Origin of the sequence: Pseudarthrobacter sp. fls2-241-R2A-127 (genome assembly GCF_030209355.1) — a bacterium.
In the GTDB taxonomy this organism is placed as follows: domain Bacteria; phylum Actinomycetota; class Actinomycetes; order Actinomycetales; family Micrococcaceae; genus Arthrobacter.
The window spans coordinates 169,545-227,215 of the sequence record NZ_JARVSF010000012.1 but is presented as its reverse complement, the minus strand read 5'-3'; the positions used below and the strand labels follow the sequence as shown (position 1 = coordinate 227,215).

The 57,671-nt window shown below is 67.5% G+C and carries 47 protein-coding genes and 1 pseudogene (2 of these 48 cut by a window edge); 20 read left to right on the top strand and 28 right to left on the bottom strand.

Annotated elements, in window-relative coordinates:
- A protein-coding gene (locus QRN53_RS10245; protein WP_285243902.1) for an NHL domain-containing thioredoxin family protein crosses the window boundary here: on the top strand, positions 1 to 609 show its 3' portion. The gene continues 1,416 nt to the left of window position 1, outside the view; 609 of the gene's 2,025 nt are visible here — the last part of the coding sequence; the start codon falls outside the window, past its left edge; the stop codon is at positions 607 to 609.
- A gap of 582 nt (positions 610 to 1,191) precedes the next feature.
- Here the strand turns inward: QRN53_RS10245 and QRN53_RS10240 are convergent.
- Entirely contained in the window at positions 1,192 to 1,521 is a 330-nt protein-coding gene (locus QRN53_RS10240) for a hypothetical protein (protein WP_285243915.1), read from the bottom strand.
- Between QRN53_RS10240 and QRN53_RS10235 the strand changes: the two genes are divergently transcribed.
- Positions 1,414 to 1,644: an endonuclease domain-containing protein gene (locus tag QRN53_RS10235; RefSeq protein WP_350224164.1), complete on the top strand. Its 231-nt coding sequence runs from the start codon at positions 1,414 to 1,416 to the stop codon at positions 1,642 to 1,644. The two genes, QRN53_RS10240 and QRN53_RS10235, sit on opposite strands and share 108 nt — an antisense overlap.
- A 145-nt stretch (positions 1,645 to 1,789) precedes the next feature.
- Here QRN53_RS10235 and QRN53_RS10230 read toward each other — a convergent pair whose 3' ends face one another.
- From QRN53_RS10230 to QRN53_RS10215, 4 genes are all read right to left on the bottom strand, one after another.
- Positions 1,790 to 2,782, bottom strand: a complete 993-nt coding sequence (locus tag QRN53_RS10230; RefSeq protein ID WP_285243901.1) for a hypothetical protein — start codon at positions 2,780 to 2,782, stop codon at positions 1,790 to 1,792.
- 169 nt (positions 2,783 to 2,951) lie between these two features.
- Entirely contained in the window at positions 2,952 to 4,676 is a 1,725-nt protein-coding gene (locus QRN53_RS10225) for a helicase HerA-like domain-containing protein (RefSeq protein WP_285243900.1), read from the bottom strand.
- 54 nt (positions 4,677 to 4,730) lie between these two features.
- Positions 4,731 to 5,195 carry a GNAT family N-acetyltransferase gene (locus QRN53_RS10220; RefSeq protein WP_502934839.1) on the bottom strand — a complete coding sequence of 155 codons (465 nt, stop codon included), beginning with the start codon at positions 5,193 to 5,195 and terminating at the stop codon, positions 4,731 to 4,733.
- A 104-nt stretch (positions 5,196 to 5,299) separates the two neighbouring features.
- The gene (locus QRN53_RS10215; protein ID WP_285243898.1) at positions 5,300 to 7,282 is read right to left on the bottom strand and encodes an FAD/NAD(P)-binding protein; all 1,983 of its coding nucleotides are present in this window, start codon (positions 7,280 to 7,282) and stop codon (positions 5,300 to 5,302) included.
- 282 nt (positions 7,283 to 7,564) lie between these two features.
- Here QRN53_RS10215 and QRN53_RS10210 point away from each other — a divergent pair, with 282 nt between their 5' ends.
- The 5 genes from QRN53_RS10210 to QRN53_RS10190 are packed head-to-tail and all read left to right on the top strand — an operon-like array spanning position 7,565 to position 12,953.
- Positions 7,565 to 8,623 (top strand): amino acid ABC transporter permease, encoded by a 1,059-nt coding sequence (locus QRN53_RS10210; RefSeq protein ID WP_285243897.1) that lies wholly within the window; start codon positions 7,565 to 7,567, stop codon positions 8,621 to 8,623.
- Positions 8,623 to 9,432 carry an amino acid ABC transporter ATP-binding protein gene (locus QRN53_RS10205; protein ID WP_285243896.1) on the top strand — a complete coding sequence of 270 codons (810 nt, stop codon included), beginning with the start codon at positions 8,623 to 8,625 and terminating at the stop codon, positions 9,430 to 9,432. The genes QRN53_RS10210 and QRN53_RS10205 overlap by 1 nt, the downstream gene beginning before the upstream one ends.
- Positions 9,433 to 9,440: 8 nt before the next feature.
- Positions 9,441 to 10,496: an ABC transporter substrate-binding protein gene (locus QRN53_RS10200; RefSeq protein WP_285243895.1), complete on the top strand. Its 1,056-nt coding sequence runs from the start codon at positions 9,441 to 9,443 to the stop codon at positions 10,494 to 10,496.
- Entirely contained in the window at positions 10,493 to 11,554 is a 1,062-nt protein-coding gene (locus QRN53_RS10195) for an LLM class flavin-dependent oxidoreductase (RefSeq protein ID WP_285243894.1), read from the top strand. Before QRN53_RS10200 ends, QRN53_RS10195 begins: the two co-directional genes overlap by 4 nt.
- A gap of 10 nt (positions 11,555 to 11,564) precedes the next feature.
- The gene (locus QRN53_RS10190; RefSeq protein WP_285243893.1) at positions 11,565 to 12,953 is read left to right on the top strand and encodes an NtaA/DmoA family FMN-dependent monooxygenase; all 1,389 of its coding nucleotides are present in this window, start codon (positions 11,565 to 11,567) and stop codon (positions 12,951 to 12,953) included.
- Between the two features lie 413 nt (positions 12,954 to 13,366).
- On the opposite strand, the gene dctA is transcribed toward QRN53_RS10190, so the two are convergent.
- Positions 13,367 to 14,677: a C4-dicarboxylate transporter DctA gene (gene dctA, locus QRN53_RS10185; RefSeq protein ID WP_285243892.1), complete on the bottom strand. Its 1,311-nt coding sequence runs from the start codon at positions 14,675 to 14,677 to the stop codon at positions 13,367 to 13,369.
- Between the two features lie 55 nt (positions 14,678 to 14,732).
- Positions 14,733 to 15,869, bottom strand: a complete 1,137-nt coding sequence (locus tag QRN53_RS10180; RefSeq protein WP_285243891.1) for a PrpF domain-containing protein — start codon at positions 15,867 to 15,869, stop codon at positions 14,733 to 14,735.
- 128 nt (positions 15,870 to 15,997) lie between these two features.
- Here QRN53_RS10180 and QRN53_RS10175 point away from each other — a divergent pair, with 128 nt between their 5' ends.
- The 6 genes and pseudogenes from QRN53_RS10175 to QRN53_RS10150 all read left to right on the top strand — a co-directional run bounded on the left by QRN53_RS10175 (position 15,998) and on the right by QRN53_RS10150 (position 22,773).
- Complete coding sequence (locus tag QRN53_RS10175) at positions 15,998 to 16,903, top strand: LysR family transcriptional regulator (RefSeq protein ID WP_285243890.1); 906 nt, start codon at positions 15,998 to 16,000, stop codon at positions 16,901 to 16,903.
- A 120-nt stretch (positions 16,904 to 17,023) separates the two neighbouring features.
- A complete protein-coding gene (locus QRN53_RS10170; protein WP_285243889.1) occupies positions 17,024 to 17,659 on the top strand; it encodes a GntR family transcriptional regulator in 636 nt (211 codons plus the stop codon).
- A gap of 334 nt (positions 17,660 to 17,993) precedes the next feature.
- Positions 17,994 to 18,660: pseudogene (locus QRN53_RS10165) on the top strand (intradiol ring-cleavage dioxygenase); the annotation flags it as partial.
- A gap of 102 nt (positions 18,661 to 18,762) precedes the next feature.
- Positions 18,763 to 20,241, top strand: coding sequence for a polysaccharide deacetylase family protein (locus tag QRN53_RS10160; protein WP_285243888.1), 1,479 nt, complete (start codon positions 18,763 to 18,765; stop codon positions 20,239 to 20,241).
- Positions 20,242 to 20,360: 119 nt separating this feature from the next.
- Positions 20,361 to 22,106, top strand: a complete 1,746-nt coding sequence (locus tag QRN53_RS10155) for an alkaline phosphatase family protein (protein ID WP_285243887.1) — start codon at positions 20,361 to 20,363, stop codon at positions 22,104 to 22,106.
- Between the two features lie 145 nt (positions 22,107 to 22,251).
- Positions 22,252 to 22,773 (top strand): SRPBCC family protein, encoded by a 522-nt coding sequence (locus QRN53_RS10150; protein ID WP_502934838.1) that lies wholly within the window; start codon positions 22,252 to 22,254, stop codon positions 22,771 to 22,773.
- Between the two features lie 6 nt (positions 22,774 to 22,779).
- Here the strand turns inward: QRN53_RS10150 and QRN53_RS10145 are convergent, their stop codons facing one another.
- A complete protein-coding gene (locus QRN53_RS10145; protein WP_285243886.1) occupies positions 22,780 to 23,046 on the bottom strand; it encodes a YciI family protein in 267 nt (88 codons plus the stop codon).
- A 135-nt stretch (positions 23,047 to 23,181) separates the two neighbouring features.
- Complete coding sequence (locus tag QRN53_RS10140; RefSeq protein ID WP_285243885.1) at positions 23,182 to 24,144, bottom strand: alpha/beta fold hydrolase; 963 nt, start codon at positions 24,142 to 24,144, stop codon at positions 23,182 to 23,184.
- A 170-nt stretch (positions 24,145 to 24,314) separates the two neighbouring features.
- Here QRN53_RS10140 and QRN53_RS10135 point away from each other — a divergent pair, with 170 nt between their 5' ends.
- Positions 24,315 to 25,367 (top strand): LLM class flavin-dependent oxidoreductase, encoded by a 1,053-nt coding sequence (locus QRN53_RS10135; RefSeq protein ID WP_285243884.1) that lies wholly within the window; start codon positions 24,315 to 24,317, stop codon positions 25,365 to 25,367.
- 439 nt (positions 25,368 to 25,806) lie between these two features.
- A complete protein-coding gene (locus tag QRN53_RS10130; protein ID WP_285243883.1) occupies positions 25,807 to 26,544 on the top strand; it encodes a COG4705 family protein in 738 nt (245 codons plus the stop codon).
- Between the two features lie 82 nt (positions 26,545 to 26,626).
- Here the strand turns inward: QRN53_RS10130 and QRN53_RS10125 are convergent, their stop codons facing one another.
- A complete protein-coding gene (locus QRN53_RS10125) occupies positions 26,627 to 28,300 on the bottom strand; it encodes an alkaline phosphatase family protein (RefSeq protein ID WP_285243882.1) in 1,674 nt (557 codons plus the stop codon).
- 595 nt (positions 28,301 to 28,895) lie between these two features.
- Here QRN53_RS10125 and QRN53_RS10120 point away from each other — a divergent pair.
- The gene (locus QRN53_RS10120) at positions 28,896 to 29,279 is read left to right on the top strand and encodes a hypothetical protein (RefSeq protein WP_285243881.1); all 384 of its coding nucleotides are present in this window, start codon (positions 28,896 to 28,898) and stop codon (positions 29,277 to 29,279) included.
- Positions 29,280 to 29,476: 197 nt separating this feature from the next.
- Here QRN53_RS10120 and QRN53_RS10115 read toward each other — a convergent pair whose 3' ends face one another.
- From QRN53_RS10115 to QRN53_RS10105, 3 genes are all read right to left on the bottom strand, one after another.
- Entirely contained in the window at positions 29,477 to 29,833 is a 357-nt protein-coding gene (locus tag QRN53_RS10115) for a hypothetical protein (RefSeq protein WP_285243880.1), read from the bottom strand.
- A 233-nt stretch (positions 29,834 to 30,066) separates the two neighbouring features.
- On the bottom strand, positions 30,067 to 30,633 hold the full coding sequence (locus QRN53_RS10110; protein ID WP_285243879.1) for a TetR/AcrR family transcriptional regulator: 567 nt from the start codon (positions 30,631 to 30,633) through the stop codon (positions 30,067 to 30,069).
- A complete protein-coding gene (locus QRN53_RS10105; RefSeq protein WP_285243878.1) occupies positions 30,633 to 31,100 on the bottom strand; it encodes a nuclear transport factor 2 family protein in 468 nt (155 codons plus the stop codon). The genes QRN53_RS10110 and QRN53_RS10105 overlap by 1 nt, the downstream gene beginning before the upstream one ends.
- A 149-nt stretch (positions 31,101 to 31,249) precedes the next feature.
- On the opposite strand from QRN53_RS10105, the gene metH reads away from it, so the two are divergent.
- Positions 31,250 to 34,927, top strand: coding sequence for a methionine synthase (metH, locus tag QRN53_RS10100; RefSeq protein WP_285243877.1), 3,678 nt, complete (start codon positions 31,250 to 31,252; stop codon positions 34,925 to 34,927).
- A gap of 45 nt (positions 34,928 to 34,972) precedes the next feature.
- Here the strand turns inward: metH and QRN53_RS10095 are convergent, their stop codons facing one another.
- The 10 genes from QRN53_RS10095 to QRN53_RS10050 form a co-directional block, all read right to left on the bottom strand.
- Entirely contained in the window at positions 34,973 to 35,407 is a 435-nt protein-coding gene (locus QRN53_RS10095) for a hypothetical protein (protein WP_285243876.1), read from the bottom strand.
- A 132-nt stretch (positions 35,408 to 35,539) separates the two neighbouring features.
- Positions 35,540 to 38,389 (bottom strand): ATP-binding cassette domain-containing protein, encoded by a 2,850-nt coding sequence (locus QRN53_RS10090; protein ID WP_285243875.1) that lies wholly within the window; start codon positions 38,387 to 38,389, stop codon positions 35,540 to 35,542.
- Positions 38,386 to 38,943 carry a hypothetical protein gene (locus QRN53_RS10085; RefSeq protein ID WP_285243874.1) on the bottom strand — a complete coding sequence of 186 codons (558 nt, stop codon included), beginning with the start codon at positions 38,941 to 38,943 and terminating at the stop codon, positions 38,386 to 38,388. Before QRN53_RS10085 ends, QRN53_RS10090 begins: the two co-directional genes overlap by 4 nt.
- A gap of 148 nt (positions 38,944 to 39,091) precedes the next feature.
- Positions 39,092 to 40,666, bottom strand: coding sequence for an APC family permease (locus tag QRN53_RS10080; RefSeq protein WP_285243912.1), 1,575 nt, complete (start codon positions 40,664 to 40,666; stop codon positions 39,092 to 39,094).
- Between the two features lie 145 nt (positions 40,667 to 40,811).
- The gene (locus QRN53_RS10075) at positions 40,812 to 42,452 is read right to left on the bottom strand and encodes a GMC family oxidoreductase (RefSeq protein WP_285243873.1); all 1,641 of its coding nucleotides are present in this window, start codon (positions 42,450 to 42,452) and stop codon (positions 40,812 to 40,814) included.
- Positions 42,453 to 43,991: an aldehyde dehydrogenase family protein gene (locus QRN53_RS10070; protein WP_285243872.1), complete on the bottom strand. Its 1,539-nt coding sequence runs from the start codon at positions 43,989 to 43,991 to the stop codon at positions 42,453 to 42,455.
- Positions 43,992 to 44,091: 100 nt separating this feature from the next.
- Positions 44,092 to 44,718 (bottom strand): TetR/AcrR family transcriptional regulator, encoded by a 627-nt coding sequence (locus tag QRN53_RS10065; protein WP_285243871.1) that lies wholly within the window; start codon positions 44,716 to 44,718, stop codon positions 44,092 to 44,094.
- Between the two features lie 135 nt (positions 44,719 to 44,853).
- Complete coding sequence (locus QRN53_RS10060; RefSeq protein ID WP_285243911.1) at positions 44,854 to 45,780, bottom strand: ABC transporter substrate-binding protein; 927 nt, start codon at positions 45,778 to 45,780, stop codon at positions 44,854 to 44,856.
- Positions 45,781 to 46,071: 291 nt separating this feature from the next.
- Positions 46,072 to 46,770 carry a type 1 glutamine amidotransferase domain-containing protein gene (locus QRN53_RS10055; RefSeq protein ID WP_285243870.1) on the bottom strand — a complete coding sequence of 233 codons (699 nt, stop codon included), beginning with the start codon at positions 46,768 to 46,770 and terminating at the stop codon, positions 46,072 to 46,074.
- Between the two features lie 24 nt (positions 46,771 to 46,794).
- Entirely contained in the window at positions 46,795 to 47,667 is an 873-nt protein-coding gene (locus QRN53_RS10050) for an aldo/keto reductase (RefSeq protein WP_285243869.1), read from the bottom strand.
- A 142-nt stretch (positions 47,668 to 47,809) separates the two neighbouring features.
- Here QRN53_RS10050 and QRN53_RS10045 point away from each other — a divergent pair, with 142 nt between their 5' ends.
- From QRN53_RS10045 to QRN53_RS10035, 3 genes are all read left to right on the top strand, one after another.
- Positions 47,810 to 48,805 carry an LLM class flavin-dependent oxidoreductase gene (locus QRN53_RS10045; protein WP_285243868.1) on the top strand — a complete coding sequence of 332 codons (996 nt, stop codon included), beginning with the start codon at positions 47,810 to 47,812 and terminating at the stop codon, positions 48,803 to 48,805.
- A 197-nt stretch (positions 48,806 to 49,002) separates the two neighbouring features.
- Positions 49,003 to 51,633, top strand: a complete 2,631-nt coding sequence (locus QRN53_RS10040) for a trehalase-like domain-containing protein (RefSeq protein WP_285243867.1) — start codon at positions 49,003 to 49,005, stop codon at positions 51,631 to 51,633.
- A 69-nt stretch (positions 51,634 to 51,702) separates the two neighbouring features.
- Complete coding sequence (locus tag QRN53_RS10035; RefSeq protein ID WP_285243866.1) at positions 51,703 to 53,202, top strand: MFS transporter; 1,500 nt, start codon at positions 51,703 to 51,705, stop codon at positions 53,200 to 53,202.
- 7 nt (positions 53,203 to 53,209) lie between these two features.
- Here QRN53_RS10035 and QRN53_RS10030 read toward each other — a convergent pair whose 3' ends face one another.
- The 5 genes from QRN53_RS10030 to QRN53_RS10010 all read right to left on the bottom strand — a co-directional run.
- On the bottom strand, positions 53,210 to 54,310 hold the full coding sequence (locus tag QRN53_RS10030; protein WP_285243865.1) for a D-TA family PLP-dependent enzyme: 1,101 nt from the start codon (positions 54,308 to 54,310) through the stop codon (positions 53,210 to 53,212).
- A gap of 62 nt (positions 54,311 to 54,372) precedes the next feature.
- On the bottom strand, positions 54,373 to 55,509 hold the full coding sequence (locus QRN53_RS10025; protein ID WP_285243864.1) for an FAD-dependent oxidoreductase: 1,137 nt from the start codon (positions 55,507 to 55,509) through the stop codon (positions 54,373 to 54,375).
- Between the two features lie 33 nt (positions 55,510 to 55,542).
- Positions 55,543 to 56,469, bottom strand: a complete 927-nt coding sequence (locus QRN53_RS10020) for an AEC family transporter (RefSeq protein WP_285243863.1) — start codon at positions 56,467 to 56,469, stop codon at positions 55,543 to 55,545.
- Positions 56,470 to 56,519: 50 nt separating this feature from the next.
- Complete coding sequence (panD, locus tag QRN53_RS10015) at positions 56,520 to 56,945, bottom strand: aspartate 1-decarboxylase (protein ID WP_285243862.1); 426 nt, start codon at positions 56,943 to 56,945, stop codon at positions 56,520 to 56,522.
- A gap of 97 nt (positions 56,946 to 57,042) precedes the next feature.
- Positions 57,043 to 57,671, bottom strand: partial view of a LysR substrate-binding domain-containing protein gene (locus QRN53_RS10010; protein WP_285243861.1) — the 3' portion only. The gene runs 286 nt beyond the window's last position; 629 of the gene's 915 nt are visible here — the last part of the coding sequence; its start codon lies beyond the right edge, outside the window — the gene reads right to left on this strand; the stop codon is at positions 57,043 to 57,045.

Genomic DNA, 57,671 nt, shown 5'->3' with positions numbered 1-57,671 from the left:
GTGGCCATCGCGGATACCTACAACGGAGCCGTGCGTCGGTACGACCCCGCGACCGGTACCGTGTCCACCCTGGCCCGCGGCCTCGCCGAGCCCTCCGACGTGATCGTGGACCACACCCAGTCCGCCGGATCGGAGCCGCTGCTGGTGGTGGTGGAGGCCAACAAGCACCAGCTGGTCTACGTGCCCATCCCCAAGGAGGCGCAGCAGGTGGACGAGGGCGCATCCCAGACCCAACGGCCCAAGAGCCCCGTCGCGGCCGGCCCGCTGGAGCTGACCGTCCGCTTCACCGCCCCCACGGGCCAGAAGCTTGATGAACGGTGGGGCGATCCCACGCAGTTGAAGATTTCGTCCACTCCGCCGGAACTCCTTGCAGCGGGCGGCGGGACATCGGTAGGGCTGCTGCGTACCCTGGAGCTGTCCCCGGATGTTCCCGAGGGCGTGCTGCACATCACCGCCCGCGCCGCTGCCTGCGACGGACCCGAGACCGAGGACGGCGAGATCCCGGACCACGCCGCCTGCCACCTGTACCAGCAGGACTGGGGCATCCCGGTGGTCCTGCAGGCCGACGGCGACACGGAACTGGTCCTGGACCTCCGCGGCATGGACTGACCCGGTCCCCACCTGCTGAAAGGCTGCTTACTGTGACTCCGCGTCACGGGAGGCAGCCTTTCGTGTTCCCAGCATGGCGGCCGTCCCGGAATTCCGGGCTTTTCGGAGACTCTCGGCCCTGAAAGTGTGCTCTGCGTGACGCTGGCCGGATCCTCCCCTGTCCACATAGGTTCTGGCCTTGCTGTCGGCATGGGCGGGGGAGCGCCAGCATGGCTCAATGGAAGTTTTTCGAGCCCTGGAAGTTTGCGGCGGGGCTGCGCGGAGGCGTGCGCTGGCAAAGCTGGGAGTGGATGATGCTGCCCTCCGGCGGGCTGTGCGTGCAGGACTCTTGGAGCCCGGCCGGGGGCTGTATGCGCTTCCGACGGCGCCTCCGGACCTGGTCGCCGCGCTCCGGAACCGGGAGTTGTTGACGTGTTCCAGCGCCGTGGCTGCCTACGGGCTGTGGTCCCTGCCCTCCGATGGGCGGCGGCATGTTTACCACCGCCGGCGGGAATCTGTAGGTGGGGAGGCGGTCCACCACGGCGGACTCGTGCTGCCGCCCTCACGTTTCCAGCCAGTGACGGCGCTGGCAGATGTCTTGATTCATGCACTGCGCTGTCTGCCCTTTCCGGAGTCACTGGGCATGGTGGAGTGTGCCGTATCGCGGGGTGAGATGCCCTCGAATTCCTGCGTCAGCGCTTGCCGGGGAACGGGAACGGGAAGGCCCGGGGAGTCTTGGGGTGGGTGGACAGCGGGGCGGATTCGCTTCTGGAAACGCTCGCCCGGACGTACTTCCGCCAGGCCGGCATCCATGTCCAGGCGCAGGTGTACCTGGAAAGGGTTGGGTACGTTGATCTGCTGCTGGACGGCTGGCTGGTTGTGGAGCTTGATGGACGGCACCACGCTGAGTGGAAACAGGTTCAAAGGGATCATCGCCGAAACAATGAGTCGGTCCTGCAGGGGTTCACGGCGCTTCGTTACTACTATGCGGATGTGGTGTACCGGCCCGAGGAGATGGTTCAGCAGGTGCTTGCTGTCCTGAAGAGGCGAAGGTAGTCCGGGGACGGCGTCACGCCGAGCACGTTTTCACCCGTCCGGGATGAGGCGGCACCCGCGAAATCAAAGGCTGTGGTGTCCGGTTCCGATCAAAGGGTGCCCTGCGTGACGCGGACAGCCTACCGGCTGCGTGCAGGGCGCAGCCCTAGAAGCTCAGCTGCGGGGTGACCTTGACTGTGTCACCGGCGACGTCCAGGCGGGTGGTGAAGCTGAAGTCCACCTCCGCGTCCAAGGGATACCAGGCCCCCGTGAAGGCATTCTGCTGGAGCGCCTCCACCTTGGCCTTGCCATCCAGCGGTGCCACCACCCAGCGGCCGTCGAACGGCTCCACCGAGACGTTCGGGTATTCCGTCACGCTCCACTTGATGGTGCCGTCCTGGACCCGGTTGTTGCTGGCGTAGTAGAAGGGGCAGTCCGGCTGGAGCTTTTGTTCCTTGACGGCCTCCGCCGCGCAGCCGTCGAGGAATTCACGGACCTTGGCCCCAACATCGCTCTTGAGCTTGTCCGTGGCTTGGGTCAACAGGTTGAGCGGAGCCACCGGTGCGTCCTTGGAGGTGACCGTGGCGCGGGTGGCCGGCGCCGAGAAGTACTGCCCGTTGAGGGAGGCCTCGTACTCGCCCGGATAGAACACCGCGAAAGAGTTGCGGCCGCCCGGCATGTTTACCGGAACGCCGTTGACTGTCGCCTCGTTGCCGTTGACTACGGTCATGTCCACCGTGGGCAGCCGTGACGGGACAAAGGCCCAGGTGTTGAAGAAGAGCCATTCGGTGCCGGTCTTCTGCAGCAGGAATTCGCTGTGCAGGCGGCTGCCGTCGATGGTGTATTCCATTGGCACCATCACCTGGTTGCCCGGGCGCTCCTCGGGGTCGCCGATGTCAACGTTGGACAACCGTGACGCCGCCGTCTGCAGCCCGCTGCCATCCAGCATCGCGGCGTTGGCGGGTGGCACAGTGGCATGCAGGATGCCCAGGGCCCGGCCGCCGTCGCCGCTCCGGAGGGCGTCCAGGTATTCCCTGACGGGCTGCTGCGGACTGGCTACGGTGTTGTTCACAATGTTGATGGCCACAATGGCGCCGGCGATGGCAAGCATGAGGCCCAGCAGCCATCCGGCCGCGATCCTCACCAACGCTTGACTCATCTGCACGTTCTACACAGTAACGGCAGTGCGGACGCACTCTAAAGTTGGTGTCCCCCCTAATCCGGCATGCGGGACCCCGATAGTGTCCGACGGCGGCCGGCTGGCAGGTCAGCTGGCACGCCTTCCGGGGCCGGCGAGTCCGGGCTGCCGGCACCGGCGGGCGCGGGAGTCAGCGGCGGCGGCGCCGGGTGGAGGAAGTGCCAAATACGCCGCGGAGCAGTTCGCGTCCCAACTGCGTGCCCATGGACCGTGCCATGCTCTTCAGCCCGCCACCCAGGGCGCCGCCGAGCACTCCTCCCAGATCCCCCATCATGCCGCCGGGCTGGGATTGGGGCTGCGGCTGCGCGGGAGGCTGGGGAGCGCGGGGCGTGGGAACCGGGGTTTGCGCGGGCCGGCTGCTGGGCCGGCCCAGGATCTCCTCTTCGATACGGCGGGCCTCGGCGTCCACGTCGTACGCCGGGGCGGGCTGGCCGCCAGGTGCAGGCTCGCCGGCCGGTGCGCCAGCGGCAGGCTCAGCAGCTGCCGGCCCGGTGGGCGCGGCAGCCTTTCCGGTGAGCTTCTCGTAGGCGGACGGATTGTCCACCGCCGTCCCGTACTTGCCCAGCAGTGCGGAGCCGGCCACCGTGCTCCGCACCAGGGCATCCTCGGCGGGCCCCATCACGGATTCCGGTGCGCGGAGCCGCGTGAGGGCCACCGGGGTGGGCGCGCCTTTCTCGTTCATGACGGTGATGACGGCCTCGCCGATTCCCGCTGAGGTCAGGGTCTCCTCGAGGTCGTAGTCGCTGAGCGGGAACGTGGACACCGTAGCCTTGAGCGCTTTGGCGTCCTCGGGGGTGAACGCGCGCAGGGCATGCTGCACCCGGTTGGCCAGCTGGCCCAGGACGTCGGCGGGCACATCCTTGGGGGTCTGGGTGACGAAGAAGATGCCCACGCCCTTGGACCGGATCAGCCGCACGGTGGTGGTGATGGCATCCAGGAAAGCCTTGGAGGCGCCGTTGAAGAGCAGGTGTGCCTCGTCCAGGAAGAACACCAGCTTGGGCTTGTCCAGGTCTCCGGCTTCGGGCAGGTCCTCGAAAAGGTCTGCCAGCAGCCACATGAGGAAGGTGGAGAACAGCATGGGCTTGGTCTGCAGCGTGGGCAGTTCGAGGCAGGTGACCACGCCGCGTCCGTCCGGAGCGGTACGGAGGAGCTCGGCAGTGTTGAATTCCGGTTCCCCGAAGAACTTCTCCAGCCCCTGTGCCTCGAGGTTGATGATTTCGCGCAGGATCACGCCGGCGGTTGCCTTGGACAGCCCGCCGAGTTCCTCCAGCTTGTCCTTGCCCTCGTCCGAGGTGAGGAACTGGATGACGGCGCGCAGGTCTTTGAGGTCGATGAGTTCCAGGCCGTTCTTGTCCGCGAAGTAGAAGACCAGTTGCAGGCTGGATTCCTGTGTGTCGTTCAGTTCCATGATCCGCGAAAGCAGGATGGGCCCGAAGGACGTGACCGTGGCGCGGACCGGGACGCCGTTGCCGTCCCCGCCCAGGGCGAGGAACTCCACCGGGAACGCCTTCCCCTCCCAGGACTGCCCGACACTTTGGGTGCGGGCCGTGAGTTTGTCGCTGCCGACGGCGGCTGTCGCCAGCCCGGAAAGGTCGCCTTTGATGTCCGCCAGGAAGACGGGGACGCCGGCGGTGGACAGCTGTTCGGCCATCATGTGCAACGTGACGGTCTTGCCCGTCCCGGTGGCGCCGGCCACCAGCCCGTGCCTGTTCATCATGGCCAGCGGCAGCCGCACCGGCGCGTCCTTGTGGAGTTCGCCGTCGATGATGGCGGCCCCCAGCTCGATGGTGGCACCTTCCAGCGTGTAGCCCTGCTGGATGGTGGCAAGCTTCTCCGCTGTGGTTTTCGTGGCCATGGCGCTAGCTTAGCGGCGGGCTGCCCCGGATGGGATGGTGCCCGCCCGGTCAGTTCAGCGGCCTCCGGGCAGGTCCTTGGTGAACGCCAGCGGCCCGATAGCTTCCGGATCCGCGTCCAGGTCGAACTGCGCCTGGTAGCCGGTGCTGAGGTAGAGGTGCTTGGCTTCCGGCTGCCGCGGCCCGGTGGTCAGGTACAGCCTGGTGTAGCCGCGGGCGGCGGCCAGGGATTCGAGTTCGGCCAGCACCAGCCTGCCCAAACCACGACGCCGGTGGGCTGAGTGGGTCCAGATCCGTTTCAGTTCCGCTGTGGCGGGGTCGTACCGGCGGAACGCGCCGCCGGCGATCGACTCGCCGTCTTCCTGGATCACCAGCAGGGCGCCGTGCGGTCCCTCGAATTCGGCCGCCGGGTAGCGGTTCAGTTCCTCCGCTGCGGCGCCGCGGCCAAACAGGTCCCCGTAGCGGGTGTCATATTCGACGGCGAGCTCGTCAAGGAGTGGACGGACGCTGGGGTCGTCCATGGGCAGGCTGAGGACCTGGAGCCGGGCGGGGTCGAGCGGCTGTCCCTGGAGCGTGCTGGGCCGGAGGCCGGATTCTGCGGTCACTGGTCTTTCCTTGTCACTGGTCAGTTGTTTCCGACGCCGGCTGGTTCCGAAGGTGCCGGTTCCGTAGTTGCTGGCTCTGTAGTCGCGGGTTCTGAAGGTACCGGGACGGACGCGCAGGCCACGTCCCGGGCGGCGGCGAGGACGCTGCGGGCCGCGGCATCATTCTCCCGGAAAGGGGCGGCGTTGGTGTAGGGCCGGGCAAAGGCACCCGCGCCCCACCCAGAGGTTCCAGGGCCTACGCCGAAGAGGGTGGGCTGGGCTGCGCCGTGGGAATCCACCAGCTGGTGCGTGGCCGAGACCAGCAGTTTCCCGGTGGAGTGGATGCCGTCCGAGGTCAACAGCTGCTGTTCGCTGCCCAGGCCGCTTCCGTGCAGCGACGCGAGCACCGGGTTCAGCGAGCGGGCCACGGAGGTGGACGGGAGCCTCGCCTCGATGAGGGCCTTGGCCGAAACGGAAACTCCTGACTGCCGGGACGCGGCGCGGAAGGTCCCGCTGGTTTCGTCCGTGGACACCTCCAGGTCGGGGCCAAGGAACTGCAGCAGCCCGGCCCGGTGCAGCGCAAGCATCTGGCGCAGCCGGTGCGGCGGGGGCCCGGAGTCCACGAAGCTGAAGAAGCCATGCCACCAGCCGTGAATGACCTGCTGGGACTTCGCGTTGAGCCGTTCCGCCGGAACCACACGCCCCACCTCCATGTAGATGTGCAGCAGGGCCAGGAACAGTGCCAGCGTTTCCGGATGGTCCGGGCTGTCCCGCAAAGAGAGATCGGTCTCGATGTAACCGGCCACAGCGTCCTGCAGTTCCTGGTGGCCGGCGAACTGGACACCATCGAAGGGCCGGTCCAGCCGTTCCAGGTCCAGGTGCAGGCCCGGGTCCGGCACGGCGGCCGCCACGAGCTCAGTGCGCCCTCCGCTGCACCAGTCCATCTCCGCATAACGGGCGGCAAACTCTTCCCATTCCATGGCCGCGCTCTCCGGGCTCCCCGTCAGCAGCTCCCGGTAGTAGCAGTACCCGGCCTCCTTGGCGATGAGGGGCCAGATGTGCTGCCGGAAGTCCAGTTCGCCGTGGGCGTCCAGGAGGGAATTCACGGCATCCGCGGTGAAGAACCGCAGCGGCCCCGGGGCCAGGCCCCTCAGGGCTGCGGAAATCTTGGAGTGGTACGGCACGCCCCGGCGGGAGCCCGCCCAGAGCCGTGGTTCCCGTCCGGACGGAAGGTAGCGGAGCCCGCCGTCGCCCGTTTCCTGGAACCTGCCGCCGCGGCCTTCCATGAGCAGCGCCAGCAGGTCCACGAACGCAAGTCCCATGCCGGCCACGATCACGTCCTGCCCGGCGGCGATGGGCGAGTAGTCGACGTCGGTGGTGTAGCTGGGTGCCGCGTGGAAGCCGCCGTGCCGGGCGGCGAAGTCCGTGAAGCCGGCGGAGGCAGCGTCGGGACGGGAATGGGTGTGGCCCAGGGCTGTGACGACGATGTCCGCGTGCAGGCTGCGGCCGTTGCCGAGTTCCACGCCGTAGCCGCCACCGGCCCGTGGGGTGATGCCCAGGGCTGTGGTGCGGTGCACGGTGACGCTGCGGCCCAACGACCTGGACGCGCGGCGGAAGAACCACTCCAGGTACTGGCTCTGCAGCTGCCTGGTGGGAAACGTGGTGCCGGTGAGGGCCCGGAGCTGGTCCCACAGCGGCTGGGGGAAGTCCGGGACGTCGATGATGGAGGCATCCAGGACGCCGGCAGCCCATTCGGCCAGGCCCGGACCGGGGGCCGCGGGGCCGGCGCAGTCCACCGATTCATCCGTGAACATGGTGATGTCCGCGGCCATGGAGTTGAGCAGCAGGCCGGGGTCCTGGTCGTACCGCCAGATGCGGCCCGAGCCGGGAACATGGGGCTCCACCACGTGGATCTGCAGCGGGCCCGCGAAGACCTCCGGCCGGTTCGCTGAGATTCGCTCCAGCACACCGGCCGTGCGCGGTCCACCGCCAATGAAGACGATGGCCGGGATGGTGGCTGGCATGGGTGCTCCTGACGGTGGGGCTGGATGGAGTGCCCATGCTAGGCAGCGGTGACGAGGGCGGTCGAGCGCCTGGTCACGGCCGTTAATCCCGCGTCTCGGCGGGTTAAACGACGCAAAAAACCGACTCATTACGCCGCGCGAAGCCACGTGAACTATTGCAACCAGCCGCCTTGCTGCCCCGCTCCGGCCGGTCCTAGATTTGCAGCCAACACCGGCCGCAACGCCCCTTTTCGAGGGGCCCCGGCCCACACGGATAACCCAGCACGAGAAGCGAGGTGGCGCATGAGTTCAGCAACAAGGGTGGCCCAGTCCCAACGGGAGCAGCCGGTACCGGCGGCAGAAGCGCCGCCGACAGGCACCGCCGGGTCCGGCGCGGGAGGCTCCGGGACGCAAGCGCTGCCGGCGGCACCCCAGCCGCGGCAGGCGAGGGACTACTCGTCCTACCGGGTGGTGGCAGCCAAGCATCCGTGGCGCTGGGTGGGTACCGCCGTCGTCGCGCTCGGTGTCCTGGCCGTGGCATGGTCGCTGGCCACCAACCCGCGGTGGGAGTGGGGCGTGGTGGCGCAGTGGTTCACCGCCCAGTCCGTGGTCAACGGGCTGGTGGAAACTCTTAAGCTCACCGCCATTTCCGGCGTCCTGGGGTTCGCACTCGGCTTTATCCTGGCGCTGATGCGGCTGTCCGCATCGCCGCTGCTGGTCTCGGTCTCCTGGACGTTCTCCTGGATCTTCAGGTCCACGCCGCTGCTGGTCCAGATGCTGCTCTGGTACAACCTTGGCTACCTGTACGAGAAGATCAGCCTGGGGATCCCCTTCACTGACGTCCGGTTCTTTGAGGTCCAGACCACCACGCTGATCAGCCAGTTCGCGGCAGCAGTGCTGGGGCTGACCCTGAACCAGGCCGCCTACTCGGCGGAGATCATCCGCGGCGGCATCCTCTCCGTGGACCAGGGCCAGCTGGAGGCCGCAGCCGCGCTGGGCATCCCGGCCTGGCGCCGCTCCACCCGGATCGTGCTGCCGCAGGCCATGCGCGCCATCCTGCCCACCGCCTTCAACGAGATCATCGGCCTGGTCAAGGGCACCTCGATCGTCTACGTCCTGGCCTACTCGGAGCTGTTCTACACGGTCCAGGTCATCTACAACCGCACCCAGCAGGTCCTGCCGCTGCTGCTGGTGGCCACGCTCTGGTACATCGTGATCACCTCCGTGCTGAGCGTCTTCCAGTACTACATCGAACGCCACTACTCCAAGGGCGCGGTGCGGAACCTGCCGCTGACGCCCCTGCAGAAGGCCCGCAAATTCTTCGCCACCCACGCGGCAGTGCCCAACCGGAGGAACCTCTGATGACTGCAACCCTCACCGCCCCCACAGCCACCCGCGGCCTGGTGGAAATTACCGGCGTGCGCAAATCCTTCGGCCCCACGGAAGTCCTCAAAGGCGTCAGCCTCACCGTGGAACCGGGCGGGGTGGCCGTGATCGTGGGCCCCTCCGGCTCGGGCAAGTCCACCCTGCTGCGCACCATCAACCACCTGGAAAAGGTGGACGGCGGCCACATCACCATCGACGGGAAGCTGGTGGGCTACGCGGTCCGGGGCGACCGGCTGCACGAGCTCCGTGAAAAGGAGATCCTGAAGCAGCGCACCGAAATCGGCATGGTGTTCCAGAACTTCAACCTGTTCCCGCACCTCACCGCGTTGGAGAACGTGGCCGAAGCACCCGTCGTAGCGCAGGGGCGTTCCAAGGCCGAAGCCCGCCGCCGCGGCCTGGAACTCCTGGACCGGGTGGGGCTCAAGGACCGTGCCGGCGCCTATCCCCGCCAGCTCTCCGGCGGCCAGCAGCAGCGCGTGGCGATTGCCCGGGCCCTGGCACTGGACCCCAAGATCCTGCTGTTCGACGAGCCCACGTCCGCCCTGGACCCCGAGCTGGTCAACGAGGTGCTGGACGTCATCCGTGAACTGGCCACGTCCGGCACCACACTGATCATCGTCACCCACGAGATGGGCTTCGCCCGCGACGTGGCGGACACCGTGGTGTTCATGGACCAGGGCCAGGTGGTGGAACAGGGCACCCCGCAGGACATTTTCGGCAACCCCCGGGAACCCCGCACCCGCAGCTTCCTCTCCAAAGTGCTCGAACCGGCTTTCAACATCTAAGGAATTCCATGGCTTTCCCCACCAACGGCCGCAGGCGCGCACCCGCGGCGCGTCCCGCCGTCGTCCTCCTTGGCAGCGCACTCCTTGGCGCAGCAGCGCTCGCCGGCTGCGCGGATCCCGGCGCCTCGGCGGCCGGCAACCCAAGCGGCGGCGCGCAGACGACGGCGGCACGCAACGGCGTGGTCTACAACACCTCTCCGGACCAGCAGCGGGTCCGGGCCGAAAAGGACCCGGCGCTCGCCGCGAAGGTTCCGGCGCTGATCAGCAAGGACGGCAAGCTCACCGTGGCCACCTCGGCCGGGTCCATCCCGCTGTCTTTCCACGCCACGGACGACAAGACGCCAATCGGCTCAGAGCTGGACATCGCGCAGCTGGTGGCGGACAAGCTGGGGCTGGAGCTGGATGTCCAGGTGACGTCCTGGGAGAACTGGCCGCTGAAGACCCAGTCCGGCGACTTTGAGGCCGTGTTCTCCAACGTGGGCGTGAACAAGGACCGGGTGAAACTGTTCGATTTCGCCAGCTACCGCGCCGCCTACATGGGCTTTGAAGCCAAGAAGTCTGCCAGCTATGACATCAAGGGCGCGGATGACATTTCCGGCCTGAAGATCTCCGTGGGCTCCGGGACCAACCAGGAGAAGATCCTGCTGGCCTGGAACAAGGAACTGGAGGCCAAGGGCAAGGCACCGGCCACCCTGCAGTACTACTCGTCCGATGCCGACACCATCCTGGCGCTGTCCTCCGGGCGCACGGACCTCAACATCGCCCCGTACCCCTCCACCGTCTACCGGGAGAACACCCGTGACGACCTGAAAGTGGTGGGCAAGGTGAACGCCGGCTGGCCGTCCGAGACGTTGGTGGCCGCCACCACGCTCCGCGGCAACGGGCTGGCACCGGTGATCACCGACGCCCTGAACGAGGTCATCAAGGACGGCTCCTACGGCAAGGTCCTGGAGCGCTGGGGCCTGTCCGAGGAAGCCCTGCCCGAATCCAAGACCATCACCGACGAAAACTACGCGGCAACACCGGCCACGGCCGCTCCCTCACAGGCAGGAAAGGCATCATGAACGCAGAACATCCCAACCAGCCGGGCTTCCTGGCCATCGAGCTCGACGGCGCCGGCTGGGACGGTGCGGACATCGCCCGTGCCGTGCTGGCCGCCGAGTCGGCCGGCTTCCACGCCGCAACCTTCACCGACGCGCCGGCGCCCGGCCGGGTGAATGCCGTCCAGCGGGCGGCCTTTGCCGGACCTCTGACCCGCACCATCGCCTTGGTGCCGGAGGCGGACACCGTCTATACGGAGCCGTTCCACATTTCCACCCAGCTGGCCAGCCTGGACTACGTGTCCGGCGGCCGGGCCGGATGGATCGCCACCGCCGCCGAAGACCCCGAAGCTGCTGCCGCCGTCGGACGTTCTTCCGTCACTGGTTCCGCGCTGGGCCAGGAGGCTGCGGCGTCGATCGAGGTGTCCCGGCGGCTCTGGGATTCGTGGGAGGACGACGCGGTGATCCGCGATGTTGCCACCGGCCGGTATATCGACGTGGACAAGTTGCACTATGCCGATTTCGAGACGCCTGCCGGCTTTCCCGGTCCGGGGTATTCCGTGAAGGGGCCGTCCATCATTCCGCGGCCGCTCCAGGGGCAGTTGCCGGTGCTGGTTCCGGCGTCGCTGCTGGGGGAGGTTCCGGTGGATGCCCTGGATGGTGTGCTGGTGTCCGCACCGACGCCGGAACTGCTGGCAGTCGAGGTCCGCGACGTGCGCGCCCGGCTGGGTGCCGCGGTGGCGGTGATCGCCGAGCTCGACGTCGTCCTGGACTCGCGCGGGCAGGCCGCGGCATCACGGGATACAAACTTCGACGGCGGCCGCGCGGCTTTCGCGGGTTCTGCAGCAAGCCTTACGGACTTCCTCGCCGCCCTCTTAACGGAGGCCGACGGCGTGCGCCTGCACCCGGCGTCGCTCTTTGTTGACCTGGAGGAACTCGGACGACTGGTGCTGCCGGAGCTGCGCCGCCGCGGTGCACTCCGTCCCGTGCTGCGGGACGGCACGTTCCGCGACCTGCTGGGCCTGGAACGTCCGGCCAGCCGCTACGCACCTGCCGCTGCGCCCGCCGGCGCCGGAAAGTAAGGGGAAAACCATGACACAGCACACCCGTGCTAAATCCGACGCCTCTACACCGGAGGAGTTCAGGCCGTCCGGGCAGATCCAGTTCGGCGTCTTCTTCCAGGGCGTCAATTCCGGCACTATTTGGAAGGCCCCGGAATCCGGGTCCCAGACGGACTTCGAATCCTTCCGCCGCATCGCCCAGACCGCCGAGCGCGGGCTCTTCGCCGCGTTCTTCCTGGGGGAGGGGCTCCGCCTGCGGGAACACCTGGGCCGCCCGCACGCCCTGGACGTGGTGGGCCGCCCGGACGCGCAGACCATGCTGGCCGCGCTCGCGTCGGTCACCACAAACATCGGCCTGGTGGCCACCCAGAACACCACCTACAACGATCCCGCGGACCTGGCCCACCGGCTGGCCTCGCTGGACCTGATTTCCGGCGGCCGGGCGGCGTGGAACATCGTCACCACGGACAACGCCTGGACCGGGGCGAACTTCCGCCGCGGCGGCTACCTGGACCACGCGGACCGGTACAAGCACGCCGAGGCGTTCGTGGAAACGGCCAAGCGGATCTGGGATTCGTGGGACACCCCGGACGGTCCGGGCCGCCGCGTGCGCCATGAGGGGCAGCACTACACAGTGGACGTGGCGCCGCGGCTGCCGCGGAGCGCCCAGTACCGGCCGGTGCTGTTCCAGGCCGGCGATTCTCCCGAAGGCCGGAACTTCGCCGCCCGGCAGGCGGACGTGATCTTCTCCGCCCACCCGAAGTTCGACGACGCCGTGGCGTTCCGCAAGGACCTGGTGGAGCGGTCCGTGGCCGCCGGACGCGGGGCGAATGCCGTCCAGATCATGCCGGCCAGCGAGTTCATCCTGGCGCGTACCTCTGCCGAGGCGGCGGAGAAGAAGGAGTGGGTGCGGAGCCTGCAGATCGGCCCGCAGCAGGCGGTTGCCTATCTGGAGCAGTTCTGGGGCCGCCAGCTCTCGGCTTACGATCCGGACGGGCCGCTGCCGGAGATCGATCCGGTGGTGGAGGAAACGTCAGAGACGCGCGGCAGCGGCTTCCACGGCGCCAAGGCCCGGCAGCTGGCGGACCAGTGGCGGGCGGAGGCCAAGGACAAGGGGCTGTCCATCCGGCAGTTTGTCACCTCGAAGACCGCCCGGATCGATTCCACCTTCACCGGCTCCTACACGGCGGTGGCTGACCAGCTGGCCGAGTACGCGCGGGTGGGCGCCGTGGACGGGTTCAACATCTCGCCGTGGCTGATCCCCACCGGGCTGGATGACATCGTGAACCACCTGGTGCCGGAGCTGCAGGAACGCGGCGTGTACCCCACCGAATACCGGGGCGCCACGCTGCGTGATCACCTCGGGCTGGAAACGCCGGTGCGGACAGCCGACGTGGCTGTTGCGGCGGTTCGCACCTGATGCGCTGGACTGGTCTTGCCGGACGGAGCGGTTTTGTTGGGACAGCTGGTTGTGCTGGAACGGACGACGACGCCGGCAAGGCGGGTGCCGCCGTCGCACCTTCCGCGGGGGCTGCTGCTGTTGCGGCTGGCTCGTCCGGGACCGTCAGCCTGCAGCTGACAGTGTGGGAGCAGTGGGTTTAGGGCCTGCTGTGCGTTGCCCGGCCGACAACTGGGCCGCTAGTCAGTTTCCGGGCTTTGGCAGTAGAAGCACGTGCCGGCGTCGCAGTCTTCCGCTGTGTCCTGTTCCGTTTGGCGCTCGCTCATTCCGGTTCCTTTCCGTGGGGCTTGTGAACTAGTACCCCTGGCAAGAGTTTGCCCGGGACCCCTGCTGGGCTCCCGGGCAAACACTGGGGGTGGTGGCCTGCCGGCCGGTTAGTGGGCCAGGACCGGCTCGGCCAGCTGGACCTTTTCCGCCTCGGTGGGCACGAAGCCCGCCTGGAGTTCGGAGCGGAGCTTGGCCATGTCCAGCTCACCCTGCCACTTGGCGATGGCCACGCAGGAGACGATGTTGCAGACCGTGCTGGTCAGGGCGCGGGCCTCGCTCATGAAGCGGTCGATGCCAACGATCAGGGCCACGCCGGCCACGGGAAGGGTGGGCATGACCGTCAGGGTCGCCACCAGGGCCACGAAACCACTGCCGGTGACGCCCGCCGCGCCCTTGGAGGTCAGCAGCATCATGCCGAGCATCAGCAGGATCTGGCCCCAGTCGAGGTGGATGTCGCAGGCCTGGGCAATGAACATGGAAGCCAGGGTCAGGTAGATGGCCGTGCCGGTGAGGTTGAAGGAGTAGCCGGTAGGGACCACCAGGCCCACTACGCTGCGGTCGCAACCGATCCGTTCGAGCTTGGACAGCAGCCGCGGCAGGACGGGTTCGCTGGAGGACGTGGCAAGGACGATCAGGAATTCGTCCTTGAAGTAGCGCAGGATCTGCCACAGGCTGAAACCGGTCATCTTGGCCAGGATGCCCAGGCCAACCACCACGAAGACGATGCAGGCGGCGTAGAAGGCAAGGATCAGCATGCCGAGGTTTCCGATGGAATGGGCGCCGTACTTGCCAACGGTGAAGGCCATGGCACCGAAGGCTCCCAGCGGGGCCACCTTCATGATGTAGCCGAACATGATGAAGAGCAGCTTGTTGAAGCTGTTGACCACGTCCAGTGCCAGCTTGCCCGGTGCGCCGAGCCGGCTGAACGCGAAACCGCACAGCAGGGCAATGACCAGCACGGGCAGGACTTCACCGTCGGCGAAGGCGCCGACGAACGTGGTGGGGATGATGCTCAGGATGAAGTCCACGGGGTTGCTGCTGGGCAGCTGCGTGGTGTACTTCTGCGCCACCGAGGAGTCCAGGTGCGTGGGATCGATGTGCATGCCGGCGCCGGGCTGGAACAGCATCACGGCTGCCAGGCCCAGGGCCAGGGCGAGAGCCGTCAGGGCGTAAAAGAGGCCCAAGGAACGGATGAGGGTGGGGCCCACCTTTTTGGTGTCCCGCAGCGAGGTGATGCCTCCCACGATGGTGCAGAACACGATGGGGGCGATCATGAACTTCACGAGTTTCACGAAGCCGTCGCCGATGGGCTTGAACGATGCGCCGAGGTCCGGCCACAGTGCGCCGACAACGACGCCGAGGGCGACTCCGATGAGCACCTGGACATACAGGTGTCCGAGGATGGATTTGATCTTCATTGAACAACTTCCTGGTTGGTGCGGCCCCTTAATAAGGGGGCAGGGAGGTAGGGATTCAGGCGGACAGTTCGGCGGCCGGGGCCACGTCGATGTCTGCGGTGGCGATGTGGCGGGCCGCCCGGTGGAGGGCCACTTCGCTGACGGCGCCGGTGTCATCGGTGATGATGTCGGCCGTGATGACGCCGGCGGGCGTCCCGATCCGCAGTACGCGGGGACTTCCGGCGGTGGGGGGCTGGCCTGCCGCGTTGGCCACGGCTGACGATGGCAGCGAGGCCGCAAGGGCCACGGCCACGGCTGATGTGAGGCCGATGGCCGGGTGGGGTGCGAGCATGGACAGCATCCGCACCCGCACGTCGTGGCTGCCGGCGGTGATGGTTGTGCCGTCCGCGGCGATGTAGTCGCCGGCGGGCGCCACCACGCCGACTTTCGGTACAGCGTTCTGCGGCGGGTCCTCAGGCTTCCGCAGCCCCATGATGAGGCCGGCTGACGCCCGGGCCGCGATGAGGTCCGGCAGCCGGGCGGCGAGGTTGTCCGTCATGGAGGACAGATCGACGCCGGCCTGGTCGGCTGCGAGGAGCACGGCAGGGGCGCCCGCGTCCACCATAGTTGCGGCCAGGGTCCGGCCGTTGACCTGAAGCTGGTCCACCGGGTTGCCGGTGGGCAGGAGTGCGCCGGTGTTCTGGCCCCAGGGGCCGTGGAACGAGAGGCTGACGGGAACACCGGCGGCGCTGCTGCCCGGAACTCGGGCCAGGCCGGACTTGGGAATGTGGCCGCCGGGAGTGGGAACCGCTCCGCTGAGCACCGCGCCGGAGGTGACGTGGCGCATGCGGACCTTGGTCATGCCGTCCCGGGCGGGAACGATTCCCGTCTGGACTGCGAACAGGGCAATGGCGGTGGCGCAGTTGCCGCAGTTGGAACCGAGTTCAACGGTGGGGTCACCGATTCCCACCTGGGCGAAAAGGTAGTCGAGGTCTGCCTCGGCACCGGGGGTTGCCCAGATGACTGCAGCCTTGGACGTGGTGGACGTTCCGCCGCCGACGCCGTCCAACTGCCGCGCGTCCGCTGCGCCGAAAGCGGCTGACAGCAGTGCCGGGATGTCCTCGCGGGTGGGGGCGTGGAGGGCCACATCCCTGGCATCGAAGAGCCAGCACTTGCTGGTGCCGCCCCGGTACCAATGTCCTCTGAGTCCCACTGTATTTCTCCCTCGTAACTTGCAGGTGCTCTACTTCACAGCGCCTTGTACTTCTACGATCAGGGATGCGAGCCTTCAGCACAATCGCAAATAAGTGGACGACTATCTACTTTTGCTAAACTCAGTTCATGGCAATCCTCGATCTCCACCGGCTCCATGTGCTCCGCGAAGTGGGGCGTTCCGGTTCGCTGACCTCCGCCGCCGCGGCCCTGTCCTTCACCACCTCGGCTGTGTCGCAGCAGATCGCAAAACTTGAGCAGGAGATGGGCGTGGTGCTCATCGAGCGGCATCCCCGGGGCGTGGTACTTACGGAGGCGGGGCACGCCCTGCTGCACTACGCCGACGACATCGACAGGACCGTTGAAGCTGCCCGTGCCGAAATGGGGGAGTTCGCGGGCCTTCGCCGGGGGCAGCTGCGGCTGGGGACCTTTCCGACTGTTGGCGCCTCTTTGATGCCGGACGTTGTGCTGGCGTTCCGTGCGCGCCACCCGGACGTGGCAGTGACGGTGGTCAGCGCCCGCCGGGACGGCCTGCTGGAGCGGCTGCGGCGGCGGGAAATCGAGCTGACGCTGCTGTGGGACTATCCCTGGCAGCAAATCGAGGATCCCGATCTGACGTTGGTCCGGCTGATGAGCGATCCAACCGTGTTGCTGGTGCCGCGGGACCATCCAGCGGCGGGGCTGGGCTCGGTCCGCATCGGTTCCTTGAGTGACCAGGAGTGGGTGGTGCGCGACGAGCACCCGGTAGCCGACGTCCTCAGCCGGGTATGCCGTGACGCGGGGTTCGAGCCGCGGATCGCCTTTGCCGCCAACGACTACCAGGAGACGCAGGGCATGGTGGCGGCGGGTATCGGCATTGCGTTGGCGCCGAAGCTTGCGCTGACCGCCCTGCGGCCCGACGTCGTAGCTGTTCCACTGGCCGGCTCTCCGAAGCGGCGGATCCTCCTTGCCCACCTGGCAAACCGGCGGCTCAGCCCGGCCGCGCAGCAGGCAACCAAGGTGTTCCGTTCCATCGCCAAAGGTCAGGCTTCCTGAGGAAGGAGGGGTCGCGTTCCCGCCGGGAGTGCGCCACGTCCCACTCCCGGGAAGGCGTCCCCGCATCTCTGCGTACGACTGTATACAATGGTATGCGGAAATAACTGGGAAAGAGGAACAGTGGCCACTCCCATTCATCAACGGCTCCGGGACGACGTTCTGGCGAGCGTCTTTGCCCCGGACGAGCCGCTGACGGAGGCGAAGCTCACCAAGCGGTACGGTGCTTCAAGAACGCCCGTGCGGGAAGCCCTCCAGCGGCTGGAACAGGACGGCCTGCTCGAACGGCGCGGCAAGGCGGTGGTGGTCCGCACGCATTCGGCCGAAGAGATCATCGACATTTACGAGTCGCGAATCATCCTCGAGCAGGCCGCCGCTTCCAAGGCGGCCATCAAGGCAACGCCGCTGGATAAGCGCTCGCTGAACGCGCTGCTGCTGAAGATGCGCGATCTGGACGTCAACGATGGGCGGGCGCTCGCGGACACGAACCGCACCTTCCACACACAGCTCTGGCACGCCACCCACAGCCCGTCGCTGATCAGCCTGCTGGAGCGGTTGGACCAGCAGGTGCGGCGGTATTCCTTCACAACCCTGACCTACCCCGGCCGGTGGCCGGCGGTGCTGGCGGCCTACGCCGAACTGCTGGCAGCCATCGATGAGGGCGACCCCGAACGTGCAGGCAATGTGGCAGCCCGGCACATGACGGAGGCCCTGGCCATCAGGTTGAAGATGTACGCCGAGGACCCCCGGACGCTCTAGGCACACCCTGCCCGGCAGCGTCCCTTCAAGCCCGCCGGCAGATGTTCCTGCATACTCCATCGCAACAGGAAACCCGAAAGTCGGGCGCAGGGAATCAGCCGGTGCAAAGAGGCGGGGCAGGCTCCAATGGGCCTGCCCCGCCTCGCATTTCCGGCGCCTGGGGCGCTGGCCCGGCCTCGCTGGAACGGACGACGACGGCGGCGGGGCGGGTGCCGGCGTCGTAACTTTCTGCGGGGCAGGTTTTCCGCGGGGAAGGGGCCGTCCGGACGCACAGCAACGGCACAGCCTCAACCGCCTCACCGCACAGCCCCGTCCGGTTTCCTTGGACCATGCCACCGCCCTTCCAACACTGACCCGGGCCATCGCTGAGTGCGGCGTGGAAATCCCGGAGGAAACCGCAGGACCCTACCCCGGCGATGGCTCCAACGGCCCGAACGTCCTGGAAGCGACCGGGGTAGTGCGGCGGGACATTACCTCGAGCTTCGGCACTGCCTCAGCGAAGGCCGAGGGAGTTCCGCTGACGTTCACCCTGACCCTCCTGGACAACGCCAACGGTTGCACCCCGATGGCCGGCGCCGCGGTGTACGCCTGGCACTGCGACCGGGACGGGAAATACTCGATGTACGACTCGAGCCTGAAGAACGAGAACTACCTGCGCGGCGTGCAGGAAGCCGACGCCAACGGGCAGGTCACGTTCACGTCGATCTTCCCGGCCGCCTACTCCGGGCGCTGGCCGCCCATTCACTTCGAGGTGTTCGAGTCCACGAACAATGCTACGGCCGCCGGGCAGGTACTGGCTGTCTCCCAGGTCGCGTTGCCCAAGGCGGCCTGCGACGACGTTTACGCCCACCCCCGGCTACGAGCGCAGCATCACCAACATGGCCCGCACCACTCTGCAGTCGGACAACGTGTTCGGCGACGACGGCGGCATCTACCAGCTGGCAACGATGAACGGTTCGGCTGCGGCCGGCTACACCGCGGGGCTCAACGTGACCATCTAGCGCGGCGGACCTGTCCGTTCCCTGCGCGGCCCCGGTTCCGTCATGTTGGACTGGTATTAAGGGACAATCAAGGGGTCAAACACCGGAGGAGTGGGCGGATCGATGGGGCACGGTTGGGGTGGCACCCGCGGGAACGCAACCCGGGCCGGCCTGCATGTCCTCCTGGCGGCGATTTGCGCGGCGGCGCTCGTCAGCGGTGGTGAGAGCATGGCCGGCGCGCCGTACCCGGCGTTGAACTCCCACGAACGGGTTTCCAGCCAACCGGAGACCGTGGCGTTGCCCCAGCCGCTCTCGGATGCGCTGAACGGACCGGTGGAGGTGCCGGGCGGGTACGGGATGGCCTTGACGGCCCACGTGGGGGAGCGCCGTGTGCATGCGTCCTGGACCTACGTTGACGGGGTGCCCGGGTTGAACACGCATGTCGACTCGTGGCTGCTGGGACTCCTCGATGCGGCTGCGCCGGTGGGTGGCCGATACCGGCCCGCGATGGCCCTGAACGCACAGCATCCCGAGGGCCAGGAGATGACGGTGTCCGCGGCGCCCGTTCAGGCTGCGGGAACAGTGATTGTTGTCCGCCAAAAAGTGAAGACTTCCGGGACGGGCGGGACCGTCTCAGAGCGATCGGAAACCGTGTACGTTGACACGGTTTCCGGGGCTGTCCGTGGCGGCGCGGAGCTGGTGCGGCCGGAGGCGGTTCCGGGCATCCAATCGCGCATGGTGGGCATCCCCGCGCAGATCGCCGCGCTGGTCCGGCAGGACGTCCCGGTAGGCGACCTGGTCCTGAAACCGTCCGGGGAGCTGGCGGTGTCCGCAGAGGTTCCCGGGAACCCCGGGGGCAACGTGACCTTGACCATGAACGCCGCCGAGGCCGGGGCTGTGCTTAGTGACTACGGCCGGCAGGTCCTGGAGCAGCTGAACGCCGCCGCCGTCCCGCGTCCCGCGATGGCGCCGGCACTCCGGCACGTGAACTGCGACATCGTCCCGTGCGCCGCTTTGACGTACGACGACGGCCCGGACGCCCACACGACACCGCAGCTGATGGAAATCCTGAACGAGGCGAACGCCCAAGCCACCTTCTTCATGACGGGGTCCAACGCCACCGCCAACCCGTCCACCGCAAAGGAGGTGGCCGACGCGGGATACGCGATCGGCAACCACACCTACAGCCACGGTAATCTGACCAAGCTGTCCCCGCCCGCGGTCAAAAAGGAAATTGAGCGTACGGATGCCGCCATTCTGGCCGCCACCGGCACCGCCCCCACCATGATGCGCCCGCCCTACGGAGCAGCTGATGCCGCCGTGCAGGGCGCGGTGGGCAAACCCCTCATGCTCTGGGCAGTGGACTCGCTTGACTGGCAGAGCAAGAACCCGGCGGTGTTCGTGCCCAAAGTACTCAAGGAAATCACGCCCGGCGCCATGGTGCTCATGCACGACGTCCAGCCCACCACTATCTCCGGACAGAAGGAGCTGATTGCCTCCCTGCAAGGTCAGGGCTACCGGCTGGTGTCCGTCCCCCAGCTTTTCGAAGGAACGCCGCTGGTCCCTGGCCACGTCTACAGGTCCCGGCCCGCACGCCCCTAGGCAGCGAACCCGGGTTTACGGATCTCCTTTGGCGTCCGCACCGCGGGCCGGTGGATTGTGGGCAAGTTCCCAGAAAATTCCCGTCAGGTGCGTAGGGAGGGTGTGGGAGGGTAACCCCATTGGCCGGACCCCTGCAGGATGGTGTTGATGCGGTGGCGGCCGGTTCGCAGGAGCAGCGTCAGGAGGACGCCATGTTCAGCACCGGGAGGCGCTTCACGCGGGGTACAGTCCTGCGCCGCCTTGGGCTGGCTCGCTCCCGGTCCCAAAGCCTCTTGGCGGGCTGGATCGCCCTGGCCCTCGGGGCGCTCCTGGCATTCGCCGGAAGCGGCGCCGCCGGGGGACCGGTCAGCGCCGACGCCGGGATTTCCAAGATCAAGCACGTGGTGATCATTACCCAGGAGAACCGCTCCTTTGACACGTACTTCGGGACGTACCCGGGTGCCGACGGGATACCGATGGTCAACAACGAACCGGCCGTGTGCCTGCCGGACCCGGCCAACGGCGGGTGCGTCAAACCCTTCTACAATGCTGCCGATGCCAACGTGGGTGCCCCGCACAGCCATAACGACGAAGTGGCGGACGTGGACAACGGGGCCATGGACGGCTTCGTGACCCAGGCGGAAAAGGGCGTGGCCGGGTGCACCGCCACCCAGGCGAACTGCAGCTACCGGCCCACCGCCACGGATGTGATGGGGTACCACGATGGCCGGGACCTCCCCACGTACTGGGACTACGCCCGCAACTTCACGCTCCAGGACCACATGTTCGCCTCCGCCTCCGCCTGGAGCCTTCCGGCCCACCTGTACCTGGTCTCTGAATGGTCAGCCAAATGCACCACCGCCGGGGACCCGGCGTCGTGCACCAATGCGCTCCAGAACCCGGACTCCGGACCCGACCCCGAGATCATCGGCAACACACTGATCGGGAAATGCCAGACCGCGGCCGACCTGGCACCCTGCAAGGAAGCGCTGACCGCGGCGGCCATCAGTCCGGATCTGGCCGCAGGAGTGGACCGGCTGGTCAACGCCAGCTGCAAGCCCAATGACACCTACCCGGCCTGCCAGGCCGCCGTCGACGCCGCGAACGTTCCGGCAGCGTTGAAGCAGGAACTCTCCGACGCCGCCAAACACCTTCACTTGCCCGACTACGCCTGGACAGACCTGACGTACCTGCTCCACCAACAGCACGTCTCCTGGAACTACTACGTCTTCAAGGGCACCGAACCGGACTGCCGGGATGACGCAGCCACCTGCGCCCCGATCAAGCAGGATGCCACGACGCCGGGCCTGTGGAACCCGCTGCTGTACTTCGACACCGTCAAACAGGACGGGGAACTGGGGAACATCCAGCCCCTGACCAACTTCTACGACGCCGCCCGAAGGGGCGCGCTGCCCGCCGTGACGTGGATCGCCCCCACCGATAAGGTGAGCGAACACGCGCCGGCGAAAATCAGCACGGGGCAGCAGTACGTGGCCGGCCTCATCAACGCCATCATGAGCGGACCCGACTGGAACAGCACCGCCATCTTCCTGAACTGGGACGACTGGGGCGGGTTCTACGACCATGTGCAACCGCCCACCGCGGACAGCAACGGATACGGGTTCCGGGTCCCCAGCCTGATCATCAGCCCCTTCGCGAAGCAGGGGTACATCGACCACCAGACGCTGAGCCAGGACGCGTATATCAAGTTCATCGAAGACGACTTCCTGCACGGGCAGCGCATCGATCCGGCCACCGACGGCCGGCCCGACCCCCGCCCGGACGTCAGGGAAAACAGCCCGATCCTGGGCGACCTCACGCAGGCCTTCGACTTCAACCAGCAGCCGCTGCCGCCGCACCTGATCGCCAACGCCGCCACCTACTGATGCCGCTGGTCATTCAAGCAACAGCCCGTTGACCCTCCACAGCGCCGTGGGTACTGTGGGCCGACTATTCATCCTCGCCGTGGAGGCACCTATGGCCGGCACTTCGAACAGCAGCACCGACTAAGAATTCCTGACCGTATGGCGCGTGGCCGGGACCCCGCGGGAGGTCATGGACATCCTGGGCGACGCCGGCACGCTTCCGCGCTGGTGGCCCTCCGTGTACCTGGCCGTCGAGCCCCGGGAAAAAGGCAACCCGGACGGCACCGGGAAGGCCTTCTTCCTCCACACCAAAGGCTGGCTTCCCTACACGCTCACGTGGGAGCTCACCCTCACCGAACCGGTCACTGAGGAGGGCTTCGCCCTGTCTGCGCGGGGCGACCTCAACGGCACCGGACGCTGGACGTTCGAGCAGGACGGGCCCGAAACGGTGGTCACCTACGAGTGGCGGGTCAGCGCGGCGAAACCGCTGTTGCGGCGGCTGAGCTGGCTGCTCAAGCCCGCCTTTGCCGCGAACCATCGGTGGGCGATGGCGCGCGGTCAGGAGGCGCTGGCCTTGGAATTACGCCGACGGCGGCCGGGAGCCGACCCCGCCAAGATCCCGGCACCCGCCGGGCCCACGTTCGCACCGCGCCGCCGGCGGTCGGGTGAGGCACCGCCGCGGGCGTAGGTGCTCCTAGCCGGGGCGCACTGAGTTCCAGTCGAGCAGCCGCGGCTCCGCCAGGCCCTCCGTGACGAAAGGGTCTCCGGCGACGAACCGCTCCGCTTCCTGCCGGGATGTGAAGATCCCCATGGAGCTGGCCGCCGGGTCCGGGTCCACGAACGCGCCCAGCGCCACCAGGCCTCCGCCGTCGGCGTGGAAGGCCTCATAGAAGGCCTTGTGGCGGGGGAAGGTTTCCATGATCCGGGCGCGGTCCACGCCCGCGCGCACGGTGTACAGCACCACACATTCCATGCGGCAGAACTTACCACCCGGCGGTTGCCGGGGCTCCCTCCCGCCTGCTGGAAGGTACGACGACGGCGGCTGGGCGCGTGCCGTCGTCGTGCCTTTTGTCCGGGCTGCTTTCCTAAGGGGTGGTCAGGGCGCGGGGGTGTCCTGTCCCTGCGCGACCCGCTGGATGAACTCGACCGTCTCGCGCTCCGTCTCGGCGCGGGTGGTGGGTTCGTTGTGCACCTCGTGCCGGACGCCGGGAAAGACGCGGGTGCGGACGTCCGCGTGGCCGGAATCCACCAGGCGGTTGGCCACGTGGTAGGCGCCTTCGCCGTAGTTGGTGACCGGGTCCTGGTCGCCGGCGAGGATCAGCACGGGGAGGCCGGCGGGGAGCTGTTTGTACCAGTCGTCGGCGTTGACCTGGTCGTAGAGGTCCACGAAGCCCTGCAGGAACCGGGCGCTGAGCGGTGCGCCGAAGTTGTTGAAAGGGTCCCGCCCGTGGTCGGCAACCACGTCGACGTCCAGCGCGACCCAGGCAGTGGGGCCCGCATTTTCGCCGAAGCGGCCCACGAAACCGTCAAACATCTGGCCCACCAGTTCTTGGGGTGCGGGCTCGGCGCCGCGCTCGCCGGAGGCAAGTCGTGCCAGTTCGGGCCGGTTGATCATTGTTTTGATGCCCCGGATTTGGGCGGCGATGCCGCAGAGAATCAGGCCGGAGAGCTGTGCGCGCGGGTCGACGGCCATGCCGCGGGCGATCATGGAGCCCCAGCTGTGGCCGAACACCACGTAGGGAAGCTTGGGGAGCGCCGCTTTGGCCTTGGCCTGGAGGGTGACCTCGTCTGCGACCACCACGCTGGCGGCGTCCTCGCCGGCGTCGCCCCAGGTGCCCTGCTGCATGGCCGTGCGCCCGTGCCCGGCATGGTCACCTGCCACCACGATGAATCCGGCGTCCACCAGGGTGGAGATGAGGTGGAGGTAGCGGCGGGAGTGCTCGCCGAGCCCGTGGATCAGCTGCACGATGGCCTTCGGCTGCCCGGTGGGTTCGTAGACCCAGGCCTGGATGGTGTCGCGGCCGTTGGCGGACGTGAACTCGATTTCCTGCAGTGACATGTGTTCCTCCCGTGCCTGCGCCGTCGCTGGCTCGTGGTGAGCCTAACGCCTCGGTGGACGGCGCCGTCAAGGCTTTGCCATGGTCTGGGACAATCGGGACATGTTGGTTCATGCTCTGTCCTAACGCCTAGTCTGAAGACCAGCCCCATCCCCGGATCCTGGAGGAAGCCATGCCGCAGCCCGACCGTACATTGCGCAAGCTTGGCTTCCTCACCATTGGGCTCTTTGATCCTCTTGATCCTGCGGCGGGGCATGAGTCGACGCTGCAGATCATTGAATTGGGTGAGCAGTTGGGGTTCGACAGCGCCTGGCTGCGGCACCGGCACCTGCAGTTCGGCATCTCTTCTCCGGTGGCAGTGATGGCGGCCGCCAGCCAGCGGACCTCCCGGATTGAGTTGGGCACTGCGGTGACGCCGCTGGGCTGGGAGAATCCGCTGCGCCTGGCCGAGGACCTGGCCACCGTTGATTTGCTTGCCGGAGGGCGCATCAATCCCGGAGTGAGCGTGGGGGAGCCGATGCAGTACGACACCGTGAGGCACGAGCTCTACCCCGATACGGCGGACGTGGAGGACTTCAGTTACGCCCGGGTGGAGCGCTTTGCACGGTTTGTGGCGGGCGAGCCGGTGCGGGAGTTTTCGGGCAAGCAGGGCGTGGTCGAGGAGTTCTCCAACCGGGTAGAGCCGTTTTCCGCGGGCCTGCGGGAGCGGCTCTGGTATGGGGCCGCCAGCTCGAAGTCAGCGGAGTGGGCCGGTTCGAACGGGTTTAACCTGCTCTCCAGCAGCGTGATCTTCCCGGATAAGGACCAGGAACCGGACTTTGCCTTGGTCCAACAGTCACAGATCCGGGCGTTCCGGAAGGGCGCTGCTTTGGCTGGACATACCGGGGCACGGGTTTCGCAGGGCTTGGTGGTGATCCCGACTGACTCGGCATCGCCGGCCCAGCGGGAGAAGTACCAGCGGTACGTGGACGAACGGACTCCGCGCACTGCCGCGCCGCAGGGGCCGCGGGGCATGATGTTCGCGGCTGATCTGATCGGGACGAGCGAGGAGATCGCCGAGCAGCTCTACGCCCACGCCGGGTTCCAGGAAGTGGACGAGGTGGCGTTCGCCCTGCCGTTCAGTTTCGACCATGAGGACTACGTGCAGATCCTGACCGACATTGCGGGGAAGCTGGGTCCGGCGCTGGGGTGGGCGCCGGCGGGTGGCGACCGGCAGGCGTCATAAGAGGCGCGGTTTAGTAGACCCCTTCCCGGGGCGGCTCATCTGCAGACCCGTCAAAGGTCCAATCTGTCAGGTTTGAACGCTTTGGAAGAGAACGCAACATCCCGATGCCGGAAGAGCAGGGCGGTCACGCTTACCGGGAATTCGATCTGAACTGATTTGAGAAGGGTTTCCCGCGACGCCGTGACCCGAAACTTGTTCTACGGCGGCCAGCACAAGAGTCGCCTCGGTCTTGCACCGAAGAGCTAGGCCCGAAGCGGCGGAGCGCAAAACTAGCTACGAAATTGCCCCAGGGCAGGGTGTCCCCCAGGAGATCCACAGGTTTCACCGGGACAATCACCGGGTGAATGACGCGCGCGAGCCTCGAGTCCCGGGGAGTAAACCGATCCAAGTACTGAATGAGTCATCGCTGGCCCGAGCCGGGTATGTTCGTCGGATCGGGGTGAAGGTCCCCGAAGTCGGCATTTGGTTTTGGGTGGCGAAGGTTCTGACCACGGGGATGGGCGAGACCGCCTCAGACTTTCTGGTCCACGTTATGGATCCCGTCGTGGCGCTTGCCTGCGGAGGGGTGGCGCTGGCCGCTGCCCTCGCCCTGCAGTTCGCGGTTAGACGATATGTTCCTTGGGTTTACTGGACGGCAGTGGCGATGGTTAGCGTTTTCGGCACGATGGCCGCTGACGCGGTACACGTCGTGCTGGGCGTCCCGTACGTCGCGTCCGTGGCTCTCTTCTTCGTCACCTTGGTTATGGTCTTCGTGCTCTGGTACGTGACTGAGAAGACTTTGTCGATTCACAGCGTGGACACCGGACGCCGGGAAACCTTCTACTGGGCCGCGGTGTTGGGCACCTTTGCCCTGGGGACAGCCGCTGGGGACTGGACTGCCTACAGCCTGAATTTGGGATACCTCAGTTCCGGTGCCGTGTTTGCTGTCCTGTTCGGGATGGCCGGGGCGGCGTATTGGCGCCGCTGGCTGGGTGCCATCCCCGCTTTTTGGTGCGCCTATATCGTTACCCGTCCGCTGGGGGCTTCTTTTGCCGACTGGATAGCTGTCTCACCGGACCGTGGCGGACTGGGCTGGGGCACCGGCGTCATCAGCCTCGTCCTGGCCATTGTCATCGGCCTGGTGGTCGCCTACCTATCCCGCCGCGGCGGGGCAGCGCTAGGCTCCGGCGAAGAGTGAAGGCTGTTGCCGAGAAAGGCAGCGGAGGGCTTCCGCGAAGTATGTTCCGGGAAGCCCTCCGAAGTTCAGGACCGCGGGTGTGTCAGTGCCGGGGGAGGGTTTGGGTTCCCTCGATCTGCACTGCCTGAAGTTTCCGCGGGTCCAGGCCGAGGGTTTTCAGGATTGTCGGGGCGATTTGTGTGGTTTCCACGGCGCTGGTGACGGTGCGGGGCTTCTCGTCGTGGGGACCCGCGATGACCAGGGGAACGTCCCGGTCGTCGGCCGAGGCGCCCCCGTGTTCTGCGATTTTGGCTTTGCCGCCGGTGTAGACGACGCCGGTCCGGGCGATGCCGAGGATGTCAGGGTAGCGGGGGTCGCTGGTTTTCGTGCCGAAGTAGTCGGCGACGTCGCTTCCGGCGTAGACCGTGCTGAGTCCTGAAGTGGCTACGGTTCTGGTGGCGCTGTTGATGTCGTTCCCGGTCGCCGCGTGGGATGTTAAGTAATCCTTGGCGAACTTGGCGGCTGCCTGCGAGTGGTCGGAGAGCCAGAGCTGCATGATGTCGTCGTCGGTGGAGAAGGCGACCAGGTCGGCCGAGGCGGGGTGGCCTGCTTTCCAAGCAGTGTTGAGTCCATCAATGATGGCGCTGTCCGGAACCCTGATGAGTTGGTTCGGGTCGGTGGGTGACTGCCCGTGTTTCGCCGAGAGGATGATGGTCGTGTCCTTGGCGTGCCCGGCGGAGGACAGGGCAGATTCCATTTTCCCGACGGCCGCATCGACGTAGTCGAGGGCTTTGCTCAGCAGCGGGCCTGGTGCGGTGCCGCCGGGAAGGTAGCCGCCGGTGAGCCCGTCCGATGTCGGGAGCTTTTGGGCGGTGGAGACCGACTGGAAGTTCATGCCGAAGATTGCCGGTACGGCTGCGGTTTTGGTCCCGGAATGGTCTTTACCGTCGATTTCGTTCAGGACTGCCTGGACCTTGAAGCCGTCGTACTGCTGCGTTGCGGCGTTGTCCTGGGTCCAGTCGCCGGTGAACGGCGCGGGTGCCTGGCTGTTGATCTCGGGCGTGAAGAGATCATCGACCCCCTTGCCGGAGGGTCCGTTGAGGATTTCGTAGGCTGGGTGCTTGTCTGACCATGCGGTGGTCAGGCCCGCGCTTTTGGCGATTTCGAAGACGGTGTTGACCTTCAGATACTGGTGTGGGTAGACGGGCTTACACGTGGCGGGGTCCACCGGAAGAGCTGCGGGATTGAGCAGCGAGCCGGGCTGGCCTGTCATGTTCATGATGCTGGAGGGCAGCCCGGTCAGGCCTTGCCCGGCGTCAAGGGCCAGCGGGTTCTTGTCCGCCGCCTCGGTCAGTGCCACTTCGGTGCCGGGTGCCGTGTTCTTACAGTCGTTGGTCCCTGCCGGTAGCAGCGACCGGTTGAACGTGTCGTCGTAATAGATTCCGGTGGTGCCGGGGTTGCCGCCGGTGAATTGGCCGACCATGCCGGGAAAGGAGTCGGAGGGCACGGGAGTCTGGGCGTGGGTGTAGCTTGTGCCGTGGTTCACCAGTGTGGCCATCGCCGACTGCGGATGGGCTCCGACGTACCAGTCCAGGTCCTTCTGATGCAGTCCGTCCACCGAGAGCAGCAACACGTGCTTGGACGTTTCCCCTGTGCCGGCCTCGCCGTCGTTGCCGGGCTTGCCGTCATTGGCCGTCGCCGGTGCTACGGCAGAGCCGACCACTATAACGGCGCCGAGGACCGCGGCGGCGGCCCGAGTTTGCTTTGCTGACTTCATCAGCTTAAGTCCCTTCGAAAAAGTAGAACCACGGAATGATGTGCCTGTCCCCGGGGAAATTCTTGCCCACGGACGAGCCCTCTATCCCTGTTTTCGGGAGCGGCAGCGTAAGGTTCACCCCGGGTTCAACCCCGCGTCACAGGACTCTCTGGCAACTCACAGTCGACGGCACTTGCCACCGGAGCTCCGAACTGGACCGATTCACGTTCGACCGCGAAAAGGCTCACTTTCCACCTGTTAGCCCGCCTCTGCGGGCGACGGCATCATGGAGTCTGGAGGACGGCTTGGTCACGTCGGCAGCCGGTTCCTCAACCCCGGCTCCGAAGCGCCGTCCTGCCCCGGATCAAAAGGGCACAGCAGGAGCCGGGGGCCCGAACTTCTTCCTGACGCCGGGTCACGGCGGGTGGATGATGGTCGCATGCAGAGAATAGCGGCGTGGCTGGCAGCGGCTGTCGTTGTCACGATTATCTTTGCGAGTGTGTATCTGACGCTTCAGCACACTGGCCGGGAAGCAGTGAACAATGCACCGGCTGCAGCCGTCGCGCTCCAGTTGCAGCAAATCGGGTCAGACCCTGCAGGCGGACCGCATCTGGAATTGACGAAAGACAGCGGCACGTTTGTGATGCTGTACGGGCCGGACAACAAACCTATCTACAGCACGGTCACCCTCCATGGGGACGTGCCCAACCTGCCGCCAGGCGTTTTGGACACCACGCGTGCCGGCGGAACCGATGCCATCACGTGGCAACCGGAGCCTGGTCTGCGCCTGGCCGTCGTCACCGGGTATGCCGCCGGCAAAGTGGTGGTAGCCGGGCAGTCCCTGACCCCGTTTGAGAACGCCGACAAATTCACACAGCTGGTGATAGCCGGCGGGTGGTTGACCAGCATGCTCGTTCTTGCTGCCGCCTCCACGTTCACATTGGTAATTCGTGGTCGCGGTAAAGCCGACCGGACCACCGGACGTCCCGGCGGAGACTGAAGACGTGGGCGACCCGAACCCGGCCGCTACGCCCTGCTACCCCTAATCGGGAGGGCTCCGCCCGCAGCTCAAAGGACGGTAAGCCCACCAGGTGACCTGAAAGGGATTACTCTTCACCGAGAGGAGGGGCTCGCCTTATTGTCTGCACCGTAATCCCAGCTGCCAGGCTGACAAGGCCAGATGCCCGGCCGCACCCGTTAGCGGGTCCGGGTCAGGGCGAACAGGCGGCGGAGGGTATAGAAACAGCCCAGGGCGCTGAACAGCAGGGCAATCAGGAAGTCGCCCGCGTACCCGTCCACCAGGTGCCGGTTTGTCGTGAGGTTGTAAAGAAGCAGGTCCCAGGTCCCGGCGTCGGCAAGCATCAACAGCGGGGATCCGCCGCCCAGGTACTTGGCCATGTCAACCAGCATCCCGCCCCAGAAGGAGAGCGCCACGGTCCCGAGCGTGACGGCCGTGACCACCCAGGCGCCGCGGCGGCTGATGATTCCTCCGGTCCCCAGCACATACAACCGGGCGGCCCCGGCGGCGGCGATGAAGGCAACAATGGATGCCACCCACCCCATGCTCCACAGCACCAGCCAGGCGGCAACGCCTACGGGAACGGTCGCGAGGGCAAAGAGTGCACCGCGGAGTACATCTTCACGTGCAGCCCGGACGGGGGCTGCTGCCGGGGAGTGGGTGGCCGGCGGGGGAGTCCATGCTCCGGGCGCCCGCACCCCGAACTGGGGTTGGCCGGGAACGCCGCCTTCGCCCGGAACGCCGCCTCACCCAGAAAGGCCCCGCCCCGTCAACCCAGCGCTGCGAGCAGCCGCTCATTCGCGCGGGCCACGATCCCGGAGAACACTGCATCGTCGTTCAGGGCCCGGGTCATGATCAGGCCGCCCTGGATTGCTGCCACGGCGTCCACGGCAAGGCCTGCGGCCTTGGGCTTGGCAGCCCCGCCCCGCTCCAGAGTTCCCGCCAGGACGTCCACCCAGTCGGCGAAGTATGCGCGGACCTCCGCGGCGAAGGTCTCCTGTTCTTCCCCCAGGGTCATCGCCGCGAACAGGCAGACCCGCTCCCGGGAAGCGAAGTATTCTTCCACCACCCGGGACATTGCCGTTACGGCCTGGGCGGCGTCCGTGGCCGTGCGGAGCGGTTCGAACACCTGCTCGTCGAACCACGCCCGCACCTGCGCCAGGACCGCGCGGGCCATGTCCGCCTTCCCGTCGGGGAAGAAGTGGTAGAGGCTGCCCCGCCCTATCCCGGTCTCCTGCTGGATCACTGAAAGTGAGCCGCTCTCGAAGCCCCGCCGGCGGAAGACGCCGGCGAGGGCAAGGACGGCGTCCGAGCGGTCAAGAACGGTGCGGGGCATCAGAGTCCGAGTTCGGTCAGGCCAGGGTGGTCGGCGGGACGGGGGCCGGGGGCGTCCCAGAAGAACTTGCGCTCGGACTCGTCAATCGCGACGTCGTTGATACTCGCGTGGCGGTGGGTCATGAGCCCATTATCGTCGAAGCGCCAGTTCTCATTCCCGTACGCGCGGAACCACTGGCCGGCCGCATCGTGGTACTCGTACGCGAAGCGCACCGCGATCACGTCCCCGGTGTAGGCCCAGAGCTCCTTGATCAGCCGGTAATCCAGCTCCCGGTCCCATTTGCCGGTGAGGAAGTCCACGATCGCCGGGCGGCCCGAGAGGAAGACGGAGCGGTTGCGCCACCAGCTGTCCTCGCTGTAGGCGAGGGAAATGCGTTCAGGATCGCGCGTGTTCCAGCCATCTTCGGCGCTGCGCACCTTGAGGATGGCGGAGGCTTCATCGAACGGAGGAAGGGGCGGTCGTGTCATGGAAGGGTCCTTTCAATCGAAGAGTGTACCGATCGGTTAACTCTGTACTTAAAAGTACAGAAGTCTGATGGGGCCGTCAACACTTTCCTTCCGGCCGTAGTATCCGGACACAGAGCGCAACACTGGCTCCCCGCCCGTAACCTGATTAAATGCCTCGTTTCGCACTGGACATCGAGTCCGTCCCCCGCCCCGTCCGCTCCCAGGAGCTCCTGGACGCTGTGAACCACCGGGTGGTCATCGCCGACGGCGCCATGGGCACCATGCTGCAAGGCCGGGACCTGCAGCTTGAGACGGACTTCCAGAACCTCGAGGGCTGCAACGAGATCCTCAACGACACCCGCCCGGACGTCATCGCGGACATCCACGACGCCTACTTCGCCACCGGTATCGACGCGGTGGAAACCAACACGTTCGGCGCCAACTGGTCCAACCTCTCCGACTACGGCATCGATGACCGCATCGAAGAACTGGCACGAAAGGGCGCCAAGATCGCCCGCGAACGCGCCGAGGCTGCGGAGGAAACAGACGGGCGCATGCGCTGGGTCCTCGGCTCCATGGGCCCGGGCACCAAGCTCCCCAGCCTAGGCCACACCAGCTACGGCTGGCTCAAGCAGACCTTCGCCCTGCAGGCGGAAGGCCTGATCGACGGCGGCGCTGACGCGTTCCTCATCGAGACCAGCCAGGACCTCCTGCAGACCAAGGCCGCCGTCAACGGCTGCAAGCAGGCCATCGTCTCCAAGGGCGTCCGTCTGCCCATCTTCGTCGAGGTAACGGTCGAGACCACCGGCACCATGCTCATGGGCTCCGAAATCGGCGCCGCCCTCACGGCCCTGGAACCGCTCGGCGTCGACGCCATCGGCCTGAACTGCGCCACCGGCCCGGACGAGATGAGCGAACACCTCCGCCACCTCTCCAAGCAGTCCTCCGTCGCCATCGCCTGCATGCCCAACGCCGGCCTGCCGGTCCTGGGCGCCAACGGCGCCCACTACCCGCTCACCCCCGCCGAGCTCGCCACCGCGCACGAACAGTTCTTGCGTGAATTCGGCCTGGGCCTGGTGGGTGGCTGCTGCGGTACGACGCCGGAACACCTGGCCGCCGTCGTCGAACGCCTTGCCCCCTTCCGCAAGATCAGCAAAGCGGCCGACGCCGGCACCACCGGCGGCGGTACGGGCACCAGCGGTGCCACGGGACCGGCCCGGGTCCCCGAAGAGCGCGAAGCCGGCGTGGCCTCCCTCTACCAGCACGTGAATTTCCACCAGGAGTCCGCCTACCTGGCCATCGGTGAGCGCACCAACGCCAACGGCTCCAAGGCCTTCCGCCAAGCCATGCTCGAAGAACGCTGGGACGACTGCGTGGACATCGCCCGTGAACAGATCCGCGTCGGCGCGCACCTGCTGGACGTCTGCGTCGACTATGTGGGCCGCGACGGCGTCGCCGACGTCAAGGAGATCGTCTCCCGCTTCGCTTCCGCCTCCACCCTCCCGCTGGTCATCGACTCCACCGAACCGCCCGTCCTGCAGGCCGGCCTGGAACTCATCGGCGGCCGCCCCGTGGTCAACTCGGTCAATTACGAGGACGGCGACGGCCCCAACAGCCGCTTCGCCCGCATCATGCCGCTGGTCAAGGAACACGGCACCGCAGTGATCGCCCTGACCATCAACGAAGAGGGCCAAGCCCGCACCACCGAGGGCAAGGTGGCCATCGCCTCCCGCCTGGTCGACGCCCTGGTGGGCGAGTGGGGCATGCGCGTCGAGGACATCATCGTGGACTGCCTCACCTTCCCCGTCGCCACCGGCCAAGAGGAAACCCGCCGCGACGGCATCGAAACCATCGAGGCCATCCGCCAGATCACCGCGAAGTACCCGGGCATCAACACTACGCTCGGCGTCTCCAACGTCTCCTTCGGCCTGAACCCGGCCGCCCGCATCGTGCTGAACTCGGTGTTCCTGCACGAAGCCGTCCAGGCCGGCCTGACCAGCGGCATCATCGACGCCGCCAAGATCGTCCCGCTCGCCTCCCTCCCGGAGGAACAGCGCAAGGTGGCCCTGGACCTGGTCTGGGACCGCCGCGAATACGACGCCGACGGCAACACCACCTACGATCCCCTGGCCAGCATGCTGGACCTCTTCGCCGGCGTCGACACCGCCGCCCTCAAGGACCAGCGCGCCGCCGAACTCGCCGCGCTGCCCACGGGCGCACGCCTGGAACATCGCATCATCGACGGCGAAGGCAAGGGCCTCGAAGCGGACCTGGACCTGGCCCGCAGCGAAGGCATGACGCCTCTGGGCATCATCAACGACCACCTGCTCGAGGGCATGAAAGTGGTGGGCGAACGCTTCGGCGCCGGCGAAATGCAGCTGCCGTTCGTGCTCCAGTCCGCCGAGGTCATGAAGAACGCGGTGGCCCTGCTGGAGCCGCACATGGAGAAGTCGGACTCCTCCGGCAAGGGCACCATGGTGATCGCCACCGTCCGCGGCGACGTGCACGACATCGGCAAGAACCTGGTGGACATCATCCTCACCAACAACGGCTACAAGGTCATCAACATCGGCATCAAGCAGGGCATCGCCGAGATCATGGCCGCCGCCGAGGAACACAACGCCGACGTGATCGGCATGTCCGGCCTGCTGGTGAAATCCACCGTGGTGATGAAGGAAAACCTCGCCGAACTGCAGTCCCGCGGCTTGGCCAAGAAGTGGCCGGTCATCCTGGGCGGTGCCGCCCTCACCCGCGCCTACGTGGAGCAGGACCTGGCCGAACAGTTCGAGGGGACCGTCCGCTACGCCAAGGACGCCTTCGAGGGCCTCGCCCTCATGGAGCCGCTGGTGCGCGTGGCCCGCGGCGAGGACCCGGACTCCGTGGGGCTGCCGCCCTTGAAGAAGCGTATCCACAAGGGCGGGCCCAAGTTCACTGTCACCGAGCCGGACGCCATGCCGGGCCGGTCCGACGTCGCCACCGACAACCCGGTCCCCGCGCCTCCGTTCTGGGGCACCCGCATTGTCCGCGGCGTCTCGCTCCACGACTACTCCGCGTTCCTGGACGAGCGCGCCACTTTCATGGGTCAGTGGGGCCTCAAGCCCGGCCGCGGCGAGGACGGCGCCTCCTATGAGGAACTCGTGGAACGCGAGGGCCGGCCGCGGCTGCGCTACTGGCTGGACCGCATCCTGGGCGAGGGCATGCTGGACGCTTCCGTGGCCTACGGCTACTTCCCCGTGGTCTCCGAGGGCGATCAGGTGGTGGTGCTGCACCATGGCGAGGATCCCGACGGCGTCCTGGGCCACGCCGGTCTGCTCGCCCCGGACGGTGGTTCAGGCGGCCCCCTTGGCACCGACCGCCTGCGCTTCAATTTCCCGCGCCAGCGCCGCGACCGGCACCTCTGCCTGGCCGACTTCGTGAAGTCCCGCGGGTCCGGGCAAATCGACGTGCTGCCGGTCCAGCTGGTCACCGCCGGCTCCAAGATCGAAGAGTTCACCTCCACGATGTTCGCGGCCAACCAGTACCGCGACTATTACGAGCTCAACGGCCTGGTCATGCAGCTCACCGAGGCGCTCGCCGAGTTCTGGCACGCACGCATCCGCAACGAGCTCGGGTTCGCAGCCGAGGAACCCAAAGACACGGGAGGTTACTTCAAGCTCGACTACCGCGGCGCCCGGTTCTCGCTGGGCTACCCCGCCTGCCCGGACATGGAGGACCGCCGCAAAGTCACCGAGTTGTTGAAGCCCGAGCGCATGGGCGTCATCCTGAGCGACGAGCTCATGCTGCACCCGGAACAGTCCACCGACGCGTTCGTGTTCCACCACCCGGAGGCAAAGTACTTCAAGGTGTGAGCTGGCGCCGGCCTACGGTGTTTCGAAGGTGCCTCCGTGATCCTCTCAGTGATGTCCGAACCGCTCCCGGGCAGTTCGAGCGGATGTGCCAAGCGCGGCACCTATAACCTCCCACGAGTCGCCCTTCGCACGGGCGGCGTTGACGGCTGCGTCGAGTTCGGCCGCGGCCTTGGCGGCGGCCGTGCGGGCCGCGGAGATCCGGCGGAAGTCCGCGGCCTCCCTGTCCACAGGAGGGGCCGGGCTCAGGCGAAGGAGCGTGCCATCCACCCGGAGCGGCGCGGCCAAGTGCTCGACGTGGAGGACGTAGCCTTCTTCGGGCGCGCGGCGAATGTAGAGAGTGAGAACGGTCTTGCCCTCACCGTCATCAAAGTCCACTTTTCCGTAGCTCTCGCTGGGGCCAACAGGCCACGGGCGCGGCTTCAAGCGCCATCCAGCGTCGTCACGCGTCGGCTCGTAGTCTGGTGCTTCGCGACGCCTCATGCTGGCCGTTCTCCTTCACTGGTCTTGCCACTGCGCCCCGACCCGAACGGGCCGCAGCAACGTCTCTGTCCAAGGTACGGCCGCGGCCTAACGGGCACCCGGGTGGCAGGTACCCGAATCCGGCGAAAGCATTTACCTGCGATGTGCGTGGGCCGGGGAGTCCGGTGTGGGGGTGGCGTGGCCGCCACCACCGGACGCCGCGCCGGCTACCGGCTTCACCCGACGGAGCGCGGCCAGGACGGCCCGCCCCACCACCGCGATGCCAATGACCGTGGTGACGGCGCGCAGTGTGTCCCAGCCCGCCGTCGACGTCAGCAGTGAGTAGAGCAGGAAGCTGCTGAGGTTGGTGCCCAGGGGCGCGCCCGGAACGTAGGAAATCCCGGTGCCGCTGCCCACCGCGAAGGGCCAAAACCACAGGTTGAGCAGCAGCCCGAACACGTAGGACGCCGCCACGCCGTACCCGGCCAGCATCCACAGTTCGGCTTTGCCGCGCACCCGGCGGGGGAGCAACCCGGCCCCCGCACCCACCCACCCGCAGGCGAACATCTGGAACGGCGTCCACGGGCCGATTCCGCCCCACAGCGCGCTGGAGACCGCGATGGTGGCCGCGCCAAGAAGCAGGCCAAACCGCGGACCGAAGGCCCGGCCGGCCAGGACCAGCAGGATGAACACGGCTTCCACGCCGCCGACGCCGGTGCTCGCCACCCGCACCGCGGAACCGACCGCGGCGAGGACGCCGAGCAGCGCCACCGTGTGTGCCGAGCGGACCGAGCCGTCCAGGGACACCACGACGGCGGCCGCGGCCAGGGGTGCGATGGCCAGGGCAGCGTACGGGGTGGCCGCGGCGGCGTCCTGCGGAAGCGCCGCGGCAAGCAGCGGCCAGCAAAAGGCCGCCAAAGCCAGCAGGTTGGCGGCCGCCAGCACGGCCAGCTCCGCGGCCCGCGGCATCCGGGGGCGGCGGGCCGGCTTTGCAGTGGGCAGGTCCGGCCGGCGCTCGATGATCCGGGGCGGTGCAAGAGGTTGCGCCGCCGGGACGGCAGCCTCTGCCGGCGAGGCTGCCAGGGTGGAGGGCGCCACCCCGTCCCGCATAGGCAGGATCCTGGCTCCGAGGCGGTGCGCAAACTCAAGATCGTGGGTGGCGAACAGGACTGCGGCGCCCTCGTCGGCAGCCGCCCGCAACGCCGCCGCGACCGCCGCCCGCGCCGCGGGATCGAGCCCGCGGGTGGGCTCGTCGATCAGGAGCGCCTGCGGCCGGTCCATGGTCTGCAGGGCGATGGCCAGGATCCTGCGCTCGCCGGCGGACAGGTCCCGGGGGTGTTCGTGCCCGATCGGCATGCTGACGTCGCCCCGGAGCCGGGCCAGCCGTGATTCCGCCGTGCGGGGCGCGGGCTTCCCGGCAGGCCGTCCGCCTGACCGGCCACCTGACTTTGCACGCGCCAGCCGCCGCTCCGCTGCCCTCAACTCTGCGGCAACGGTGTCCCGGGTGAAAAGGTCGTCGGAAGCATCCGGCACTAACGCCACCCGGCCGCCGTCGTCCGTCCTTGCATCGCTGGTGCCCTCGCCGAGGGCCAGCGCCATCAGCAGCGAGGACTTCCCGGCCCCGTTCGGGCCCACCAGCGCCACAATCTCGCCGGGTTGCAAGGCCAGGGACGCCTCCCGCACGAGGGGTGTGCCGCTGCGGTGCACGGCAAGGTTGGTGGCGCTCAGTACGGGTGCGGAGTCCGCCGGCTGCCGGCCAGCACCTTCAGCGGAACGAACAAGGGTGGGGGACGGAGCGGTGCCGGGCACCAGCGCGCCGCCCTCGAGGGTCCACCACGAATCGGCGACGGGTACCAGCGCTGTGGCCCGGTGTTCCGCCACGACCACGCACACCCCGGAGTGGCGGGCCAGGGAGCTGAGCACGGCGATCACCCGGGCCCGTGCGGTGGAATCAAGGTCGGCCAGCGGCTCGTCCACCAGGAGCAGCTGCGGGTAATCCACGACGGCGGCGGCGATGGCCACCAGCGTAGCCTCGCCGGCCGACAGGGTGCTGACGCTCCGGTCCAGCAGGGCAGACACCCCAATCCGCTCCGCCACCTCCAGCACCCGGGCCTTGGCGGCCGTCCGGGCCACACCGCGCAGTTCCAGGGCCACGCCGATCTCGTCCCGGACCCGCGTGCTGGCAAAGGCCGCGCGGGGGTTCTGCAGGACCACGCCGATGAGGCGGGCGGTGTCCCGCGGCGGCACGGCACCACGGTCCAGGCCGGCCACGCGCACCGTGCCGGTGATGCCACCGCCGTCGACGTGCGAGAGCAGCCCCGCGATGCCGCGCAGGACGGTGGACTTGCCGGAGCCCGTGGGGCCCGTGATGACCGTGATGGATCCGCCGGTGGGCGCGAACCCGGCCGCCCGCACCTGTGCGGCGCCAATCCGGAACTGGGCGTCCCGGACCACCAGCGGCGCGTCGCCGCCGGAGGCGGGTGGGGCGGCCGGCCGGCCCGCGAAGCCGCGCAGCTCCAAGGCTGCCGCGACCCGGCCGGCATGTTCGAGGGTTCGCTCCAGGACGGGCACCAAGGCCCGGGGGCCGAAGCGTTCGCGCCGCAACCTGAAGGCCACGCGCACCGACGCCACGGCGTCGGCAAGCGCCGGGAGCGCCGCCCACGCCACTACCAGCATCCGGGCCACGCCCTGCAGCGGACCGCCCCGGGCCAGCCGGACAAAGCCGCGGGACACATCCACCCATGCATTGAGCAGGCCGAAGCCCAGGATCAGCCCGGCAATCGGCAGCGCGGACAGGACCGCCTGCCAGAGGCCGGGAGCGGTGACCGGGCCGAGGAGGACCACGTGGGCGTACGGCGCGGGAAGCCGCAGCTGCGGCATGGCCAGCAGCAGCGGCTCACCGATGCCCGCCCCGTTGAAGAGGATGCGGTAGATGACCCGCGCGGCGATGAAGACGGCGGCGAGGGCCGCCGCCGCCCGTAACGGCGCGGGTCGGAAGGTCATGCCGCGGGTGCGGCCGGCTCGTTGTCCACGGTGTAGAGCAGTTCCAGGCTCTCGCCGGGGCTGAGCTTGAGGCTGTCCAGGCCTTCCTGCGCGTATGCCCACGTGCCGGCGGCGGGCTCCACCCAGAGGGCCCAATAAGAGATCGTGTTTTTGTCATCGCACGCTTCGCGGGTGGTGCCGCCCTTGTGCTTGATGTCGAAGTCCGCAGCGGGCACGCCGTTGACGCGGCACGCGAAGCTCGTGGGGTACTTGGTGGTGCCTTCGATCTTCACCGCGGCTTTGCCCAGCACATCCGATGCCAGGGTGGGTCCGTCCACAGGCACGCACGCGGAGGTGTCGGCGGCGGACTGCTTCAGGGACGCGGAATCCACCACTACCTTCACCCCGGCGCAGGGCCCTGCAGAGGCAGACGCGCTCGCCGATGCAGGGGCGGAAGCGGACGATGAGGGGGCAGACTGGGTGGCGGCCGGCGTGGAGCAGGCGGCCAGGGTCAACAGCAGCCCGGCGGCGGCGAGGGTGCTCGCGGCGGCGGTGCGGGTCTTAGTCAATGTCACCTGTCAAGGTTAGGGCGTGCCGGGCCGGAACCGGAGGCCGGCGCCTTCTGTGACGCAGCATCTCGGCCCTGCACGCACCCGGCCACGCACAACGGCCGACGACGGCACTCAAGCGAGTGCCGTCGTCGGCCGTTCTGTTTTAGTGCTGCTACCTCTCGGTTGCCATGACCGCGTTGGCCGGCACCGGTTCGTCCGCAGCGTCGTACCGTGGGTCGTTGGACGACGGGTGGGCTGAGACCGCCGCGGCGTGCTCGGCCAGCACCCCCGTCTGGTGGCGGATCTTCAGCCGGTAAAGCAGGGTCCCGCCGATGATGACGGCGGCCACGAAGAACACCCCGCCCCACTGCAGGTACCACTCGAACGGCGGAACCGAGTTGTAGATCTCCGGGCGGGGCCACACCAGGTTCACCGTCATGGCGGCGCCCCACAGGACGGCGAGGATGTTCACGGGAAGGCCCCACTTGCCCATGGAGAACCCTGGCTCGGAACCGTCCGCAACGAGCGGCCATTTCCCCAGGAGGCGCTTGCGCAGCAGGGGAACCGTGACCAGGAGGTAGGACAGGTAGATCAGCACGATGCTGATGCTGGACAGGATGGTGAAGATAGCCGGCTGCATCACGTTCACCAGCAGCGGGATCACGGCCAGGACGCCGATGACGATCGCCGCGACCGTGGGGGTCCGGCGGACCGGATCGACCTTGCTGAGCTGACGGCTGAAGGGCAGGTTGTTATCCCGCGCCATGGCGAACATCATCCGGATGGCGGCGGCGTGCACGGCCAGGGTGCACACCACCACGGCCACCACGATGCAGGCCAGGAAGGCCTTGCCGAACGGGCCGCCCAGGACGGAGAGCACGATGTGCTGCAGGCCGCCGTCGGGGGAACCAATCTGCGGGTCCGTGAGGTCCGGCGCTGCCAGGATGCCGAACAGCAGGATTCCCCCGCCCAGCAGGAAGGACGCCGTGACAGCCCGCAGGATGGCCTTGGGCGCGGTCTTCTTGGGATCCTTGGTTTCCTCGCCGAGCGAGCTGGCGGTGTCGAAGCCGTACATGACGTAGCCGGAGGCCATGGCGCCGATCAGGAAGACGCCGAAGAAGCCAAGATCCTTGCCTTCGCCGAAGCCGTTGGTCTGGAAGAAGACCTCCGGCCCGCGGACCACGTGCCAGGCCAGGGCCAGGATCAGCAACACCGCTGCGATCAGCTCAACGAAGACGCCGATGCTGTTGATCCGGGTCATCAGCTTCACGCCGAACGCGTTGACGAGGGTGGAGATGGTGATCATGATGGTGGCCAGCACAACGCCGTTCATGGCGAAGTCATAGGGGCCCGTGCCGTCGCCCACGAACTGGAAGCCGGACCAGAGCTGCGGCAGGGTGATCTGCAGGGCCAGGGCCACGGAGCCCAGCGCCATGATGGAGGAGAGCAGCAGCAGCCAGCCGGCCAGCCAGGACGAGGTCCCGGAGGACAACCGCTTGGCCCAGTTGTAAACCGAGCCGGCAACCGGGTAGCGGCCTGCCAGCTCCGCGAAGCACAGGGCCACCATCAGCTGGCCGACGAACACGATGGGCCACGACCAGGCGTACGCCGGGCCGGCCATGGAAAAGCCAAAGTAGAACAGTTGGAAAACACCGGTGAGGATGGAGATGTAGCTGACACCCGCGGCGAAGCTGGCAAATTTGCCGATGCTCCGGTCCAGGGTCTGGGTGTAGCCGAATTCGTCCATGCCGCTTGAATCAATACTCTTGCTGGGTTCCAAATTGGACTCCTGGATCAGAAAGCACGATGGAAGGCCGCCCTGGGGTGCGGCGGAATGACGTGTGTGGGGGCCGTTGCCTTTGGGGAGGACGGCCCCCCGTAAGTCCTGCCGCTCAGGCGAGGGCTGAGGTCAGCTCCTTGTCATTCGTTCCATCGGCGCCGGTGCGTCCGGCACGGATCAGGTCGGCACAGCGCTCGCCGATCATCATGACGGTGATGTTGGGGTTTACGGTGACGTGTTCGGGCATGACAGATGCATCGGCCACCCGGAGCCCGGTGACGCCCTTGACCCGCAGCTCGGGGTCCAGCGGCGACATGTCGTCGTCGGCCGGGCCCAGGCGGACGGTCCCGACCGGGTGGTAGACGGTGTTGTGGGTCTTGCGGATGTAGTCCTGCAGTTCCTCGTCCGTCTGCGCCTCGATGCCGGGCGAGAGTTCGCGGCCGGTCCATTCCGCCATGACGGGCTGGGCGGCGATCTCGCGGGCCTTGCGGATGCCGGCCACCATGACGCGCATGTCGTGGCCGTCCGGATCCGTGAAGTAGCGCGGGTCCACCATGGGCTTGTCGCGGAAGTCGCGGCTGCGCAGCCGCACCGTGCCGCGGGAGCGGGCATGGGTGACGTTCGGGGTCAGGCTGAAGCCGTTCTCGGTGGTGGGGTAGCCGTGCCGAAGGGTGTTCATGTCGAACGGGACGGAGCCGTAGTGCATCATCAGGTCGGGGCGGTCCAGGCCTTCCTCGGTGGGGGTGAAGATGCCGATTTCCCACCACTGCGTGGAGGTCTGCACCATCGGCTGCTTCGCCTCGAACTGCACCACGCCCTCGGGGTGGTCCTGCAGGTGCTCGCCCACGCCGGGGGAGTCCACCAGCACCTCGATGCCGTGCGCGGTGAGGTGTTCAGCCGGGCCGATGCCGGAGAGCATGAGCAGCTTGGGGGAGTCGATGGCGCCGGTGGACACGATGACTTCCCGGTGGGCGGTGAGCCGGTGGGTGCGGCCGAAGGCTCCGTCCACCACGTCCACGCCGGTGCAGCGCTTGTCCGCGTCGAACACCAGCTGGCGGGCGCGCAGCCCGGTCAGCAGGGTGAAGTTGGCGCGGTCCACGATGGGGTGGATGTAGGAGACCGAGCTGGAGGCGCGGGTGCCGTCCGCCTGCCGGTTGATCTGGAAGAAGTTGGCGCCGTTGACCACGGTGGTGCCGGTGTTGAACTTCGCGCGGGGAATGCCTGCCTGCTCGCAGGCGTCCAAAAGCGCGACGCCGGCAGGATCCGCCGGGGGCACGTTCATCAGGTGCACCGGGCCTGAGCCCCCGTGGTGGGGTGCGTCAGGTCCGGCGTCCTCGTTGGTTTCCAGCCGCTTGTACAGCGGCCACGCGGCGTCCGCGTTCCACCCGGTGGCGCCGTACTTGGACTCCCACTCGTCCAGGTCCTCGCGCGGAGCCCAGAAGGCGATGCAGGAATTGTGGCTGGAGCAGCCGCCCATCACCTTGGCGCGGGCGTGCCGCATGAAGGAGTTGCCGTTCTCCTGCGGCTCGATGGGGTAGTCCCAGTCGTAGCCGGATTCCAGCAGCTCCATCCAGCGGTCCAACTGGAGGATCTCGGGAAGGTTGCGGTCGTCCGGGCCTGCCTCGACGAGGGCGACGGTGACCTCCGGGTCTTCGCTGAGCCGTGCGGCGACGGCGGCGCCAGCGGACCCGCCGCCGATCACGACGTAGTCGAACCCGCGGTCGCTCACGTCCTCAATGTTGTCGTAGTGCATCTAGTTCTCCTTGCCGTGGTCAGCAAACCAGCCGGTAACCTGCGGGCTGGTGTTCTGGTAGATGTGCTTGGCTTCCTGGTATTCGGCCAGGCCGGTGGGGCCCAGCTCGCGGCCGACGCCGGACTGGCCGAAGCCGCCCCACTCGGCCTGGGGGAGGTAGGGGTGGTAGTCGTTGATCCAGATGGTGCCGTGCCGCAGCCTGCCCGCCACCCGCTGGGCCTTCCCGGCGTCCTGCGTCCAGACGGCCCCGGCCAGGCCGTAGATGGTGTCGTTGGCGATTGCCACGGCCTCATCCTCGGTTCGGAAGGTTTCCACCGTCACCACCGGGCCGAACGCCTCGTCGGTGACCACTGACATGCCGCGCTGCACCTGGTCCAGGATGGTGGGCAGGTAGTAGAACCCGGCGTCGTATTTCTCCCCGGAAGGCGCCGAGCCGCCGGTCCTCAGCCGGGCGCCTTCGGCGATGCCGCGCTGGACGTATTCGTGGACACTGTCGCGGTGTCCTGCCGAGATCAGCGGGCCGGTCTCGGCGTCGTCGTCGAAGGGGCCGCCCAGGCGGATGCCCTCAGCGCGGCGCACCAGTTCATCCACGAAGCGTTCGGCGATGGATTCCTCCACCACCAGGCGGGCGCCTGCGGAGCAGACCTGGCCGGAGTGGACGAAGGCACCGTTGAGCGCGTTGTCCACGGCGGCATCGAAGTCGGCGTCGGCGAAGATGACGTTCGGGTTCTTGCCGCCCAGTTCAAGCGCAATTTTCTTGACGGTGGCGGCGGCGGTGGCGGCGATGCGCTTGCCTGTTTCCAGTCCGCCGGTAAACGAGATGAGGTCGACGTCGGGGTGTTCGGACAGCGGTGCCCCAACCTTGGTGCCGGGTCCGGTGAGAAGGTTCGCGACACCGTCGGGCAGGCCCAGGTCCTGCATGAGCTGCATGCACAGGATGCTGGTGGAGGGGGTTAATTCGGCCGGCTTGAGGACGAAGGTGCAGCCGGCTGCCAGCGCGGGTGCGATCTTCCAGGCGGCCTGGAGGAGGGGGTAGTTCCACGGTGTGATGAGGCCGCAGACGCCGACCGGTTCATAGACGATCCGGCTGACGACGTCCTGATTCCCGGCGTCCACAACGCGGCCCGGCTGCTGGCCCGCGAGCCTGCCGAAGTACTCGAAGCAGGCGGCGATGTCATCGATGTCGATGCGGCTTTCCACCATGCGCTTACCGGTGTCCAGCGACTCGGCGCGGGCAAACTTTTCCCGGTGCTCCCGCAGGCCGGCGGCAACCTTGAGCAGGAACGTGCCGCGCTCGGGGGCCGGGACGGAAGACCACACTCCGGAGTCGAAGGCTGCCCGGGCCGCGGCAATGGCGCGTTCGGCGTCCTCGCGGTCGCCTTCGGACACCATGGCGACTACTTCGCCGTCGGCGGGGTTGCGGATCTCCCGGGCGGCGCCGGAGGCTGCCGGTTCCCAGCGGCCGTTGATGAACAGGGTGCGGGGCGTGTCGGGGAGGGCGCGTGCGGCGGCGTCTCCGTCTGCTGTGGCGTAAGTCATACCGAGCACAGTAATGGAGATTGAACGACTGTTCAATACTTTTCTTGAACAGTCGTTCAATGCTACGCCCGGCACTGCCCGCGTGGCAGGGCCGGTAGCCTCAGGCCAGGCCGGGTTCCGGGGAGGTCCCTGTGTCGTCCGGAACCGGCGCGAAGGCGATCTCCTCCGTACGGGCAATGCTCCGCTGGGTGGCAGCGCGGTCCACGCCGAGGAGGGCGGTCAACCACATCCCGTTTTGGATGACGACAATATCCGCGGCCCGATCCCTGCACGCCTTCCACGGGAGTTCGGGAATCGCATTGGACACCAGTGTGGCGAGCCCGTCCAGGTACCGGTCGAACGCGGCGGCGTTGATCTGGGCGTAATCCTCGTCGGCCCGGGCCAGGGCCCACAGGTGCAAGCGCAGTGACAGGTAGCGGGTGGTCAGTAAATCTGCGCCCGCCACCTGCCGCAGTGCTTGGCGCAACCGTTCATCGGGGGCCAGCGACGGGTCCGGGGCGACGAGCGCAACGTCATGCTCATCCACCCGGCGAAGGGCAGCCCGGATCAGGGTGGTCTTGTCGTCGTAGTAGTAGTTGACCAGGCCCAGCGCCACGCCGGCCTCGCGTGCCACGGCGCGCATGCTCACGCCCGAGATGCCGTGGCGGGACAGCAAATCCATCGCCGCATCAAGGATGCGGGTCTGCCTGTCCATCTGTTCGCCGGAGTTCACGGCACTGGTCCCCATCGGGCCAGACTATTGCCTAACCGGTCCGGAGCGCACTTTGCCGGGCCCACGGGCGGTTGAAACCAGCCTGCGGCGCCACAGAAAAATCCCCGCCGGGCAGGTCTTCGGGCGGGGATTCCTTCGTCGGCAGGCCGCCTATTTTTTAGGCAGGCCCGCCGGGTTCAGTTCGGACTTTTGCACGGCCTCGGAGGAGAGGCCCCAGCGGTCCAGGATTTTGGCGTAGGTGCCGTCGTCAATCAGGTGGTTCAGGGCTGCCTGCGCAGCAACTGCCAGCCCGTTGCCCTTCTTGGTGGTGAAGGCGATCTGCGCCGTCAGTGGCCAGCCGCCGTTCAGCGTGCCCACCTGCTTGGTCTTCCCGTCCTGCGCTGCCTTGTACGCCGCAGCGGCGTTGGGTCCGAACGTCAGGTCCGCACGTCCGGACTGGAGGGCCAGGCTGGAGGCGGAATCGTCGTCGTAATACTGGAACTGGACCGGCGCCAGGCCGTTCTTCTTGTTCTCCTCGTCCCAGCGCACCAGGATCGCTTCCTGGTTGGTGCCCGAGCCCACGATGATCCGCTTGCCCGCCACGTCCTTGGCTTCCTTGACCTCCCCGATATCGGAGTCGCTCTTGGCGTAGAAGCCCAGGAGGTCGTTGCGGTAGGTGGCGAAATCGAACTTTTCCTTGCGCGCCTCGGTGACGGTCACGTTGGACAGCACGGCCTCGTACTTGGAGGATTCGATGCCCAGCGGCCAGTCCGCCCAGGCGACGGGCAGGACCTCGACGTCCAGTCCCAGGGCCCCGCCCACGGCGTAGGCGATGTCAACCTCGCTGCCGATCAGGGTTTTGTTGTCCGTGGCGAACAGGCTCAACGGCGCGGCGCCGCCCGTGGTCACCACCGTGAGCTTGCCGTCGGCCTTGATGGCCTCAGGCACCAGGGCCGCCGCGGCGGCGTCCTTGGCCACCGGGAAGCGGTCCTGCTGCGGTGACAGGTTGAAGGTCCTGCCCGCGGCGCTGGCGGTGGACGACGACGGTGCTGTCGCCGCCGAAGCGCCCGGATCGGAGCAGGCAGCCAGTCCCAGCAGGGCCGAGACGGCAAGGGCCGCGACGGCGGCAGGCTTGGTTTGATGGGCATAGTTCCTCCTGGAAGGGGCCGAAAGATGCGGCGGGAGTGCGCGTTGCAGCAACTATCCGGCAGCTTCGGAGGGGGAATCAAAGGCCCGCGAAACCCTGGGATACGGGGAGTAACGGCGGTTCACCGGAGGACCGGCGGGGTCATATTTTGCGGCAGGTGACACGGCCGGAATACGGCAAAGAGGGGACCAGTTCAGTGTGTGAACTGGTCCCCTCTTCCGTTGCCTCGGAACTGTTGCCGCCTAGCTCAGCGCGGCCAGGACTTCCTTGGCCACGTCCTCGCTGGACTGCGGGTTCTGCCCGGTGATGAGGTTGCCGTCGCGCACCACGTTGGAGGACCAGGCCGCGCCGTTTTCGACGACGGCACCCTTCTCCTTGAGCGCGTCCTCCACCAGCCACGGGGTGTTCTCGCCCGTTCCGCCGCCGAGCTCTTCCTCGTTGGTGAAGACCGTCAGGCGCCGGCCCTTGAAAGCGAACCCGCCGTCGTCGTCCGTTGCGCTCAGCAGCCCCGCGGGACCGTGGCAGAACGGTGCAATGACCTTCCCGTCCTTGTTGGCTGCCACCAGCAGGCGGCCCAGGTCCGCGTCCTTGAACAGGTCGGCCATGGGGCCGTGGCCGCCGGGCATCACCACGGCGTCATAGCCGTTGATGTCGACGTCGGCGAGGACCAGCGGGTGCGCCAGCTCGCCGTCGATCTTGGCCAGGTAGTCGCGGAAACCCTGCGCGCGGTCCTCGCCGCCTGCCGATTCGGGGGCCAGGCTTACCTGGTCCACGGTGGGCTTCCTGCCGCCGGGGGTGGCGATGTGGACGGTGTTACCGGCATCGGTCAGGGTCTGGTGGGAGACCACCAGCTCCTCCGCCCAGTAGCCGGTGGGGTGTTCGCTGCCGTCCTTCATGGTGAGGGAATCGGCGGCCGAGACGACCATCAGGATGTTTGCCATGGTGTTTCTCCTGTCGTTGGGTTTCTACTTGCCGGCGGCTTCGAGCTCGGCGTACGTATCGTCGTCGAGCGTGAGGCCGGCGGCGGCCATGTTTTCTTCGAGGTGGGGAATGGAACCGGTGCCGGGGATGGGCATCATCACGGGGGAGCGGCGCAGCAGCCAGGACAGGGCCACCTGGGAGGTGGTGGCGCCCAGGCGCTTGGCGGCTTCATCCAGCGGGCCGCCCGGCTTGGCGAGCTCGCCCGCGGAAATGGGTGCCCACGGGATGAACCCGATGCCGTTTTCCTCCGAGTACCGCAGGACGTCCTCGGAGGACCGGTCGGTCAGGTTGTAACGGTTCTGGACCGTGGACACGGTGAAGTGCTTCCCGGCCGCTTCCAACTCCGCGACGCTCACCTGCGACAGGCCCAGGGCACGGACCTTGCCCTCGTCCTGGAGTTCGCGCAGCACGCCGAACTGCTCCTCGGCGTCCACCTTGGGATCGATCCTGTGCAGCTGCAGCAGGTCCAAGGTGTCCACCTTCAGCTTCCGCAGGCTCAGTTCCGTCTGCTGGCGCAGGTATTCGGGGCGGCCCACCGGGATCCACTTGTTGGGCCCGGTGCGGGTGAAGCCCACCTTGGTGGCGACCTTCAGTCCCTCCTTGTACGGGTGCAGGGCCTCCGCGATGATTTCCTCGCTGATGTTGGGGCCGTAGGAGTCGGCGGTGTCGATGAAATCCACGCCGAGCTCGACGGCGCGGCGCAGCACGGCCACGGCAGCGGCGCGGTCTGCGGGCTCACCCCACACCCCGTCACCGACGATGCGCATGGCACCGAAACCGAGCCGGTGCACGGTTCCCACGTCCTTGAGGTCGATCGTTGCGGACAGTTCCAGCTGCTTCGTTGAATCTTGGCTCATAGGGGCGGCAACCTCATAAGTGTGCTGAGTATTCCGCAGGCCGAAGAAATAAGCCGGGGGCCGCCGTCGTTATGCACCAAGTGCCCGCCGCAATCCGGCCGGCACCACCCTACGCAACGTTTTTGAAAGGCCGGCACCTGACGTGACTCTTCCCCTCTCCATCCTTGACCTGGCAACCATCGGCAAAGGCCAGACGGCGTCGGAGAGTTTCGCGGGCAGCGTGGCCATGGCGCAAAGCGCCGAGAAGCTGGGGTACCGGCGGGTCTGGTACGCGGAGCACCACAACATGTCCTCCATCGCCTCCTCCGCCACCAGCGTGCTGATTGCCCACGTGGCCGCGCACACCGAAAGCATCCGGCTGGGCGCCGGCGGCATCATGCTGCCCAACCACTCGCCGCTGACCATCGCCGAACAGTTCGGCACCCTGGAAACCCTTCACCCGGGCCGGATCGACCTGGGCCTGGGGCGGGCACCCGGCAGTGACCAGAACACCATGCGCGCCCTGCGCCGGGACCCGATGTCCGCGGACAGCTTCCCGCAGGATGTCCTGGAACTGCAGGGCTACCTGACCGGCCCCACCCGCATCCAGGGCGTCGAGGCCACCCCGGGCAAGGGGACCAACGTTCCGCTCTACATCCTGGGATCATCCCTGTTTGGCGCCCGGCTCGCCGCGCAGCTGGGCCTCCCGTACGCGTTCGCCTCGCACTTTGCCCCGGCCGCCCTGCAGGACGCCGTGGCCATCTACCGCCGCGAGTTCAAGCCCTCAGCCCAGCTCGACGCGCCGCACGTGATCGCCGGCGTCAACGTGATCGCCGCCGACTCGGCGTCCGAGGCCCAAGCCATGTTCCAGGCCACCAAGCGCGCACGCGTCTCGCTGTTCTTCGGCGGCGGCCGCGAGTTCACCGACGACGAAGCGGACATGGTCCTGGACTCCCCGCAGGGCCAGCACGTCGCCCAGATGATGCGCTACTCCGCCGTGGGCACGCCGGACGCCGTGGTGGACTACCTGGCTGATTTCGGCAAGCACGCCGACGCCGACGAACTCATCGTGGCGCACCAGAGCACCGGTACCGAGGCGCGGCTGCGCTCCGTCGAGTTGCTGGCCGAAGCCGCCGGACTGGCCCGGGTGGGCGCCTGAGGCTTTCGCCGCCGGGCCGGTGCGCTGCTTTTACACGGACGCAATAAAAGCGACTTTCGGGGGAAACCCCCGCGGCTGAAGATGGATACTGCCCCGTCAGGGATTGCTGGGATTTCCGGGCGGGGCACCAACCGGTAGTCCGCAGGCGATCCAGCGGCTGAGTTCCCGGCCTGGTTCTGCCTCGAAGGGGTACCTGGATGCCTACGCCGTTGAACCAAAGCGTGGCGGAATCCGCGCTGCTCACCCGTTCGCTCCCGCTGGAAATGCTCCGCGCCTTCATCCAGTCGGATGCCGCGGACAACGGGCTCACCCCCGCACTGCTGGCCGAACTCAAAGTACTGGCCCGCGTGCCCTCCCTTTTGGTGGCCTGCAACTACGGCGGGACCCTCTGCGAGGCCGAAGGAATCTCCACGGAGATCCTGCCCCTGGGCAACGCGGCCATCGCACTCCGCGCCCTGGCAGCCTTGCCCAACACGCATGCGGCGATCATTTCCGGCCGGTCCCTGCGCGACCTGGCGGCGGTGTCCCGGCTGCCCGTGGAGGTCCACCTGATCGGGTCGCACGGTGCGGAGTCGGACATGGGCTTCGCGCATGCCCAGAGCCTGGCCACCGAATCCGTCCTGCTCAAGGTCAACGCCGCGCTCAACGAGGCCGTGGGCTTCCAAGAGGGCATCTGGATCGAACGCAAGCCCGTGGCCGTTTCCGTCCACACCCGGCCCGCGCCGCCGGAGGTGGTCGAATCGGTCACGGAAACCGCCCGGGAAATCGCCCGCCTCCATGGCCTGTTCTTCATCGTGGACGGCTCCGTGCTGGACCTCTCCGTGGTGGAGCCGTCCAAGGCGGAAGCACTGGAAAGCCTCCGCTCCCGGCTCGGCGCCAGCGCCGCCATGTTCGCCGGTGACGCCTACAGCGACGAACTGGCCATCGCCACCCTCCGCGGACCGGACCTGGGGCTGCGGGTCGGGCCCGGGGAGACCGCCGCCGCCCACCGCGTCCGGGACCCCGAAGCCTTCGCCCGCGTCCTGGCCCTCCTCTTCGAACTGCGCCGGGCCTGGCTGTTCGGGGAGGACGCCGTCGGCCTGGAACGGCACTCGATGATCGGCAACGGCTCCTCCACCGCGCTGCTGACCCCGGACGCGAAGATCTGCTGGATGAGCCACCCGCTGCCGGACTCCGGATCCCTGTTTGCCCACATCCTGGGTGGCGACGCTGCCGGCCACTTCTCCGTGGAACCGGTCAAAGCCTCCCAGGTGCTGGGCCAACGGTACGTGGACAGCACCATGATCGTCGAAACCCGGTGGGCGGACGTGACGGTAACCGACTACCTGGAGCCCGCCCCGGACGGCATCACCAGCCTGGTGCGGGTGCTCTCCGGCCACGGCGCCGCGAGGATCACCTTCGCGCCCCGGCCGGACTACGCCAACGCCCCGTTCAGCATGGAAGCCCGCGGCGAGGAACTGCATGTGGTGGGCACGTCCGAGCCAATCATCCTGTTCGCGCCGGGGGTGACCTTCAGCATCGCCTCGGACGGCATCCACGCCACGGCCACGGCGTCGGTGAACCTGCAGGACGGCCCCGTGGTGTTGAACCTGCGCTGCGGCGATACCGAACCGCAGCCCGCGGATCCCGGCGGGGAAACGGAGCGTCGGGCCGCGGTTGCCCTGCACTCGCGGCAGTGGGTGCAGGACCTCGACCTGCCCTCCGTCAAACCCTCCCTGGTGCGACGATCCGCGCTGGTACTCCGTGCCCTGGTGCACCAGCCCACGGGCGCCGTCCTCGCCGCACCCACCACGTCCCTGCCCGAGGGCATCGGCGGGACACGGAACTGGGACTACCGGTACTGCTGGCTGCGCGATGGCTCCATGACAGTCAACGCGCTGGTGGACCTGGGTTCCACTGCCGAGGCCGCGGGCTTCCTGGACTGGCTGGGCCGCATCCTCGAACACGCCCCGGGCCCCGAATGGCTGCACCCCCTGTACTCGGTAACCGGCGCACCGCTCTCCACGGAGGCCGTCGTCGACAGCCTGCCGGGGTACGCGGGGTCCCGCCCGGTGCGGATCGGCAATGCGGCCGACCACCAGGTCCAGCTGGACGTCTTTGGGCCCGTCGCCGAACTGATCCACGCGCTCAGCGGGCGTGAGGGCTCGCTGGACGACGCCCACTGGGACCTGATGGTGCAGATGGCATCGGCCGTCCTGGCCCGCTGGCACGAACCGGACCACGGGATCTGGGAGGCCCGGCGCGCAGCCCGCCACCACGTCTACTCGAAAGTGATGTGCTGGGTCACCCTGGACCGGGCACTGCGGACGGCAGCGCGCCACGGCCGCCAGCCGGACCCGGCCTGGGCGCCCACGGCGGCAACCATCCGCGATGAGGTGCTCCGCGAGGGCTGGGACGAATCGGCCAGGTCCTACACCGTGGCCTACGACAGCCCGGACCTTGACGCCGCCGTCCTGCACATCGGACTCTCCGGCCTGCTGGAGGTCACCGACCAGCGCTTCCTGGACACCGTCACCGCCGTCGAACGGGAACTGCGGGTGGGCCCCACCGTGTTCCGTTACCGGTACGACGACGGCCTGCCGGGCCTGGAGGGCGGGTTCCACATCTGCACCACCTGGCTGATCGAGGCCTACGTGGCCGTGGGCCGCATCGACGAGGCCTGGGACCTGTTCGACCAGCTGGTGAACCTCTTCGGCCCCACCGGACTGCTCCCGGAAGAATACGATCCGGGCACCGAAACCCACCTCGGCAACCACCCGCAGGCCTACTCGCACCTGGGCTTCATCCGCTGCGCCCGGCTCCTGGACGCACACCAGGGCAGGCGCTAGCCGGTACGCGCCCCGGACGGGTGGCTAGAGTGGAGGTACCAGGCACCAAACACCGAAACGAGACCACTGATGACCGCCCGCGCCCAGGGAGTCGGGTTCCGTTCTGAACGGGGCCCCATCCTCATTGCCCTCATGCTGTCCACCGGACTGGTGGCCATCGACTCCACCATCGTCGCCACCGCAGTGCCGTCGATCGTCCGTGACGTGGGCGGCTTCTCCTCCTTCCCCTGGCTCTTCTCCGCCTACCTGCTGGCGCAGGCGGTCTCCGTGCCCATCTACGGCAAGCTCTCCGACATGGCCGGCCGCAAGCCGATCATCCTCACCGGCATCGGCTTGTTCCTGCTTGGCTCGGTCCTCTGCGGCCTGGCATGGAGCATGCCTTCGCTGATTGCCTTCCGGGCCCTGCAGGGACTCGGCGCCGGGGCGGTGCTGCCGGTTTCCGTGACCATCGCCGGTGACATCTACACCCTGCAGGAACGCGCCAAGGTCCAGGGCTACCTGGCCAGCGTGTGGGCCGTTTCCTCGGTGGTAGGCCCCAGCCTGGGCGGCATCTTCTCCGCGCTCGGCATCTGGCGCGGCATCTTCCTGGTCAACGTCCCGCTCTGCCTGTTGGCCGGCTGGATGCTGGTCCGCACCCTGCACGAAAACGTGGAACGTGCCAAGCACAAGGTGGATTATGCCGGCGCCGTGCTGCTGGCCGGATCCTTGGGCCTGCTCATCCTTGGCGCCCTGCAGGGCGGCCAGGCATGGGCGTGGAACTCGCCCATCAGCATTGGCGTGTTCGTGGTCGGCGGCGTGCTGCTGGTGGCATTCCTCCTCGTGGAGCGGCGCGCGGCGGAACCTATCCTCCCAGCCTGGGTGGTCTCCCGCCGCCTGCTGGCCACCACCGCGCTGGTCTCCTTCGGCGTCGGAGCGATGATGATCGGGCTGACTTCCTACGTGCCCACCTTCCTGGAAGGCGCGCTGTCCTCCTCGCCGCTGGTGGCCGGCCTGGCGCTCGCCGCGTTGACCCTCGGTTGGCCGCTCAGTGCCTCGCAGGCCGGGAAGTTCTACCTGCGGATCGGCTTCAAATCCACCGCCCTGATCGGCATTGCCATCGCGGTGGCGGGCCTGCTGATCCTGTCGCTGACTGCCGCCTCGCCCAATGTGGCGCTGATCGCGGTCAGCTGCTTCGTGGTGGGCCTTGGCCTGGGCCTGCTGGCCACCCCCACCCTGATCTCCGCCCAGTCCAGCGTGCCGTGGAACCAACGCGGCGTGGTGACCAGCACAAACATGTTTGCCCGGTCCATCGGCAGCGCCCTGGGCGTGGCCGTCTTCGGTGCCGTTGCCAACTCCATCTACGGCGGGAGCGGCGGCGGCGACGCCGATCCTGCCACGGTGATCAGCGCGTCCGGAGCCGTGTTCCTTGCCGCGCTCGTGGCCGGCCTGCTCACGGTGGCCGCGGTGCTGTCCATGCCCGCCATGAAGGCCGAAGACGGCGGCACACCCGATGCGGAGCCAGCCACCCAGGCGGAAGGGAGCTCCAGCCAGGCTTCCGCCCGCGGAGATGTTCCCGTAGACAAGCCCTAAGTGGGTCCTATTTGTTCTTTCCGCGCGCGGCTACGCGCCAGCGGTCCACGATCCTGCCGCCGCTGACGACAGTAAGGTCGTCAACGAGATTCACCGCCACGCATACGTGGTTCGGTATGACCCGTAACCGCTGTCCCAGAGCCGGGAGCTCCGCGTCTGCCGGCCAGACCACGGTCGCGTGATGTTCGGAGAGGGCGGTGATGCGTGCTTCGGGAAAGTCGAGCAGCCGTCCAAAGCCGGTGGCCCACGCAGGTCTGTCGCCGCCCAGGATTTTGCTGCCGGAGTCCAGGACGATCCTTCGTGGTATGACGTCGTCGCCCTCATGCCGGCTTACCACTGTTGCGGCGACGGTCAGTGCGATGTCTTCAGGGGCGCATCGTTCCAGTTCCAGCTGCTGGGCGTCCCCGAAGACGTAGACTCCTGGCCGGACCTCGGTGGCTACGGAATCACCGGTGATGGTGGCGGTGGGAGTTGAACCGCCGCTGCGGTGCCGGATGTCGAATCCTGCTTGTGTGAGCAGGTCCGAGGCCTGTTCGAGTGCCGACTGTTCTTCTTGGGTTGCTTTCAGGGGCATCCCGGGGGCGTAGCTGTGGCCCGGGAAGGTGAAGACGCCGCTGACCCTCAGGCCGGCGCGTGCCGCGGCGTGGGCCACGTCAACCACCGCACCGGGTGCGATTCCGCTTCGGTGATGGCCGCTGTCGATTTCCAGCAGCACGTCAAAGTCGCCGGCTGCGTCTTCCAAGGACGCTCCCATAGCTTGGGCGGCCTCCGGTGAATCCAGCCCTACTGAGATCTTTGTGGTGCCGGCAAGCCGGCGCAGGCGTTCGGCTTGGCGGGGACCCACCCAGATGGGGTAGGCGATGAAGATGTCGGCAGCTCCGTGTTCTGCAAACACTTCAGCCTCCCCGAGGGTCGCTACAGTGATGCCGACTGCACCGGCCGCCAGTTGCAGTTGCGCGATTTCGGGCACCTTGTGGGTTTTCACGTGGGGCCGGAGGCTCAAGCCTTTCGCGTGGACGGCAGCGGCCATGCGGTCGATGTTCCGCTGGAGCACATCCCTGTCCACCAGGATCTCTGGAGTGTCGACTTCTTCTGGGATTGTCATCACTGGTTCTCTTTCTCTAGGTCGGGCAGCGCCCGTTGACGCACCATGGGAGCCCCCTGTTTCCTTCAGTGCCGCTGGCGGGATGCCCTGAAGATGGCGGGGGCGTCCTGCGTCCCGGTGGCAAGGTCCGCGAGGATCCGGCCGATTACCGGCGTGAACTTGAAGCCGTGGCCGGAGAACCCTGCCCCGATCACCACTGGCCCCACCCGGTCCAGGACGAAATCCTCGTCCGGGGTGGTGGTGTAGGTGCAGCTGATGGCCTCGAACCGGTCGGCATCAACCCCCGGGAGCCACTCCCGCGCGTACGCCTGCAAGGCGGCGAGCTGGGTCGGCTCCGGCAGGAAATCCCGGCGGTCCGGGTCCACCACCGGGCCAACACCATGCCAGCCGGCCTTGATGCCCTCACCGGGAGTCTGCATGCCGTAAACGGGGGAGTACCAGCCCTGGTAGTCCGCGCCCGGGTAATGGTTGAATCCCGGCCACACTGCCCCGGCGTCTGCCACCCGGAAATGCGCCGGCTGCTCCTGCGTGACCCGCAGCGTCGGGATCCGGATGCGCTCCGTCCCGGCAAGCCTGCCCAGCAGCTTCTCCGTCCAGCCGCCGGCAGTCACCACGGCCTGGACTGCGGTGACCACCTCGGTGCCCGCGCCGGATTCGAGCGTCAGCCGCACGCCGTCGTCGAACACCTTGAAGTCCGCCACCTTGGTGTGGTGCCTGATGTCCGCGCCCCGGGCCGCTGCCAGCCGCTGGAACGCGGGCAGGGCGGCCTCCGGATTAAGCTGGCCGCCGTCCGGCATGTGCAGGACCTGCCGGTCGAAGCGGATGCCGCGCCACCGCTCACCGGCTTCCGCCGGCACCAGGAACTCGGCGCGGATCCCGGCCGACTCAAGCGCCGCGGCCACCTGCTGCGGGTCGAAGCCCGGGCCGTGGTTGACGATGCCCGTGCGCGCCAGCAACTGCTCGCCGCTCTCCTGCTCCAGCTCCTCCCACAGCGACAAACCCTCAGCCAGCATGGCCACGTAGTCCGGCTGGTGGTAGCCCGGATTCAGGTTCCGGGTGGCGCCATGCGAGGCGCCGATCTTGTGCCCGGGACCGAACTGCTCCACCAGCGTCACCTGGCGGCCGCGGCGTGAGAGCGCCCAGGCGGCGGCCGAGCCCATGGCGCCGCCGCCGATCACCACGGTGTCAAGAATGGTATTCATCAGCCCTCCAAGCTGGGGTCATGCGATCAAAAGCTACGCCAACAGGAGCGCGACGCCGATCATCGCCGGCACCGCCACCACGGTGGTGATCAGCACGGTGTCCTTGGCCACGGTGAGCCCGGTCTTGTAACGGCTGGCAGCGACGAACACGTTCTGGGCTGTGGGGAGCGACGAGGTGACCACCACCGCGAACAGGGCATGGCCGTCCATTCCCAGCGCGAAGCGGGCGAAAACGTAGGCAAGGGCCGGCTGGACGGCGAGCTTGAAAGCACTCGCCAGCAGGGTGTCCACCCGGCGCCCGGCGGAAGCCTGCAGGGGGCGGGTGCCGTTCAGGCTCATCCCGAAGGCGATCAGCATCGCGGGAATCGCGGCACCCCCAATCAGGTGGATGGGTTCCATTACCAGCGCCGGGACCTGGAATCCGGTGCCGGCCACCACCAGGCCCAGCGCGGAACCGACGATCATCGGGTTCCGCAGGATCATCAGCACAAACCGCAGGGGGGTAGTGCGGTGGGCGCTGGTGCTTGAATCCAGGACCATCAGGAACATCGGGGTGAAGAAAGCCAACTGGAAGATCAGCAGCGGTGCCACATAACTGGCATCACCCAAGACATATACCGCGATGGGAATACCCAGGTTGGCGGAGTTCGCCAGCGAGGCGGACATGGCGGACATCAGCGATTCCGGGAGGGCGCGTTTGAGCCAGAACCGGGCAACCAGGAAGAAGATTGAGGCCGTGGTGATCGCGGCCACCGCCGTCACCAGCAGAGGCTGGGCAAAGACTTCCTGGAGGCGCGCCTTGCTCAGGGTTTCAAAGAGCAGCGCCGGGCTGGCCACAAAGAAGGTGAGGCCGCTCAGCACCGGGCGGGCGTTCTCGCCGAGGATCTTTTGCCGGCCGACAAACCATCCCACCAGGATGATGCACCAGACCACGAAAAATCCTGCCAGGACCCCTAGCACGGGATCCCTCCGCGGCGGCGGGAGCGTCTACCGGACTTCACGCTCCGGGTTCAGAGGGTGGCGTTGTTCAGCGCGAACGGCGGACGCATCATGCCGGCGGTGAGGCCCTCGGCGGGATCGTTGCCCAGCTGGATGATCCGGTTGTCCCGGTCCACGTGGACCACGCGGGGCTCGTACGCCTTGGCTTCCTGGGTGGTCATCTGGGCATAGGTGATCAGGATAACAATGTCGTTCTCGTGCATGAGGTGCGCCGCTGCACCATTGATGCCGATCACGCCGGAGCCGCGTTCACCGGCAATGGTGTAGGTCTCCAGCCGTGCCCCGTTGGTGACGTCCACGATGGACACCAGCTCGCCGGGAAGGATGTCCGCAGCCTCAAGCAGGTCAAGGTCAACGGTGACCGAACCGACGTAGTGCAGGTCGGCGTGCGTGACGGTGGCCCGGTGGATTTTGGACTTGAACATTGTTCGATTCATAACGGATCCAGTCTAGACCTGTGCCCCCTCACCCCGCAGTGACGCAGGAAACACATCAGTCACGGACGCCTGCAAGTACGCGGACGACGACGGCGGGTCACCGGGCGTCGTTCCCCGCCACCGCTGCGGCTGCTGCAGCAAGGGTCTCCCTCGCAGCCAGGATGGCCGGGCGCTGCGTGCTGGAACGGCGGACCGAGGTGAAGATGGTGCGGTGGGGCTTGCCGGGAAGCTCCAGGAGTTGGGCGGTGGTGCCACGGCCGGTCCACACCAGGTCCGGCATCAGCGCCACGGCGTTGCCGGACTCGATCAGGCGGGCCTGGGCCTGCAGGTCGGCGGTTTCAAAGCGGACGTCGGGCTCGAACCCGGCGCTGCGGCAGGCCTGCTCCGCCCAGTGGCGGGACGCGGCACCCCGCGGTTCCATGACCCAGGCGAGGTCCGCCGTGTCCGCCAGCGAACGGATGGCCGGGCCGCCGTCGGACGCAGGGGGAACTGCCAGCCGGATGGCATCGGTGGTCAGCTTTACCCGGTCCAGTTCGGGGTAGCGCGGTGCGGCGTGGCCCGGGTACTGCTCCGCGATGACCAGGTCGAAGTCCCGCGCCCACGTCTCGTGCAGCGCCGTCTCCGGCTCCCGCTGGATCATCTCGATCCGCACCTCGGGGTAGGCGGCGGCCATGCGCGTCAAGGTGTCCGGCATCAGCGCCAGCGCCGCCGATTGGAAAACTGCGA

Excerpts from the sequence above, each read along its gene's own strand:
- QRN53_RS10240 (WP_285243915.1), bottom strand. The coding sequence starts at position 1,521 with ATGATCCCTTTGAACCTGTTTCCACTCAGCGTGGTGCCGTCCATCAAG.
- QRN53_RS10230 (WP_285243901.1), bottom strand. The coding sequence starts at position 2,782 with ATGAGTCAAGCGTTGGTGAGGATCGCGGCCGGATGGCTGCTGGGCCTC.
- QRN53_RS10225 (WP_285243900.1), bottom strand. The coding sequence starts at position 4,676 with ATGGCCACGAAAACCACAGCGGAGAAGCTTGCCACCATCCAGCAGGGC.
- QRN53_RS10220 (WP_502934839.1), bottom strand. The coding sequence starts at position 5,195 with ATGGACGACCCCAGCGTCCGTCCACTCCTTGACGAGCTCGCCGTCGAA.
- QRN53_RS10215 (WP_285243898.1), bottom strand. The coding sequence starts at position 7,282 with ATGCCAGCCACCATCCCGGCCATCGTCTTCATTGGCGGTGGACCGCGC.
- QRN53_RS10210 (WP_285243897.1), top strand. The coding sequence starts at position 7,565 with ATGAGTTCAGCAACAAGGGTGGCCCAGTCCCAACGGGAGCAGCCGGTA.
- QRN53_RS10205 (WP_285243896.1), top strand. The coding sequence starts at position 8,623 with ATGACTGCAACCCTCACCGCCCCCACAGCCACCCGCGGCCTGGTGGAA.
- QRN53_RS10200 (WP_285243895.1), top strand. The coding sequence starts at position 9,441 with ATGGCTTTCCCCACCAACGGCCGCAGGCGCGCACCCGCGGCGCGTCCC.
- QRN53_RS10195 (WP_285243894.1), top strand. The coding sequence starts at position 10,493 with ATGAACGCAGAACATCCCAACCAGCCGGGCTTCCTGGCCATCGAGCTC.
- QRN53_RS10190 (WP_285243893.1), top strand. The coding sequence starts at position 11,565 with ATGACACAGCACACCCGTGCTAAATCCGACGCCTCTACACCGGAGGAG.
- dctA (WP_285243892.1), bottom strand. The coding sequence starts at position 14,677 with ATGAAGATCAAATCCATCCTCGGACACCTGTATGTCCAGGTGCTCATC.
- QRN53_RS10175 (WP_285243890.1), top strand. The coding sequence starts at position 15,998 with ATGGCAATCCTCGATCTCCACCGGCTCCATGTGCTCCGCGAAGTGGGG.
- QRN53_RS10160 (WP_285243888.1), top strand. The coding sequence starts at position 18,763 with ATGGGGCACGGTTGGGGTGGCACCCGCGGGAACGCAACCCGGGCCGGC.
- QRN53_RS10140 (WP_285243885.1), bottom strand. The coding sequence starts at position 24,144 with ATGTCACTGCAGGAAATCGAGTTCACGTCCGCCAACGGCCGCGACACC.
- QRN53_RS10135 (WP_285243884.1), top strand. The coding sequence starts at position 24,315 with ATGCCGCAGCCCGACCGTACATTGCGCAAGCTTGGCTTCCTCACCATT.
- QRN53_RS10125 (WP_285243882.1), bottom strand. The coding sequence starts at position 28,300 with ATGAAGTCAGCAAAGCAAACTCGGGCCGCCGCCGCGGTCCTCGGCGCC.
- QRN53_RS10110 (WP_285243879.1), bottom strand. The coding sequence starts at position 30,633 with ATGCCCCGCACCGTTCTTGACCGCTCGGACGCCGTCCTTGCCCTCGCC.
- QRN53_RS10105 (WP_285243878.1), bottom strand. The coding sequence starts at position 31,100 with ATGACACGACCGCCCCTTCCTCCGTTCGATGAAGCCTCCGCCATCCTC.
- metH (WP_285243877.1), top strand. The coding sequence starts at position 31,250 with ATGCCTCGTTTCGCACTGGACATCGAGTCCGTCCCCCGCCCCGTCCGC.
- QRN53_RS10095 (WP_285243876.1), bottom strand. The coding sequence starts at position 35,407 with ATGAGGCGTCGCGAAGCACCAGACTACGAGCCGACGCGTGACGACGCT.
- QRN53_RS10090 (WP_285243875.1), bottom strand. The coding sequence starts at position 38,389 with ATGACCTTCCGACCCGCGCCGTTACGGGCGGCGGCGGCCCTCGCCGCC.
- QRN53_RS10080 (WP_285243912.1), bottom strand. The coding sequence starts at position 40,666 with ATGGACGAATTCGGCTACACCCAGACCCTGGACCGGAGCATCGGCAAA.
- QRN53_RS10075 (WP_285243873.1), bottom strand. The coding sequence starts at position 42,452 with ATGCACTACGACAACATTGAGGACGTGAGCGACCGCGGGTTCGACTAC.
- QRN53_RS10070 (WP_285243872.1), bottom strand. The coding sequence starts at position 43,991 with ATGACTTACGCCACAGCAGACGGAGACGCCGCCGCACGCGCCCTCCCC.
- QRN53_RS10065 (WP_285243871.1), bottom strand. The coding sequence starts at position 44,718 with ATGGGGACCAGTGCCGTGAACTCCGGCGAACAGATGGACAGGCAGACC.
- QRN53_RS10055 (WP_285243870.1), bottom strand. The coding sequence starts at position 46,770 with ATGGCAAACATCCTGATGGTCGTCTCGGCCGCCGATTCCCTCACCATG.
- QRN53_RS10050 (WP_285243869.1), bottom strand. The coding sequence starts at position 47,667 with ATGAGCCAAGATTCAACGAAGCAGCTGGAACTGTCCGCAACGATCGAC.
- QRN53_RS10040 (WP_285243867.1), top strand. The coding sequence starts at position 49,003 with ATGCCTACGCCGTTGAACCAAAGCGTGGCGGAATCCGCGCTGCTCACC.
- QRN53_RS10035 (WP_285243866.1), top strand. The coding sequence starts at position 51,703 with ATGACCGCCCGCGCCCAGGGAGTCGGGTTCCGTTCTGAACGGGGCCCC.
- QRN53_RS10025 (WP_285243864.1), bottom strand. The coding sequence starts at position 55,509 with ATGAATACCATTCTTGACACCGTGGTGATCGGCGGCGGCGCCATGGGC.
- panD (WP_285243862.1), bottom strand. The coding sequence starts at position 56,945 with ATGAATCGAACAATGTTCAAGTCCAAAATCCACCGGGCCACCGTCACG.